Source organism: Thermincola sp. GK-1, assembly GCF_059412445.1.
In genome coordinates, this window is sequence record NZ_JBSQAT010000010.1 from 57,672 (window position 1) to 115,342 (window position 57,671).

A 57,671-nucleotide genomic window follows, 5' to 3' on the forward strand; every position below is an offset into this window, starting at 1 on the left:
CGGCCGACGGTTATACCATTACCATACCGGTACCATGACCCGCCGGGCAAAAGGCCTGAACACCATTTACAGCGAAGAGTTCCTGGAAATTAACCCGGCCGATGCCAGGAAACTGGGTATCCAGGAAGGGGATATGGTTAAGGTAAGCTCCCGGCGGGGAGAAATCCTGCTGAAGGCTGATGTAACCGACAGAGTGCCGCCCGGCATGGTCTTTACCAGTTTTCATTTCTCCGAAGCGGCAGTTAATTTCCTGACCAATACGGCCAAAGACCCTGTTTGTAAGATACCTGAGTTAAAGGTGGCTGCTGTGAAAGTGGAAAAGGTAAGTTAGTAAAAGGGGAGGGCTGCCTTTTAGGCAGCCCTCAGATTGTAGACAAAGTCAAATTAGTACGATTGTAGCCGCTGCACCGGTGAAACAGCCGTTGCTCCGGGGCAGCACCTTCCCAGCTAAGGAGGGGTGGGAGGGGTTCTCCGCTACCAGGGAGCTTGATGCTGCAAAACCGCTGCCAGGCAGGCAGCGTTCCCGAACTCGATGGCTCATATTGCATTTCTAATAAGTTAGGCCGCCTCCCGTCCGGTCACTCAACATGTGTTGAGTGCCGGACTTCCCGGCGGCCTTCGCCATCTTCGAACATGCGGGAACTCCCTGCCTGCCCGGCTGCGGTTTTGCGGGCGCAGTCGCTCCCAAACGGTAGACGGAGAACCCTGCCCACCCCCCCTTTTTTTGCCGCTTGGCGTTCTACGCTGAAATAACTGTCACTTTAAGAAAAACAGAAAATACCGCTATGGAGGTAAAACAGTAAGTTGCGACCAGGTGGAGGGCGGATAGACAGTGTTAACGACAGTGAGGGCTTGAAATCACTGTTTCCGGCACGGATGCCGGAAACCCGGCCATGAGTCACGGACGACGATTTGGCCGGGTTCAGTGATTTCAACCGAACGGAGTGTACACTGTCTCTGCCCGTAACCTTGGAGCATGGACTGTTTTACCTCCATAGCGGCAACCGCAGCTTCGGCCTGGTTTTGCAGCACAAAGCTCCGGGGTAGCCCAGTCACCCCACCCACCCCTCCAAAAAAAACCGGCGGATTAAACCAGAGCTCCGTTCCGGAAAACATTTAACCTCCCCAAATTTATCAGAATGACCTTTGGCAACAGCCTGGGGGCTGCCTTTTAGGCAGTCCTTTGCGGTTTTGGAGGAATTTGACACGAAATGTCGAAACAGTATATTGGTATAAGCGGAATAACTTGCCAGTAGATGAGCGATACCTTGATAGTCCGTGCTTATTTTTGTTTATACAGTGGCCTTGATTTAAAAAGAAAACAGGGGTGGTTTGTATGGTTAAAGATATCCATGTGCCTCTTTTTAACCTGGTGATGTGTGTTTCCGGGGCCATCGACCTGGTAAGTCCCGCGCTTGTTGGCCACCATAAAAGGGTTGCCTATATAGCCAAAAGCATTGCCAGAGAAGCAGGAATAAGCAGTGAAGAACAAAACAATGTAGTGTTGGCCGGGCTTCTTCATGACAGTGGTGCATTAAGCGTAAAAGAACGGCTTGACGCTCTGGAATTCGAAACAAATAATGCTCAAAGCCATGCTCATACCGGATATTTGCTGTTGAGCAAGTTTGCGCCTTTTCAAGAGGCCGCCTTGTTGGTGAAGGACCACCATACTCCCTGGGCCCAGGGGACTCTACAGGAGGAAGTACCATTGGGGAGCCAAATAATCCACCTGGCAGACCGCATAGAAGTCCTTATCAACAGGAAACGGGAGATACTTGGTCAAGTCAAGGATATTTGTGCGCAAATACAAAAACAGTCGGGGCACCTGTTTTCCCCTGATTTAGTAGAAGTTTTTATGGGACTGGCCAAAAAAGAATATTTTTGGTTTGAGGCTTTGTCCCCTGCATTGGAGACAACTTTGCAAAACAGGGTCGGAATGGGGACGCTGGAATTAGATGATGACGGTCTGCTCAGTTTTGCCAAGATGCTCAGTCAAATTGTGGATTTCCGGAGTCCATTTACTGCCAGCCATTCCAGCGGGGTGGCGGCCAGTGCAAAGGCTTTGGCGAGATATGTTGGTTTCTCTGAACGTGAATGCAAAATGATGATGGTTGCCGGATATGTTCATGATTTAGGGAAACTGGCGGTACCTGCGCAGATTTTGGAAAAACCGGGCAGACTGGATGATAGAGAAATTGATATTATGCGCAGTCATGCCTTTTATACCCATTATGTGTTTGAGCCCTTACCAGACCTGGATATGATAAGAACATGGGCCGCTTTTCATCACGAAAGACTGGACGGAACAGGGTATCCTTTTCACCATTGCAGTGCAAACATATCCCTCGGCTCGCGTGTTATGGCAGTAGCTGATGTTTTTACGGCGCTCACGGAAGATCGGCCATACCGGGCAGGTTTGACCAGGGAGGAGGTAATGTCAATATTACGGAAAATGGTCGGAGAGCAAGCGCTGGATAGGCAGGTAGTAGCCACATTGGAAGCCCATTATGACGAAATCTACATGGTCAGGATTGAGGCCCAAAAGGCTGCAGATGCAGAATACCGAGCTTTCAAGGAAAAAGCTTAGGACTTTTTTTAGGCGAGCTCTGCAGAAGTTTATACTTTTTTTGCGCAGGCAGTAAAATTCCCCGACCGGTGATGAAAAATCAAGATAATTTCTTTCCGGCGGCAGCCCGGTTTTTGAGGATTTCGACAAAGGACTTTCGCTATAATAACCCCAGAGATTAAGCCTATAGGAGAAGGGGGTTTATAGTGGAATACAAATTTCATTATGGAGACAAAGAGGGCCAAAAATTAATGCTGGAACTCTTGATAGAAATGATGAAAGGATATCAGGAAGTGACTATACTTTGCATCGGAACGGACCGTGTTTCCGGGGACAGTCTCGGGCCATTGACCGGAACATTGATCAAGGAAGAGTATCCGTGGGCCCGTGTTTTTGGTACATTGGACACGCCTGTGCATGCGCTTAATCTGGAAGAAGTAACCCGTAAAATCAAGACCATGCATCCTTCTGCTTTGGTCATTGCTGTGGACGCCTGCTTGGGTCGGGCCAATAATGTAGATAATATCGTGCTGTGTGCAGAACCATTAAAGCCCGGCATCGGTGTGGATAAGGAATTGGCTCCTGTAGGAGACGTATCGGTAAAAGGGATAGTCAATGTGGGAGGGTTTATGCCTACGATGGTTTTACAAAGTACCCGTTTAAATTCTGTCTACAACATGGCAAAAATTATTGCCGGGACAATAGTCCAGGCTCTAGTGGCCCATAAGAATTTCAGGAACTTATACAAGCTTAAAGAAGCTTAAAGGTTGCAGTTTTATGTTATAAACATAATGATTATTATAACCGGCATGAACAAAGGGGTTTCCCAAAAGTTATGGGAGGCCCTTTTATAATGGTTTTTATAAGAATTTTAAAAAAACAAATTAGTAAAAATGTTAATTTTTTGTTTTTGAAATCGATAAATGAGAAGGAAATGCAAACCTTTTTGTAGAAATATGTCGGATATCAGAAAAAATTACCAGTTAATTAATGCCCAGGAAAGGCGGCCAAGTAGAATGCTAGTTAAGAAATTGCTGGGTAAATTACATCGGGTAAGCTTAAGAGGAAAAATACTTATTGCTTTTGTTGTTATTATGACTTTGTTTTTATATAGGGTAAGTTTTTCCACTAAATATTACATAGTGGAGAAACACGGGCAGGAGCAGGTAGGTACCATTTTACAGGGGGCGCATAACTATTTTTATGATAAGTTAGAAAATATGACGTACCTTTTTAGGACGATAACAACTGAAATGGAACTCCGAGATTACACCCCTGCACAAATGGCCAAGGTGAAAAACAAAGTCCAGGCCTGGCCAAGTGAAATTCGTCCTGATATTTTATTCTTCACCGATAAAGAGGGAAAAGTTATATATAGCAAGAACAATCCTGAACCGGTCAAAGATATTTATCAGCTTGACATTTTAAAACTAGCTACGATGCGTGGCGAAACAAGCGGAATTGAGGTTTTGGATAAGCAGCTTCTGGAAGCAGAAGGGGTGGCCGGGAATGCCTGTATAAATATAGTTCCAACCCCGCAAGCGACAAATTTGAAATACACCAAAGAATGCAAAGCGATGGCCATGATGGTGGTAGAACCCGTGCACAAAAATATGGGCATTGCCGGTTATGTGGTCTTGGGTAAAATTCTTAATAATAACAATACCATAGTGGACAATATCAAAAAAAATTTTGGTGCCCGGTCAACAATATTTCTTGATAAGGTCCGGATAGCGACCAATGTGACTAATGACCATGGTGACCGTGCTACAGGTACTTTGTTATCAGACCCGGTTTATGACAAGGTGATTAAAAAGGGTAGTAAATATACAGGTCGGGCTTTTGTAGTCAACAACTGGTACGTGACGGCTTATGAACCTATTAAGGATGTTAACGGTAAAGTAGTAGGGGCGCTTTATGTTGGGACAGAGGAAAAACCTTTGCTCGAAATGCAGCAGTCAGTGAACAATCAGATAAGGGTTACTTTGGCTGTTGCTATAGTAGTGTTTGCGATAGCAATTTTATGGGTTTACAGATCTGTTGTTAAACCGATCCACAACATTTCTACCGGGGTTTTGCACATTGCCCGCGGGGATTTTGGAACAAGGTTTCCGACATCCCAGCCGAACAGGTGCTGGGAAATAATGGATTGTCAGCAGGAAGAATGCCCGGCCTATAACAATGCCTTGATCAGGTGCTGGCTTTTATCGGATGCCTGGTGCCGGCATCAGGGCAATAATTGTGGAAAACCTGACTGCTGTTTACATTGCGATGTCTATAATATATACAGCGGTAACGAGTTAGACCGCCTTATCGATGCTGTGAATTTTATGGCTATGTTCATTGACGAACGTACAAAAGCAATGGAAGAGTTGAACAAACAACTGGAAGCCAATAACAAGGAATTAGCGGAACACCGGGATGAGTTGGAAAGTCAGAAAGAAAACTTATTGCAGTTGAACCGCCAACTGGAGGAATCGATGAAGGCGCTGGACCACAGTCAAAATATCATTTATGCCTTGGCCGTGGCCGTTGAGGCTAAAGACCCTTACACCCGGGGCCATTCTGAACGAGTTGCCGAGTATAGTATAAGGCTGGCTAAACGCCTTGGCATTAATGGTGATGACCTCGAACTTCTGAAAGGAGCTGCTCTTCTGCATGATATAGGCAAGATAGGTATCAGCGGCTCAATCTTGAGAAAACCAGGGGCCTTAAATGCGCTGGAATTCCAGCAGGTTAGAAAACACCCTTCCATAGGAGAACGCATCTGTCTTTCTCTGAAGTTTGCCCAGGAAATGTTGCCGATAATCAGACACCATCACGAGCATTACAACGGACAAGGCTACCCCGATGGGCTTAAAGGTGAACATATTCCTTTGATGGCGCGAATTATTGCTATCGCCGATGCTTATGACGCCATGACTTCCGACCGGCCATACCGGTCCGGCATGCCCCGGGAAGAAGCGTTGCGGCGTTTAAGAGAAGGCGCCGGCACCCAGTGGGATCCGAAATTGGTCCCCGAATTTATTAATCTGGTACAAAATGAGTTTGTAGAAGAAGTAGCAGTTTCCAAAGAAAATGGGCAGTTCCTGAGGTGATGAGGAGCCTGGCTTAAGCCAGGCTCTTTTTTCGTGGCGGTGAATTTTGTGGTTGGGGCTCGCGTAGTAATAAGTAAGCTGAATATTAATCGAAGGAGAGGGGTTAGGGGTGTTTGTACCGCGCAGGAATATTTACTTATTCTTTTGTCTAGTTAGCTGTTTTGTGTTGCTGGGGGTACGCAGCTTATTTTTGCTTGACGACACGGCCCCAGGTTTTCCTGGGGGCCAACCGGCAAAGGGACCGGAGTCTTTTAAAATATATATAACAGGGAAAGGTACGGTCACGGGGATAAAAACCGGCGGGTTAGGATTGGCCGTTTATGCGGTAGAAAAGATTCCCAGGGATCAAGGGCAGTTGTACAGGATTGGTTTAGTTGTGCTTAATACAACGGAAAAACCTAAAGAGTTAGATTTCAATGTAGCTTTAGTGAACAGTCAGGGTAGGGAAATTTTTTTGGAAAAGGAGTACCAAACGCCGGTGACGGTAGCGCCGCGGGAAGTTTCTCCGGGAACGATAGAAATAGAAGTTCCCGACCGGAAAAACGATTGGCACATGGAGTTGTGGGGAGGTTGTTTGGGGGCAAGAGTTGAGCTTTCTTTACGGGTAAATGTGGTGCGGCATCCCATGGAATAAAATTATTTAATGGCGGTAAAATTTAAACTTAGGAAAATTGAATGTTGAGGAGTGTAAAGGTCGTGAAAAAGGAAAGGAAAGAACTGGTAAAAGTGACGATAGTAGGCACGGGTTTTGTCGGTTCAACCACCGCCTTTGCTTTATTGATAAAGGGCTTAGCTTCGGAAATAGTTTTGATTGACAAGGACCATAGGAAGGCGGAAGGAGAGGCCATGGATCTGCGCCATGGCACTTCCCTGGCATTCCCGGTAAATGTTTATGCTGGCGACTATGAGCAGGCAGCGGGTTCTGATATAGTGATAATAACAGCAGGGGTAAACCAGAAACCGGGGGAGACAAGGATAGACCTGGTTAACAGGAATGCAGAAATCTTTAAAAAGATTATCCCCAAAGTCGCCCAATATTGTGCCGGGGCTGTATTATTGGTGGTTGCCAATCCGGTGGACATTCTTACTTATATTACAGTCAAGCTTTCGGGCTTCCCTCCGTCAAAGGTGATCGGTTCCGGGACATTACTGGACAGTTCCCGTTTCCGGCAGGCCCTGAGCGCCCACTGCGGCGTGGACGCCCGTAATGTACATGCCTACATTATAGGCGAACATGGGGATACGGAAGTGCCATTATGGAGCTTGACCAATATTGGCGGCGTTTCTATAGAAGAATTTTGCCTGTTGAGTGATAAAGGCTGCACCAGGCCTGAAAAAAAGAAGATTTTTGATGAGGTGAAAAACGCCGGTTATGACATAATCTCCAGGAAAGAAGCGACCTATTATGGCATTGGCCTGGCCCTGACCCGTATTATCGAGGCTGTAGTCAGAGATGAAAATTCAATCCTTACCGTATCCAGTTTACTGCAGGGCCAGTACGGTGTTTACGATGTATGTCTCAGCCTTCCTTCCGTGGTAAATAGAAACGGTATCAGCCGCGTGCTGGAACTGCCCCTTGACATTGAGGAGAGACAGGCTTTCAGGGAATCGGCTGCGGCCATGAAAGAGGTTTTGGCCAAGGTTAACCTTGGCGAAGCTGTAGTATCGAGCTATAAATAAGTTTAATGGGTTTAATAAAGGGATTTGGAAAACTCTGTAGAATACAAGACTTGATAGGGAAAACCATTGGCTAAAGGAAGGGATAACATGGTCGATAAAAACCGACTGCTGAGGCAACTGCCGGCTATAAATATAATCTTGCAGACAGCAGAGATCCAGGCGCTAATACGCGAGTACGGTCATCCGCTGGTTTCGGAAGCGGCGGGCGAAGTCGTTCAGCAGTTGCGGGAAAAAATCCTAAAAGCTGCTGAAGAGGATTACCGTGGCTTAGATCAGGAAATCACGTTGAAAAACATAATCGCCATGCTGATGCAAAGGGTATACGAAAAGGTGCAGCCCAGGTTGCGGCGGGTTATTAATGCAACGGGTATAGTTCTCCATACCAACCTTGGACGTGCCATTCTTGGCCAAAAGGTGACGGAAGCCCTTACTGAAGTGGCGTCAGGATACTCTAATCTGGAACTGGATTTGAGTACCGGGGAGCGCGGTTCGCGATATGCACACGTGGAGGGGCTGATATGCCGTCTGACCGGGGCGGAAGCAGCTTTGGTAGTGAATAACAATGCGGCTGCAGTTTTACTCGTTTTAAACACCCTGGCGAAAGATAAAGAAGTTGTGGTTTCCAGAGGCCAACTGGTGGAAATAGGTGGTTCCTTCAGAATCCCGGATGTCATGCGGCAGAGCGGTGCTATCCTTGTGGAAGTGGGTACGACCAATAAAACACACCTTGCCGATTACCTGAGAGCCATCACGGAAAACACTGCTTTGCTGTTAAAAGTACATACCAGCAATTACCGGATTATCGGGTTTACTTCCGAAGTATCTGTTTCGGAGCTGGCCCAAATAGGGCATGCCAAGGGAATACCTGTTTACGAGGACCTGGGCAGCGGGGTGCTGGTGGACTTTCGGAATTATGGCCTGACTTACGAACCTACTGTACAGGACAGCATACGGGCCGGCGTGGATTTGGTAAGTTTCAGCGGGGACAAGCTCTTTGGCGGACCCCAGGCGGGAATAATCGCAGGCCGCAGGGAACTGATCGAACAGTGCAAAAAGAATCCCCTGACCAGAGCCTTACGGGTAGATAAACTTACTTTTGCTGCCCTGGAAGCTACGCTGCGGATATACTTCGATGAAAACCGGGCGTTGATGGAAATACCGACTTTACAGATGCTGACTATTCCTTATGGTGATCTCCTGAAAAGAGTGAAACGAAACGCCCGCAATCTGAGTAAGGCCCTTGGCGGTAATGCCAAGGTAGAAGTAATACAGGGTTTTTCTCAGGTAGGTGGAGGAGCCCTGCCTGAGGAAAACATACCAAGCCCTCTGGTGGCCGTAAAACCTGTTTATGTTTCTGTCAACTGGCTGGAGGAGCACCTGCGCGGAGCCGGCACACCGATACTGGCCAGGATTCAGAAAGATCAACTGCTTTTGGATTACAGGACCATACTCCCCGACGAAGAAAACGAGGTTATAAGTGTAATCAGTGAACTGCTGGCTAATTCCAGCAGGTTGGTGGAACAGGAGGTGTCTTTTTGACCAAAAAGGAAATCAGTTGTACCCTGACATCTTTAACCTGTTCGGCGGGATGAGCGGCAAAAATAGGTCCGGAGGACCTGGCCAAAGTCATCAGTCTGTTGCCGTCAACTGGAAAAGACCCTAATTTACTGGTAGGGCTTGACACCTCCGACGATGCCGGGGTTTATAAGCTTACCGATGATATTGCCTTGATTCAGACTCTGGATTTCTTTACGCCTGTTGTAGACAACCCCTATGACTTCGGGCGAATTGCCGCCGCTAACGCCCTCAGCGATGTATATGCCATGGGGGGAAAGCCGCTCACGGCCATGAACCTGGTTGGGTTTCCGACTGAGACCCTGGGCTTGGAAATACTGGCGGAAATTTTACGGGGTGGCGCTGAAAAGGTATGTGAAGCAGGCGCTGTACTACTGGGTGGGCATTCCGTCGAAGATAAAGAACCCAAATACGGTTTATCCGTAACCGGGATTATCCATCCGGACCGGGTTCTGACCAATGCAGCGGCAAAACCGGGAGACGTGCTTATTTTAACTAAACCGCTGGGCATCGGTATCATTACCACTGCCCTGAAAGCAGGCATGGCTTCTGAAGAGGCGGAGAGGGAAGCTACGGCAGTCATGAGCGCTTTAAATAAGGATGCCGCAGAAATCATGCAGGAAGTGGGCGCCCATGCCTGTACAGATGTAACGGGATTCGGTCTTCTGGGCCATGCTCTGGAATTGGCTAAAGCGAGCTCGGTAAATGTAAGGATTTTTGCTGAAGAGGTGCCGGTCCTGGCCCCGGCCCGGGAATATGTACGCTACGGCTTGATTCCTGCCGGTACAAGAAGAAACCTGAAATATGTTGCTCAGTTTACCCGATTTGACGACAACCTGGAGGAAGAAGAAAGGATTATACTGGCAGATACCATTACTTCCGGAGGCCTACTCATTTCGCTGCCGGAAGAAAAAGCTGCCCGTTATATGGAGCTTAGCCGTGAAAAGGGGCTGAATGCTGCCATAATAGGTGAAGTCATCCCCGGGAAGGGAAATCTTGAAGTATACAAGGAGAGTTAGCGGTGATTATCGAATCTGTGCGTTTGACATATAAACAACCTTTGGTAAACAAATATCTCTACCATTTTCCTGCTGTGGAATGCCTTTTTTCGGCTAACCCCTACAGGCTTGCCGATTTTCAGCACCGCCTGCAGACAGTGGCCAATGAATATAAGGCGGACCGGGAGGAACTGGTCCGTATTTTGCTGTCCTACAACAAAAATTTAGGCTGCAGTCAGAAAACCGTGGCCAATATCGAAATGTTAAGAGACAAAAACAGCGTGGTCGTTATAACCGGACAGCAGGCCGGGGTTTTCACGGGCCCTTTATATACCATCTATAAAACTATTACGGTCATACAGTTGGCGCAAAAGTTATCAAGAGACCTGGGGTGTCCCGTGATACCCTTTTTCTGGGTGGCCAGCGAAGACCACGATTTCCAGGAAATAAATCACCTGGACTTCATTAACAGGCAGGGCCGGTTGGACCGGTTAGTACTGGAAGAAGAACCGGGAGGCAAATTCTCGGTTGGGCATATTCCTGTTTCGGAAGCTGTTTATAAATTAATAGATGCCCTGGCGGAGTCCACTAATCCGGCCGAGTGGAAGGAAGGTTATATAGAGCAGTTGAAAGACTATGCCTGTTCTTCCGAAAACCTTGCCGAGTGGTTTGCCAGGATTATGACGGGGTTTTTCACTGATTACGGGTTGGTCATGGTTCATCCTATGCTGCCGGGTATACGTAAGCTGATGGCGCCATTGTTCGAACAGTTTGTTATCCGGTCCGAAGAGGTAAACAGGGCTCTGGAACAGGGTAAGAACATGGTTATGGATTTGGGCTTTACGCCCCAGGTGGACAAAGATCCCGAACACCTGCACCTTTTTCGTTATGTAGACGGGGAACGCCTGCCTCTATTAAAGGAAAATGATGTTTTCACTGTACGGGGCAGGGATTTGCATTGGCGCGAGGACGAACTGTTGGCCGCCATCAGGGATAATCCTGAGGATTTCAGTCCTAACGTGGTTCTGCGGCCCGTAGCTCAGGATTATGTGTTACCCCTTTTGGCTTACGTGGCGGGACCCGGGGAAATATCCTATTATGCCCTGTACAAAGCAATTTATCCTCTTTTTGGTATGAACATGCCGATAATTTATCCCCGCGCTAATATAACTCTTTTGGAAGGGAATATTTCCAAACTGATGCAAAAATACGGCCTCTCTTTGAATGATGTGGTAGAAGGGATGGAAGAAAAACAACGGCAGCTTTTAAAGGAACTGGAAACTGTAGATATTGAAGGGCTTTTTAACGGTTTCCGGGAAAAGGTCGGGCGCTGTTTCCAAGAAGTAAACGATGAGGTGATTGTCATCGACCCGTCTTTGCGGAGAGTAGGGGAAGAGGCATGGAATAAAGCACTATATCAGATCAACCATTACTATGAAAAAGTTCAGCAGTACCATCGAAAGAAAAATGATACCCTGGTCCGCCAGTTGGGAAAAATATCCCTTTCTTTGTTTCCCAAAAACAACTTCCAGGAAAGGGTATTTAATATATTCCCTTACCTATTTAAACATGGACCAGGTTTAATAAACGGGCTGGTCGGCCTGCCCTTGATTGAAGGTACGGACCATAAAATTGTACATATTAATCCGGAAATTTAATCCCAGATAACGTAAAAAAGTTACAGTTTTAACTTTTGCTTTATTATCCGGGGTAGCAGGTTGAAGGAAACAGTCGATTTTTGTGGAATAGTATTATATTAAAGAAAATATTTTTAAATAGCCCTTCGAAAGGCAGGCGAAGCCGGTTGAAAAAAATATTTATTATTGACACAAACGTCTTGCTGCACGACCCACTGGCCATTACGAAATTCCAGGACAATGATGTGGTAATTCCCCTGGTGGCTATCGAAGAAATGGATAACCAAAAAAGAAGGCAGGATGAAGTCGGGCGCAACGCCAGGCGGGTAGCCAGGTTAATTGACGAACTCAGGGGAAAGGGCAAAATTTATGAAGGGGTACCTACAGAAAAAGGCGGTACTATTAAAGTGGAACTAAATCATCAGCATTTTGACAAGTTATGCGCGGGCCTGGAGCGAAGTAAATCCGATAACCGTATTCTGGCAGTTGCACTGGCTTATAAAGAAGAATTTCCAGATAAACAGGTAATCCTGGTTACTAAGGATACTTACCTGCGGATAAAGGCTGATGTATGTGGTGTTAACTCAGAAGATTACAAGACCGACAAAGTTAACCTGGACGAATTATATACAGGTATCAAGGAAGTACAGGTGAAACCGGAACTTATTGATCAGTTCTACAGTAAAAACATCCTCCCCTGGGAGGAAGAACTGTTTCCCAACCAATTTGTGTACCTTACTGATGAATACGGATCCAGCAAATCTGCTTTGACCAGATATAATCCCGATAAAAAGGCTTTGGTGCCGCTCCTGTTTGCCAACACCGATGCCTGGGGCATTAAAGCCAGGAACAAAGAACAGCGCTTTGCCATGGAACTGTTGATGGATGACCATGTAAGTCTGGTAACCCTGGTGGGGCAAGCTGGTACAGGGAAGACACTCCTGGCTGTTGCCGCTGGGTTGCAAAAAGTGATTGAAGAAGGAGTTTACCGGAAGCTTCTCATTACCAGGCCTGTTATACCTTTGGGAAATGATATCGGATTCCTGCCGGGGGACAAAGATGAAAAAATGCGTCCTTGGATGAGCCCGATTTACGATAATCTTGAGTACATTTTCGGTCAGGGCAGGGACATGAAGAAGGAGAAGGAATTTGATAAACCCAAAGGCAACAATATAGACAGCCTTATACAGTATTTTAAGGACAAAGGCCAGTTAGAGCTGGAAGCTCTTACTTATATCAGGGGTCGGACAATACCGCGGCAGTATCTGATTGTTGACGAAGCCCAAAACCTTACGCCCCATGAAGTTAAAACTATTTTGACCAGGGCCGGGGAAGGGACCAAGGTAGTGCTAACCGGAGACCCGCAGCAAATTGACCACCCCTACCTGGATTCCAGCAGCAACGGTCTTACGTACGTGGTGGAGAAATTTAAGGGTATTGGTTTGGCCGGGCATGTGACCTTTGTGAAAGGGGAGCGTTCCGAACTGGCCCAGACGGCAGCGGAAATAATTTAAGCAATTTAACCAAATAATAACTCCGAGCTGACAGGCCTAAGGGTGTTCAACCTATGGTCTCCAGCCATGACTATGTATAGTTAAGGGTATCCCAGGAAACTGCGATGCCTCCCGGTGGAAAGGAGAAAAACAAAGTTTAGTAGGCGCCTTTCCCGGCGCCTGTTTTTTTTAGGGGAAGCCATAAACAGCTATTGTTCAAATCACAGTTGTGATAGGAGGGATAAATATGCATGAAGTTAGTGAAGAGGTATTGAAAGCCGTAAAAGAGGCGGCGCCGGAGGGGAGAATTACCTGCGCCCGGGCCCATGAGCTTGCTGAACAACTGAAAGTGCCCTTAATCGTAATTGGGCAGGCAGCGGACCGGCTGAACATCAAGATAAAGAACTGCCAGTTAGGTTGTTTTTAATGGAAACTGCCAATACTTTATATTGAGATGACTGTGATTAGGAGGAATCTTTATTGCCGGAACTCTTAAAGTTAGCTACCATCGATGGAGCCTGGGAGCTTTTCAATAAGCAATTTTCCCCGCAGTTGAGGGTGGAAAAACTGCCGCTGATGGATTGCCTGAACCGGGTTATAGCCGAAGACATCATCTCTGGGGTAAATGTGCCCAACTTTGCCAGGTCTACCATGGATGGTCTGGCCGTAATAGCGCGGGATACCTTTGGAGCTACCGAAGGAATGCCGGCGTATTTGGAAATAACAGGAGAAGTTTTCATGGGCCAGGAGGCCAAAGAACCTATCAAGCCGGGGACAGCAATAAAAATATCAACGGGCGGCATGTTGCCGCCCGGCGCTGATGCAGTGGTCATGGTTGAGTATACAGAACAGTTGGATGATTCCACTGTTGCTGTACTGAAACAGGTGGCACCGGGGGAAAACATAGTGCGGGCCGGAGAGGACGTCGGGGCCGGGGACAGGCTGGTGGCCCGGGGAACTTTGCTGCGGCCCCAGGAAATCGGCGCATTGGCCGGTATCGGCTGTACCGAATGCCAGGTATATGCTAAACCAAAGGTAACCATCATTTCGACAGGCGATGAAATCGTAGACCCCCGCCAGGAACCGGGCATTGGCCAGATTCGGGATATAAATTCCTACGCCATTGCGGCTTTGGCGGCCAATGCCGGAGGGCAGCCTTATATTTACGGTATCGTGGAGGACACCTTTGAGGTTTTGGAAAAAGCTATATCAGAAGCTTTGCAGGGTGCAGACATAGTTGTGGTTTCCGGGGGGAGTTCGATGGGGGTACGTGATGTCACGGCCAGGGTAATCAACGCACTAGGGACGCCGGGTGTTTTGGTTCATGGCGTTTCTGTGAAGCCCGGCAAACCAACCATACTTGGTGTGGTGGAAGGTAAACCGGTCTTGGGCCTGCCGGGGCATCCTGTTTCGGCCATGGCGCTGAGTGAGATTTTCCTGGTTCCTTTAATACGGGCTTATAACGGTTTGGGATTAACCCCTGTTCCCCGCCGGACTGTTTCAGCCACGTTGGGACGGAACCTGGCTTCGGCCAGTGGGCGTCTGGACGTGGTACGGGTTACCCTTGAGCATGGGGAAAACGGATTAGTGGCTATGCCTGTTTTGGGTAAATCGGGTTTAATCACTACTATGGTTAAAGCCGACGGGTTTATTGAAATACCTATGGAAAAACAGGGGTTGGCCGCCGGGGAGCCCGTGCAGGTGAAGTTATATTAAAAGAAATGAGAAGGAGCAGGTTATGTCCAGAACTATTTATTTAGATAACATTCCCTTAGAAACCGCGCGGGAAAAATTTTTTTTACGCCTCAATCAGCCGGTGCTTTTAAAGTCGGAACAAATACCAACAGAGCTCAGTCTTGGACGGGTAACGGCTGAACCGGTTTTTGCCTGTCTTTCTTCCCCTCATTACCATGCCTCGGCCATGGACGGATATGCTGTCAAAGCCGCGTCCACTTTTGGAGCGTCAGAAACTTTACCGGTACAGTTAAAGACAGGGGAAGAAGCTGTTCTTGTTGATACGGGTGATCCGCTGCCTCAGGGTTATGATGCGGTGGTGATGATAGAAGATGTCCATTATATTGATGAGAATACTATTGAAATTATTCAACCGGTGGCGCCCTGGGAAAACATACGCACCGTTGGAGAAGATTTAGTGGCCACGGAAATGATTTTGCCGGCCAACCACATCATCAGGCCGGTGGATATTGGCGCCATGCTGGCGGGCGGAGTAAACGAGGTAAGTGTCCGGGTGAAACCGGTAGTAGCCATACTGCCGACGGGAACGGAATTGGTTCAGCCCGGCAGCCCGCTGAAACCGGGGGATATAATTGAGTACAATTCCCGGGTTATCTCCGGATTGGTAACGGAATGGGGAGGGCAACCTAAAGTATGGGGAATTACGCCTGATGATTACGGTTTGCTTCTCGAAAGGATAGGCCAGGCGGTGGCTGAAGCCGATATTGTGGTTGTGAATGCCGGTTCATCGGCGGGAACAGAAGATTTCACGGCCAGGGCAGTGGCCGAACTGGGGGAGCTTTTGGTACACGGGGTGGCCATTAAACCGGGCAAACCCGTAATTTTAGGCCTGGTGAAAGGAAAACCTGTTATAGGCATACCTGGTTACCCCGTATCGGCTGTATTAAATTGTGAGTTGTTTTTACGCCCCCTGCTAGGTAAAATGTTAGGGATTGAGCCGGGATTAAGGGAAACGGCCAAAGCTGTTTTGGCCAGAAGGGTAGTATCTCCGCAGGGAGTGGACGAATTTGTCCGTGTAAAGCTGGGGCAGGTAGGAGATAGGATTGTTGCCACCCCCTTGTCCCGTGGTGCAGGCATCATTATGTCCCTGGTCAGGGCCGACGGTCTTTTGCAGGTACCCAAATTAATGGAAGGTTTGGAAGCAGGTGCAGAAGTAGAGGTTGAACTGTTCCGGACCAAAGAGGAAATAAGGAATACTGTGGTCGCTGTGGGCAGCCACGATATCAGCCTTGACATTTTAGGCAATTTGCTGAAAGAAAGGTTTCCAAGGCTGAGCTTGTCTTCTGCTCATGTAGGAAGCCTGGGCGGTTTGATGGCCATAAAAAGAGGCGAGTGCCACATAGCAGGTATGCATATGCTTGATGAGCAAACGGGGGAATATAACCTGCCATATATCGAAAGACTGCTAAAACATCAACAGGTAACCGTTATTAACCTGATGTACAGGCAGCAGGGATTTATTGTGGCCAGAGGAAACCCCAAACAGATTAAAGGAATAGAAGACCTGGTCAGAAATGATGTGCGGTTTATCAACCGGCAACGTGGCGCCGGCACCAGAATTTTACTTGATTATTACCTGAAACAAAAGGGGATAGATCCAGAACTGATAGCAGGTTACGATAGGGAAGAATACACCCATATGGCTGTGGCTGTGGCCGTGGCCAGTGGGACGGTAGACACCGGCCTTGGCATTCTTGCCGCTGCCCACGCCCTGGATTTGGATTTTATCCCCTTAACGGAAGAAAGATATGACCTGGTAATTCCCGCGGAATTTTGGCATACCGATTTAATCAATGCTCTGATGGAAATTATCAGATCCGATAAGTTTAAAGTAAGGGTAGCCGGCCTGGGCGGTTACGATATGCGGGACACCGGAAAAGTATTAATGCAGAGCTAATGTTGCGAGGAGGAAACAGATATGCTAGATAATTTTGCAAGAGAGATAAATTACCTCCGGGTCTCTGTTACTGACCGCTGCAATTACCGTTGCGTATATTGTATGCCGGCCGAGGGAGTTCCTATGCACAGCCGGGACGAGATTCTCAGTTTGGAGGAAATTTTGAAAGTAATTAAAAGTTCGACCAAGCTGGGGATAAGAAAAATAAGGCTTACCGGTGGTGAGCCTTTGGTGCGGAAAGGTATCATAAACCTGGTGCAGGAAATTGCGCGGATACCCCAGATAGACGACATCGCCTTGACGACTAACGGGGCCCTTTTGCCCGCATATGCTACCGCTTTAAAAGAAGCCGGTCTGAAAAGGGTAAATATAAGCCTGGATACTTTAAAGCCTGACCGTTTTCGGCAGATTACCAGGGTTGGCCGACTGCGGGATGTGTGGGCAGGGATTGAAGCGGCATGGGAAGAGGGGTTTGAGCCTGTTAAGATAAATACGGTGGTTATTCGGGGCTTTAACGATGATGAAATACTGGATTTTGTAAATCTGACCAAGAAGTTGCCGCTGCATATCAGGTTTATTGAGTTAATGCCCATTGGTGTGAGCGATAAATTTCCGGCTGACAAATTTTTCTCAGTCAGGCAGATAAAAGCAAAAATAAGTCGATACGAAAATCTCGAAGTGGCCAAAAAGCTTGCCGGAAACGGCCCGGCCAGATATTATAAAATTCCGGGTGCGATGGGCAGCATCGGATTTATCAGCGCTCTGAGCGACCATTTTTGTGGTCAATGCAACCGGCTCAGGTTAACTTCCGAAGGGAAACTGCGCCCTTGCCTGCATTCGCCGCAGGAAGTGGATTTAAAAGCCTCACTCAGGCTAGGGTTAAGTGAGGAGGAGTTGGCTGAGGTCATGAGACAAGCGGTGCTGAGCAAACCGGAGGGGCATACCATGAATGCCCGGGGCTGGGGCGATAACAACAGAACCATGTCACAAATAGGAGGCTGATAAATGAGTAAGTTGACCCATTTCAATCCGCAGGGGCGGGCCAGGATGGTGGATGTTTCAGCTAAGGATGATACGGAAAGGATGGCTGTGGCAGCAGGGGAAATCCGCATGGCGGTGCAAACCCTGGAGGCTATAAAAACAGGGAGTTTAAAAAAAGGCGATGTTCTGGCAGTCGCCCAGGTGGCCGGTATTATGGCCGCTAAAAATACTGCTGCCCTTATTCCCATGTGCCATCCGCTTTTTCTTACCGGAGTGGATATTGACTTTACCATTGACGAAGTTAATTCCAGGGTAATCATTAAAGCCGCAGTGAAAACAACGGGCAAAACCGGTGTGGAAATGGAAGCCCTTACCGCGGTTTCCGCTGCTGCGCTGACTATTTACGATATGTGCAAGGCTATTGATAAAGGCATGATTATCGGAGATATCAGGCTTTTGGAGAAAAAAGGCGGCAAGAGCGGACATTATATTAGACAGGGGGAACCGAAGTGACGGGGAAAATTGTGGCGGTATGTACCAGCGAAAAGAAGGGAACACGGAAGAAGAATGTTGGAGCAGGACGGTTAATTATCGGGCACGGCCTGGAAGGCGATGCCCATGCCGGGCTATGGCACAGACAGGTGAGTTTACTGGCTCTGGAAAGTATTGAAAAGATGCGGCAGAAAGGCCTGGATGTGAACCCCGGTGATTTTGCCGAAAACCTTACCACCCAAGGCATTAGTTTGACGGACCTGCCACTGGGCACCAAGCTCAAAATTGGCGAGAAGGCTATAGGCGAAGTTACGCAGATCGGAAAAGTCTGCCACGACCGGTGCGCCATTTATTACCAGGCAGGAGACTGTGTTATGCCGCGGGAAGGAATTTTCATCAGAGTGCTAAAAGAAGGTACCGTTAAGGTCGGGGATACTATAGAGGTGATAAAGGATGTATAGGGTGGGGATTATTACGGCCTCTGACAAGGGCAGCCGCGGTGAAAGGGAAGACCTGAGCGGGCCTGTTATCAAGAAGAAAGTTGCGGAAATAAAGGGTCGGGTTGAACATTATGTAATCTTACCGGATGACCGCCAAACCATTGCCGAGCGATTAAAGGACTGGGCAGATAACCAAGGTTTAGATTTGATTTTTACTACGGGAGGGACCGGTTTCGGGCCCAGGGACGTTACTCCTGAAGCTACTCTGGATGTGGTGGAACGTTTAGTCCCGGGGATTCCCGAAGCAATGCGGGCGGAAAGTATGAAAATAACGCCCCGGGCCATGCTTTCCAGGGCTACAGCCGGGATCAGGGGGAAAACCTTGATTATTAATCTGCCCGGCAGTCCCAAAGCAGTAGAGGAAAGTTTAGACTGGATATTGCCTGCTTTACCCCATGGATTGGATATTTTAAAAGGTACTGCCGGAGAATGTGCCAGACGGGGTTAAGTTGTTAACTTTATTAACACTTGTAAAAAAAATATACAAAATATCCAAATTAAAGAAGGGAACTGGAAGTTTTTGTCGAATAACTTAATAACAAAAAAAATAAGACAGGTATAAACCCTGTCTTAATTGTTTTTGATTGAATTTACTGAAAATTATAAAAACGATAATTATTAACAAAAAGACTGTTTAACCGCAAAATTCGACCATTGGCCAGGTTTTAAATGCTAATAACTGTCCAAATAGAGTATAATAACTTTACACAGTCTGACCTGGTTTTTATTGTAAAGGTGCAATGAGAAGAAAAGGAGCAGAGGTGTTTCAGGGATGGCTGTGGTGCAGACCATCAAAGAGAGATGTCAGACTTGTTACTCCTGCATCAGAAACTGCCCGGCAAAAGCCATCAAGGTTGTGGAAGGACAGGCTACGGTAGTGGAGGAACGTTGTGTCAGTTGCGGCAACTGTGTGCGGGTTTGTGCCCAGAAAGCAAAGGTTGTTGACAGCAGGGATATGGACCTGGTCAAGGGGTTCCTAAGTTCCGACCAAACAGTGGTAATTATGCTGGCGCCCTCCTTTCCGGCGGCCTTTGCCGGAGTGGCGGCTGACCATCTGTTCGAAGCTTTGTTAGCCATGGGGTTTGCCCATGTGGAAGAAGTAACGACGGGAGTTCAACTGACAGTCCCCAAATATCAGGAACTTTTGGAAAAAGGGGATCAGGAGTGCGTCATTGCCAGTTATTGCCCTGCGGTAGTGGGGTTGATCGAAAAACATTACCCGCAGTTAATATCTTACCTGGCGCCTATTGATTCAGCGGTTACGGCTACGGGTAAGTATGTGAAAAAGAAGTTTCCTAATGCAAAAGTTGTTTTAGCGGGTCCGTGCATTGCCAAAAAAGAAGAAGCCAGGAGCGACAAACGGCATATAATTGATGCTGTGCTCACCTTTAAAGAGTTGAAAGAACTTTTCAGTCAGGCAGGAATTGAAATTCCGAAGAGCAAGACAGAAAAAAATGTCGGAGAAAACTTCCTGCCAAGGTTATTTCCGCTACCGGGAGGATTGATCAAAAACCTGAAGCTTGTTGACGGATTTATACCTGAGCTGGCCTCCGTTGAAGGAATAGACAACTGTTTGAACATCCTGCAAAACATGAGTCAGGGCAAGGTAAAACCCAGGTTTATTGATATTCTGTTTTGCCAGGGATGTATTGACGGGCCCGAGATTGACAGTGATAAGGACCTGCTCACCAGAAAAGCTTTAGTTTTTGACTATGCGCAGAAAAAACTAAACAATCCTGCAAGAAAACTTCCCTTCTTAGACCTTACCAGGACATACTCGGACCAATCACGCCAACTGCCTTATCCATCAGAAAACGAGATCAGAAAGATTTTGAAGCATACCTACAAAATTAAACCAGAAGATGAACTAAATTGTGGCGCCTGCGGATACAATACCTGCCGTGAAAAGGCCATAGCCGTTTATCAGGGGTTGGCCGAAATAGACATGTGCCTGCCTTACCTGTTGCATAAATCCCGCGGGGAGATCGAATATTACCGGGACCGTCTGAAAAAGGCCGTTACCCCGCCGTCTCATTATCTGGATGCTATTATCGGAGAAAGCGAAGTTATAAAAAACTTAAAACGGACAGTAGAAAAAGCGGCCAAAAGCGATTCCACCATTCTCATCCAGGGTGAAAGCGGCGTCGGCAAGGAAATGATTGCTCTTGCCGTCCACAACCTGAGCAGCCGCCGCAACAAACCCTTCATAGGCATTAACTGTGCAGCTTTGCCGGAACTGCTGTTAGAATCAGAATTATTTGGTTATGAAGAAGGCGCCTTTACCGGCGCCCGAAAAGGCGGGAAATTAGGCAAATTTGAGCTGGCTGAAGGAGGGACCATCCTCCTTGATGAAATCGGTGACCTTCCGCTGAGCATGCAGGCCAAGCTTCTGCGTGTCCTGCAGGAACGGGAATTTGAACGGGTTGGCGGAACGTCCACCATCAAGTTAAATGTACGGGTCATGGCAGCTACGAACAGAGACCTGAGAAAGCTGGCTCAGGAAGGCAAATTCCGTATTGACCTGTTTTATAGGTTAAATGTCCTGCCGATTTCCGTACCGCCGCTCCGGGCGAGAACCGAAGATATTCCGCTACTGATCGGTCATTTTATTGAAAAACTAACCAAGGACAAAAATATTTCACCTAAAATTGTTGCTGATGAAACCCTTGAGCTGCTGCTTAAATATGATTGGCCGGGCAATGTCAGAGAGTTGGAAAACATCATAGAGAGGGCCATATATCTGACTGAGGGTAATGTAATCAGGGAAGACTGCCTGCCCCCCCATGTCCGTGAGCTGAAAGGTTATAGCGGCCAGACCATAAAACCGATCAAAGAAGCTGTGCGGGAAATTGAAAAGCAATTGATTACGGAAGCGTTAAAAGCTACCAAAGGCAATAAGGTTATGGCGGCAAAACTTCTGGGTATTACGAGGGTCACTTTATATCAGAAGCTGAAAGAATTTAACCTGGAATGAGACAAGAATAGTGTAAATTTTCATTAACATGTAAAGAAACTGAACATTTTGAAAAAATTACACTGTGTAGATATTTTCAACAGGTCATGTATATAAAATGTACAATATGTTGCTGTAAATCCCCCGTAGTACCTTGGCACAAATTTTGCGGAGAGTAAAACATGAGTTTGGTATTTGTTGCTCTAAAATAAATTGTCTCCAATAGAAGGGGTGGTGGTAAGGCCGGGGAGGAAGCAGAAGATTTTCGACAAAGCAAGGTGAGGGCTAAAATTTGAGGGGGGTGTACATATCTAATGATTGACCTTGCAAGAGCTTTGCGGAAGGATATTTCCAGACGGTCCTTCATCAAGTACAGTGCAACTTTGGCGGCAATGTTAGGCCTTTCTGATGCCTTTGTCCCCAAAATTGCCGCAGCAGTGGAAGGAATGGCCAACGGAAAGCAGCCTGTTATCTGGCTGCATGGCGCCGAATGTACCGGGTGCACGGTATCCTTTGCCAATTCCCATCACCCGGGAGTGGCCGAATTGGTTTTGGACACTCTGTCCCTGCAGTATCATGAAACTCTAATGGCAGCCAGCGGTCACGTGGCAGAAAAGGCGCTGGAAGAGGCCATGACCAGATTCAAAGGAAAGTATATTCTGGTTGTGGAAGGAGCTATTCCGGTTAAAGATGACGGTATTTACTGCCGGATCGGGGGCAAAACCTTCAAATCCAAGGTGGAGGAAGCAGCAACCAATGCCGCTTATGTGGTGGCAGTGGGTACATGTGCATCATTTGGCGGTATTCCTGCCGCTGATCCGAACCCAACGCAGTGCAAAGGCGTAGCAGATGTCATTGGCGGGACAGTGGTCAATATTCCCGGTTGCCCGGCCCATCCCGACTGGATTGTTGGCACTATAGTGAGCATCCTGCTGTTCAACAAAGTTCCTGAATTAGATAAACACGGCCGGCCAATGCCTTTCTTTGGCAAGCAGATTCATGAAAACTGCCCGCGCAGAGGTGGGTACGAACAGGGCAGGTTTATCAAGAAGTTCGGGGAGGAGCTGCCTGACATTGAGGGCTGTATGGGTGCCAAGGGGTGCCGTGGGCCAATAACCTATGCCGATTGTCCGCACAGGCTCTGGAACGCCGGAACCAACTTCTGTATAGCAGCCAGCGCTCCATGCGCCGGTTGTGTTGAACCGTCCTTCCCCAAACTGCCGCTTTATGAACCCATTGAAGAAGTGGCGAAGTTTATCGAGGAATCGGAAGCTTCACAGGATGAGGGCAGTATCAGCACCTTTGCAGCCAGCCTGGGAGGAGCTGTGGCCGGCGCTGCTGCTGGAGCGGGAGCAGTTTATTTCGCCGGTGAAAAAGCCAGAGAGAAAGAGGGTGTTGAATAGTGGCTCAAAAAATTGTTGTTGATCCGATTACGAGGATAGAAGGGCACCTGGCCATTGAAGTCGAGGTCGAGGGTGGTGTTGTAAAGGACGCCAAATGTAAAGGTACTCTTTTCCGCGGGCTCGAGATAATCTGCCAGGGTAAAGATCCCAGGGACGCCGCTGTTTTAACGTCCAGAAGCTGCGGCGTTTGCCCTGCCGAACATGCCCATGCTTCTGTGCAGCAACTGGATATGGCTTTCGGAGCGGAAGTGCCTGATAACGGAAGGATTATCCGCAATTTGGTAGCCGGTTCTAATTTTATAGCTTCCCACATTCTGCATTTTTATCATCTGACCGCATTGGACTACCTCGATATTATGGCTATAGCCCAATATAACGGCGCAGACCCTGCCTTATTAAAAGTCAGGGACAAAGTGGTTGCCCTGGTAAAGGCGGGAGATACGGCGCCGTTTACCCCGCGTTACAATCCGGATCAGTTTTCTGTAGCCGATCCTACGGTGGTTACCACGGCAGTCCACCATTACATTCAGGCGCTGGAAATGAGGAAAAAGGCCCAGGAAATGCTGGCGATTTTTGGTGGCAAGATGCCCCACCATGTTACCTATGTGGCGGGCGGTGTGACTATCCAGCCAACGCCGGACAGGATAGCCGCGTTCCGGAGCAGACTGCTGGAACTCATTGATTTTATTAATAATGTATACCTGAAGGATGTTCTTTACTTCGGAACAGGGCCTCTCAAGCCGCTGCATGATATGAAGGTGGGCGCAGGTTGCGGCAATTTCCTGTCTTACGGTAACTTTGACCTCGGCAAGTCCGGCGACTTTAACAACAGATTCCTTAAAGCCGGTGCTATCTTTAACGGTGATCTGACCAAAGTTAATCCGCTTGATCCAGACAAGATTCATGAAGAAGTCAAATACTCCTGGTATGAAAACACTACTACAGGCAAACACCCCTATGAAGGCGAGACAAAACCCGATGCAAAGAAAGAAGGGGCTTATTCGTGGCTAAAGGCTCCCCGTTATGACGGAAAACCCATGGAAGTTGGCCCATTAGCCAGACAATTAGTTACCCAGGAGAAAGGCTTCATGGACCTAGTAAATAAACTGGGAGCATGGCCTTCCGCTGTGGCGCGGCACGCTGCCCGGGCCTGGGAATGCAAGCTTATAGCTGAGGCAATGCTCAAATGGGTTGGCGAACTGAAACCCGGTGAGCCCGTATGCAACGAGAAGCCTGTTCCCGAAAAAGGCCGGGGCATGGGTCTGGTAGAAGCCGCGCGTGGGGCTCTCGGCCATTTCGGAGTGATTGAAAATTATAAGATCAAGAATTACCAAATGGTAGTCCCCACTACCTGGAACTGTTCTCCTGCAGATGACGAAGGTGTAAAGGGGCCTGTTGAACAGGCATTGGTCGGAGCTCCTGTTCCTGATCCCGAAAATCCTATCAACCTGGTGCGGATTGTACGGTCCTTTGACCCGTGCGTTGCATGTGCGGTACATCTGATTCACCCGGATACCAACGAAATTAAAAAGTTCAGGGTAGTTTAGGGAAGGCCGGGTGATAGCATGGCCACCGCTGACAAGAAGATTCTGGTCCTGGGTGTGGGGAACATTCTTTTAAAAGACGAGGGGGTAGGCGTCCACAGTCTGAAAGAACTGGAAAGTTATAACCTGCCTTCCAATGTACGGCTTCATGACGGCTGGGTGGCGGGCATTGATCTACTTGAAGTCATCCAGGAAGCCGATAAATTGATTGTCATTGATGCCGTAGATGCTCAGGCGGAGCCGGGTGCAATCTTTAGATTTGCGCCTCATCAGGTTGAAACAATGGTGAAAAAGCACAACACCTCCCTGCACCAGATAGATCTCTTCGAAACTTTGAAAATAGCTAAGTTTCTGGACAAATGCCCGGAGACAGTGGTCATCGGAATTCAACCCAAACTCATTGACTGGGGCCTGGAATTGACCCCTGAGATTCGGGCCGTTTTGCCCAGAGTGGCGGAGATTGTCTGTCAGGAAATAGAGATGTCATGAAAAGATACTGAGCAGAAGAAGGGAGTGAGGGATCACAATGGGAGTCAGTCGCCGTACTTTTCTGAAACTATCCGGCCTAACTGCTGCCGGTTCCCTGGTGAGCGGCCTGGCCACAGGTATTGCCTCGGCCACAACGGTCGAATACACAGCAATTCCCGGCGTAGACAGTAAAGCCTTGTTTATCGATGTGACCCGGTGTATTGGATGTGCCAGTTGTGTAACGGCCTGTAAAAAGCAAAATAACCTGCCCGCCCCCTACAAGAATTCCAAGTTCACCAACGGGGACAACTGGACGGCTGTTAAATTTTATAAGAAAGAAGACAAGGACAATGGCGGCCTGTACAAGGTCAAGATGCAATGTATGCACTGCAATGAGCCCTCCTGTGTGGCAGTATGCCCCACCGGCGCTGCCTTTAAGCGAGAGGACGGGGTCGTATTAATAGACGGAGATGTGTGCATTGCCTGTAGAAACTGTGTAGTGGCCTGCCCTTATGCTATACCGGGAGAAAATAAAGAATCCGGGGTAGTGGAAAAGTGTACCTTTTGCAAGGAACGTATGGCGGAAGGCAAACCTACAGCCTGTGCAGAGGCATGCCCTACGGGGGCAGTGCAGTTCGGCGAAAGAGAAGAACTGCTCATAAAGGCGAACGAAAGACTGGGCCAACTGAAAAAACAGGGTTACACAAATGCCAATATCTATGGGAATAAAGAGCTTGGCGGCCTGAAAGTGATTTACATTCTGCCCGATCATCCCCTGAAAATGGGTTTTATGGAAAACCCCAAAGTTGCAACAGGCGATGTGCTACTGAAATGGGCAATGGGTTTGGTTACGGCGGGAGCAGTGATTGCCGGGCCGCTGCGTAAAGTTTTCCGGGATGATGATAATTCTGTCGGGATAACTCAGGATAAGGGGGTGCAAGCGGGTGAGTAGAGAATTAGTTTGGGGGTTACCCGTAGCGCTGTACCTGTTTGTCGGCGGCATGTCAGCAGCGGCATTCTATGTTGGCGTCTTTGCTGACCTGTTTAGCAAGGGAAAACTGAGGGACGTAGCCCGCCTCAGCTCTTATGTGGTACTCATTCCCATTGTTATAGGGCTTTTGATGCTGGTCATTGACCTGGGCCAACCCTTGAGGTTCTGGCATCTGATGTTCCAGTTCAATCCCACGACCCGCATTGTTTTTGAACCGGGTTCGGTTATGTCCTGGGGCGTCTGGATTCTGGTGATTTTCTCCTGCCTGTGCGGGGTGGCTTATCCGCTGTTTTGGCTGGCTGAAGAAAAATTTGCCCGGAACCTGCCTGTTTTGCCTGCATTGGCCGGCAGAGAAAAACTGAGAAAAACCTTGGGCGTTCTGGGTCTGCCCTTTGCTATGGGGGTAGCCGCATATACCGGGGTGCTGCTGTCAGCCACCTCTGTACCGGTCTGGGCGACTACGCCGATTTTGCCGGTGTTGTTTACGGTTTCAGCTACCTCTACCGGTTTGGCCGCCATTCTGGTAATGATGGTGTTAACAAAACATGATGACCACGATGCCATGGGGAAGATTGAAAAAGGAGATAATGCGTTAATCCTTATTGAAATAGCAGTGGTGATGGTGCTGGTTATTGCCTTGTTCCTGGCTGCGCCATGGACCGATGCGCTGCAAAACCTGTTGGTTGGCAAGTATGCTGTGTTCTTCTGGATTGGGTTTATTTTCACAGGGTTGATTCTGCCCCTCTTTATCCAACGGTACAGCTTGAAGAAACCTCATGCCGGGACAGGGCTTGTACTGGCCGGGGCACTTCTGGTCCTGCTCGGCGGCTTCTTCCTGCGTTATATCATGTTGCTGGCAGTTTAGCAGAACTATTGGCCGCCTTCTGGCAGCCGGGATAATGAAAGAAACAGTGATAAAACAGGGGGTTACCCCGGCTGCCTTTTTTTTAGTTTCACCTAACAAAGTTTTAAAATTCAGAAGGGAGGAACGGCAAATGGAAATATCCAGAAGAGGTTTTCTGAAACTGACAGGAGCATCAACGTTGACCGTAATTCTGGGGGACCTGGGATTTGACCTCTCTTCGGTCCAGGCGCAGGTGAAAAATTTAAAGATCAAATCCGCCCAGGCGACACCCACTATCTGTCCTTACTGCAGTGTGGGGTGCGGGATACTGACATATGCTGAAAACGGCAGGCTGATTAATACGGAAGGGGATCCTGACCACCCCATCAACCAGGGCGCCTTGTGCAGCAAGGGCGCTGCCGTGTACCAGGTGCATGACAATGAAAAAAGGGTGAAAAAACCCCTGTACAGGGCCCCCGGCAGTGATAAATGGGAAGAAAAGGACTGGGATTGGGTCCTGGATAAAATCGCTGTTCCGCCACATCTACAGGTATGGCGGCCTTGATGCTGGTATATGTCTGGAAGGAAGGAGACAGCGATGTCATCAAAAAGCTGGCTAAGGCAGATCTGATAGTAATTATATTCGAGGTAATTGTGTTAATCATGCTTCTGGCGTCGCTGAAATCTAATGCACCACAGGCAGCCTCCGTTATTCTGACCGGTTCCTATGCCATGTTTTTCTGGCTGGGTATGGTGGTGCTGGGTTTGCTGGTACCTTTTGCCGTGGAGATTTATGAACTGTTTACGGCCAGGGGGCATGCGGCTTTAAAGATGACGATGCCCACTCTGGCCGGTTTATCAGTCCTGGTTGGCGGCTTCCTGATGAGATATGTGATGCTGTATGCCGGCCAGGTATAATCTGAAATCCTGCTTAGTTCTCTTATTATACATTTCCGTTATACATTTCCGGGGCAGGGACAACCCTGCCCCAACCTTCCCCTTGCACAAAATAAAGGAGTTGAAATCATTGACTGTAGTTAACCTGCCCAGGGAACTGCTTGCATTTTACGAAGAAATGGATAACCTGTTAAACGGTTATACTGCCAAAATACGGCTGCCTGAAATGGAGATAACAGACAGCATTTTAAACCGGCATTATGCTGAGGGGATACCCCTGTTTACCCTTGTTAAACCGGCAATAGATAGAGACCTTTGCAGAGAAATATTCTGGAACTTATGTAAATTGCTTGAAGGGAAGAGACCGCAGGTCGGGAGTCAGGTGAAAACCCTCATAGATGTGGCCGGACATGCCATTGATCGGCTTGTCAACGATTATGTTTCCGGGAATGATAAGGACATTGAGCGGCTGGTTAAGGAAAACCGGCTTAACAGGATGACGGTGAATTTCATGCTTGAATGCACTGCCAGGCCTTTTATGAAGGCTTATGCCCGTTTGGCCGGTCCCTGTACAAAAAATGAAAAATGGCAAAAGAATTACTGTCCTATATGCGGACATAAAGCCAGATATGCCTGGATTAAAGAGGATAATAAAAGGTTTTTACAGTGCAGCCTATGTGACCGTCAATGGTTGTTCAAAAGGCTGGCCTGTCCCAATTGCCTGAACGAAGAACATACGACACTGAAAACCATATTTATTGAAGAAACACCTGATTATCAGATTCACGCCTGTGAAGAGTGCAAAACCTATCTTAAGGTCTTCAGTACCGGTGAGGAAGCCGGTAATACAGGTTTAAAAGATGCTGCAACGGTTTTTCTAGATATCATTGCCCAACAGAATGGGTACGTGAGCAATTATTTTACAAGTTGACCTGCCAAGGTCTTTTTTTCTGTAATACGTATAAAAATGGGGGCGGTAGGAAATTTATATTATTCGGGAGCAAATTCGGTTCCATAAAATAGTTGTTATACCAAGTTAAGTTATCGCAAGAAAATATGTGTTATAACGAGAAATAAAGTGGAAAATAAACATGAAATGGGATTAGAGGAAAATATCTCGAAAAAACAGTTAAAAAACCGGTTTGATTTTGAAATACCTATTTTATATTATTATTAATGTATTAGCACTCACAACGAATGAGTGCTAACAAAATTGGTAATAATATAATAAAAACAATAAATCGCAAGGAGGGGTTAGAGAAATGATTAAACCATTGGGTGACAGAGTGGTAGTCAAACCTTTGGCTGCCGAAGAGAAAACTGCCAGCGGCATTGTTCTACCCGATACTGCCAAGGAAAAACCTCAGCAGGGAGAAGTTATTGCCGTTGGTACCGGTAGGACTCTGGAAAACGGCCAGAAACTTGCCCTGGAAGTTAAAGTTGGGGACAAGGTTATTTACTCCAAGTATGCCGGAACAGAAATCAAGCTAAACAATGAGGAACACCTGATCCTCAACGAGCGCGACATTCTGGCAATTATGGAATAAAAATGATAAAAGGAGGTAAGACAAGTGGCTAAAGAAATTTTATTTCGCGAAGAAGCACGCCGCGCTCTGGAAAGGGGCGTTAATGCTTTAGCTGAAGCTGTTAGAGTAACTCTCGGCCCTAAAGGTAGAAACGTAGTACTGGACAAGAAATTCGGTTCTCCGTTAATTACCAACGACGGTGTAACCATTGCCAGGGAAATTGAATTACCTGATCCCTTCGAAAACATGGGGGCTCAACTGGTTAAGGAAGTAGCCACCAAAACTAACGATGTTGCCGGTGACGGTACCACAACAGCTACCATTCTTGCTCAGGCTATTATCCGTGAAGGATTAAAGAACGTAGCTGCCGGCGCTAACCCGATGATTCTGAAAAAAGGTATCGAGAAGGCCGTTAATGTAACGGTAGAGGAAATCAAGAAAATTGCTAAACCTGTTGAAGATAAACAGGCTATTGCGCAAGTTGCTTCTATTTCCGCAGCTGATGAAGAAATCGGTCAGTTAATCGCTGAAGCAATGGAAAAAGTAGGTAAAGACGGTGTCATCACTGTTGAGGAGTCCAAAGGCCTGAAAACTACTCTTGATGTAGTTGAAGGTATGAACTTTGACAGGGGATACATATCTCCTTATATGATTACTGATACCGATAAAATGGAAGCTGTGCTGAATGACCCGTATATCCTCATTACCGACAAGAAAATCAGCGCTATTGCTGACATTCTGCCGGTTCTGGAGAAGGTTGTTCAGGCAGGCAAGCCACTGTTAATTATTGCTGAAGATGTAGAAGGCGAAGCACTGGCTACCCTGGTTGTTAACAAACTGAGGGGAACTTTCACTTGTGTTGCCGTTAAAGCTCCTGGCTTCGGCGACCGCCGCAAGGCTATGCTGGAGGATATTGCTATTCTGACAGGCGGCCAGGTTGCATCCGAAGAAGTGGGCGTTAAGCTGGACAGCGTAACTATAGACATGCTTGGCCGGGCCCGCCAGGTTAAGGTTAAGAAGGAAGAAACCGTTATCGTTGGCGGTCAGGGCAAGCAGGAAAACATTGAAAAGCGCATTGCCCAGATTAAAACTCTTATCGAAGAAACCACTTCCGATTTTGACCGTGAAAAACTGCAGGAGCGCCTGGCTAAGCTGTCCGGTGGCGTAGCTGTTATCGAAGTAGGCGCTGCTACCGAAACGGAAATGAAAGAGAAGAAGCTGCGCATTGAAGACGCTCTTAACGCTACCAGGGCTGCTGTTGAAGAAGGTATTGTACCCGGTGGTGGAACAGCCTTCATTAGCGTTATTCCTGCATTAGATAAGATTGAAGCTGAAGGCGATGTTAAGACCGGTATTGATATAGTCAAGAAGGCCCTTGAGGAACCGGTTCGTCAGATTGCCAACAATGCCGGTCTGGAAGGTTCCGTCATTGTGGAAAAAGTGAAAGAGCAGCCTGCAGGTGTTGGCTTTAATGCAGCAACTGAGGAGTATGTTGATATGATTGCCGCAGGTATTGTTGACCCGGCTAAAGTAACACGCTCCGCACTGCAAAACGCTGCAAGTATTGCCGCAATGCTGCTGACCACTGAGACCATAGTTGCGGATAAGCCTGAGAAAGAAAACAATGCTGCAGGTATGCCTGGCGGCGGCATGCCTCCGATGATGTAAAAGGGAAGTCCGTTAACAGCAAAGTGAAAGAGGATAAATTGTTCCCTCGGGGGAAAATTTATCCTCTTTTTTTGCCTTGTTGTTTTTAAACATTCAAACCTGGCCGGTTAAAAAACTTCAGAATGAGTTAAAATTATCTTGACTGGGCGCCAAAGCAAATGGTAAACTAATAACACAAAAGCATAGCGGAATAGTAGGAAATCAAATTGCTCATTTGGAGGGGAATATCATGAAGGTGGCTAATAGCGTTACTGAGTTAATCGGACGTACGCCGCTGGTCAGGCTGAATAAAGTGGCTAAGGGATTGCCCGGGCAGGTGCTGGCCAAGGTGGAATACTTTAATCCCGGCGGCAGTGTAAAAGACCGTATAGGTTATTACATGATTAAGGTTGCTGAGGAACAGGGCTTAATTAATAAAGACACAGTTATTATAGAACCCACCAGTGGCAACACAGGTATTGCTTTGGCCATGGTTGCTGCAGCCAGGGGATATAAACTTATCTTGACCATGCCGGAAACTATGAGTATTGAGCGGAGAAATATTTTAAAAGCTTATGGGGCCGAACTGGTCCTCACCCCGGGGGAAAAAGGCATGCGGGGAGCTGTGGAAAAGGCGGAAGAACTGGCCAGGGAAATTAAAAATTCATTTATACCGCAGCAGTTTGCCAATGCCGCGAACCCTGAAATTCACCGTAAAACAACGGCTCTGGAGGTTTGGGAAGATACTGACGGTAAGGTAGACGTTTTTGTCGGCGGGGTAGGTACCGGGGGTACGGTGACAGGTGTAGGCGAAGTATTAAAAAACAAGAAAAAAGAAGTCAAGGTTATTGCTGTTGAACCTGCTGATTCGCCTGTCTTATCAGGAGGGAAACCTGGCCCCCATAAAATACAGGGTATAGGAGCGGGCTTTATTCCCGAAGTGTTGAATCTGAAAATAATTGACGAAATTATGCAGATAACTTCTGAACAGGCTTTTTCTATGGCCCGGCGATTAGCCAAGGAAGAGGGCTTATTTGTCGGCATTTCTTCCGGCGCTGCTGCCCATGCCGCGGTGGAAGTGGCCAAACGCAAGGAAATGGAAGGAAAACTGTTAGTAGTGTTGTTACCGGATACAGGGGAAAGATACCTTTCGGCATGGTAAAAAATTTTTAAAAGCAATGGGCAGATTTGCCGCAGCAATGAGGCCGAAATTCCAAGGAATTCGGTCTTTCTTTTTATTACTGCTATTATTTGGTTGATGGACCCCTTGGGTGAACCAAAAGAAGAAAATACCGGAATTTGGATATATTACGGAAATTTAGAAGGAATTAGGGTGATTTTGGGCGAAATAAAGAAAAAATGAGTAAATTTGAAAACGAGGGGCCCAGAAAGTGAAGGATAGTTTAACTTCTGCGGTATCGATGAAAACTAAAGATGTTACTTTCAATATCCTGAAAAAATTGTTTAATCAAATTACCCTGACCGATGAATTGGAAGTGGGGTCTACCCGTAAGGCTGTACGGGAAGTGCTTAAACAGGTGCTGCGACACCGGAATCTAATGGCCAATTTGACCAGAGTCAGGTCATATGATTCCTATACATTTGACCATTCCGTCAATGTATGCATGCTGTCCCTGTTGATGGGTTTCTACCTTAACCTGAGTAAGAATGAGCTGCATAATCTGGGCATCGGGGCTTTGCTGCATGATATTGGCATGGAGCGGGTTGATAAAAACCTCATATATAAAACAGGCCCTTTATCTCCTGAAGAAATTAGGCAGGTGAGAAAACATCCCTGCTGGGGTTACGAAATGCTCAGCGTTATCGCCGGCTTGCCGGAAGAAGCGGCTGTCGTTGCCCTGCAGCATCACGAGCGGTTAGATGGATCAGGTTATCCTAATTCTATAGGGGGAAAACAAATTCATTATTTTGCCAGGATTGTGGCGGTAGCTGATGTTTTTGACGCGTTGCTGGCCGACCGACCCTTCCGGAATGCTTTTTATCCGCATCAGGCAGTGGACATTATTGTCAAGTACAAGGGACAGTTCGACCCGGAGGTTTTGCATATTTTTCTTGATAAAATTGCTATTTATCCTCTTGGCACGAAGGTGCGGCTTAATTCCGGCGAAATTGGCACAGTGGTGGACATGAACAGGGGCAGCCATACCAGGCCAATAATCCGTCTGGAGCAGACAGGGAACAGCCCGGCGGCTGTCTACAGGGAAATAGACCTGTCAAAGCATGAAGATCTGTATATTGTAAAGGTTATCCGATAACAAATATTTTCTCGAGAACCAGGACAACCCAAGTTGAATTTGTGTGCAGATTGTTGTATAATATACTTCGTGACAATTAATTTGCCGAAGTAGCTCAGCGGTAGAGCAACGCACTCGTAATGCGTAGGTCGTGGGTTCAAATCCCATCTTCGGCTCCACGAGGAAGCATACAACCGCAAGGAATTGCGGGTTTTTGTTTTTTACATGAGAAGATTTTCATAGATAAAAATTACTAATGCATCACAAAGTCTTAAGTATTCTTATTTTTTACCACTAAGAATATCATCAAGCAGCAAGACCGCTTGTGATTCTGCATGTTTCACCAGCTATGGTCAGCAAAATCGCGGACAAGATTTTACCCATAATTACCGAATAAGGAATAGAAAGTATTAATGGCTGATTTGAAGAAGGTCTACCAGGCTTTGACCCTTGAAGAAGCTGAGATGGCTTTTGAAATTTATTTCACTCTTCTGATTTGGGCTGTTTCCATTTGTAGGACGTCTACTTTGGCTTCAATGCGGTCAAGTGTGGTGATAATGCGGTTGTTGATGTCGGCCTGGACTTCGCGGAAATCGTAAAGAGCCCGAATTTTATCTGTAATCTCAGTCTCGATTTTGGATTCCAGTTTATCCATACGGCCTTCCAGTCTTTGCTGGCCTTCTTCGAGTTTATCCATACGGCCTTCCAGCCTTTGCTGGCCTTCTTCCAGTTTATCCATACGGCCTTCCAGTCTTTGCTGGCCTTCTTCGAGTTTATCCATACGGCCTTCCAGTCTTTGCTGACCTTCTTTTATGTCGGTTACTTCTCTATATACTTTTTCCTGATTAACTTTTAAGTCTTTAATTTCACTCAAAATTAGTTGAAGAATTTTTTCTTCCATTTTGTTACTCCTTTTATCGAAAATTACCTGTCTATTTCATCATATCAACCTATCCAAAAGTTTTCAACTATTTCAAGGTTTTTATAAGCGAAATTTGTGGGATTGTTCAGACAGTTATGCTTTGACAGTTATGTGCCGGAATCGCAATTATTTAAAAAGTATAAACGAGCGAAAAGAGGAAGGATTTTTGTTCAGTGGGAGATAAATATATACCGGTAACTAGTTGACTAATATGATTAGAGGTGTCAAACAAAACATGAGCAGAGGTATCAGAGTTCTTTTTGTCATTGTATTCTTTTTATCTGCAATGGTATCGATAACGGTTGAAGCATATGCCGGGCCTTCTCCTTATGATGACCCTGTTTTGGCTACATATACAGGACCAAACGGGATTAAAATCATCAGCCACCATCCCAAATGGGTTGATAAGGCCAAACTGAAAAGTGTTTGGGACGAGCTGATGCGGAATACTCATTTCGAGGAAATAAAATACTTCAAACAAGTTGATATTTATCAGGGCGATTACGTGAGCATGTATTACGGAGGGGTTGCCACCCGGACATGGTCTGACGGTAGGCAGGAAAAGTATTTTGCCGATGACGGGCGCATTGCCTATTTTCCCGATCCGCACGACGGCAGTGAAACAGGTATGGCCCATACGCTGGCTCACGAATACGGCCACCATTTTACCCTGTATTACCTTTGGAAAAAAGAAAAGGTAAGCCTGGACGACAGCAGTTGGAAAAAATCCAATTATGCCAGGATCAGAGGGTTAACCTCCTATCCGCAAGTCGGGGTTAATGCAGAACACGAATGGCAGCCTGCGGAAATAGCGGCAGCCGATTATATACAGTTATTCGGCTCGCCAAATGCCCGTAAGATAATTCAATTTAAAGGCCGTTGGACAGGAATGTACAGTACCTATATGTATAACTTCTGTCCGCAGGAAAATATGAATTTGCCATTGGCGGCACAAGTCCCTGGTTTGTACGAATACTGGCTTAAACTGGCGGGTCAGCCTACAGCCAATATCAATGTTCCGCCTACAGCGCCGGTATTAGCCTTAACGAATGTGAAAGAAAGCGGGTTTTTTAGCCGGACCTTGATTTTTCAGTGGAATAGAGGCCTGGACAATAAAAATAACCCAATTTCATACACATTACTTGAGTATGATTCGCCTGATGAAAACCTGGGCTATCCGGTGGCTTTTTCTGTAAATGAAACTAAGGCAGAACGATTGGTTTACGACAGTGAGAATGGCATAAAATATTACAGGGTTTTGGCGGCAGACCCGGAAGGAATGATTGTTTCCTCCAATTTGCTGAAGGTGGATTTGCATAATCCGCAAGTGCAAAAGGCTCCGCAAGACCTGTTATTCCGGGATGTTCCGCCGGGGTTCTGGGCGGAGGAGGCTATAGTGGAACTGGTTGGTAAAGGTATTTTAAGGGGATACGCAGACAATACCTTCAAACCTAGCAAAAAAATAACCAGGGCGGAATTTGCCGTCACCCTGTGCAACCTGCTGGGGCTGCAACCGGAGTCTGCAGGCTGGCTGTTTGCCGATACGGTTAATCATTGGGCCAGGGGATACATTGCGGCAGTAAGAGAAGCAGGTTTGATCCAGGGATATGCCGGCAACCTTTTCCGGCCGGATAAACAGATAAGCCGGGCTGAGGCGGCGGTAATTATCAGCAAAGCCTTGAATCTGACAGACAGTTCTCCCGAGGTGCCGGCTGATGTGGAGCGCCACTGGGCCAGGGAGGCTGTGGCCCGGGTTTTGCAAGCCCACATAATGACGGGCTATCCTGACGGTGCTTTTGGTCCGGATATGAGCCTCAGCAGGGCCGAAACGGCGGCTCTTTTGGTTAAGACAGCGATATAACGGGCGTAGGTATTTACATTGGGTATATCTGTGGGTTTGATTTTGGGATAAATACTGGCTATAATGTTGAAAAAAGCATATGGTGTTTGCTGTGAGGAGGAACCTTTTTGATTACCCTTGAAAATATAAAAAACCACCCGGAAATAGATACTTATTTTCAAAAGACTAACATGTACCTCGGTAAGATGGGCGCTATAGAACACAATTATCAGCATGCTGAAACGGTAGCCCGTAACAGCGCCAAAATACTTAAGGCGTTAGGTTACCCGAAAAGACAGCAGGAGCTGGCCGGTATTGCGGGTTACCTGCATGATGTAGGGAACGTAATCAACCGGTATGATCATGGTAGAACCGGAGGGGTTTTGGCTTTTACTTTTTTATTTAAAATGGGTATGCCGCCGGAAGAAATTGCCGTGGTCGTTTCGGCGATTGGCAATCATGAGGAGAGAAACGGCAGTCCCGTAAGTCCTGTAGGCGCTGCTGTAATGATTGCCGATAAAGCTGATGTACACCGGTCACGGGTGAGGAAAACCGATTTTGCAACTTTTACTACCAGAGACCGGGTAAACTATGCCGTAGATTTATCGGAGCTGAAAGTGGACGGTGTTAACCGGAAAATTATCATGGATTTGAGCATAGATCTGGAGATTTGTTCAGTGATGGAGTATTTTGAAATTTTTCTCACCCGGATGCTTTTATGCCGTAGGGCAGCCAGCCTGTTAAACTGTGAGTTTGAACTTTTTATTAACAAGGCCAGGTTATTATGAGAAACTGTACAGTTAATTGCCAATACGTGATTTTCAACACTCCTCTGGGGTATATGGGCGCTGTCGCCACGGTACAAGGGCTGGCAACCGTGGTTTTGCCACAGGTTAATTCAGAAGGAGTGTGGGCGGCTTTAGCTCGCGAATTTCCTTTTCTTGAAAGGCAAGGAAGTGGTTGGCCGGACACAGGGAACGGTCTGCTGGACAAGTTTGTTGTTTGGGCCGGAGAATATTTTGCCGGCCGGCGTGTTGATTTCAGTTCACTGCCACTGGACCTTTCGTGGGCTACTGATTTTCAGTTGCGAGTATATAGCGCCGCCCGGGAAATACCTTACGGCCAAACGAGAAGTTACAGGGATATAGCCTGCGCCATAGGCAAGCCTAAAGGTTATAGGGCAGTGGGCGGGGCATTAAAAAGAAACAGGCTTCCTTTGGTCATTCCATGCCATCGGGTTATAGCCTGCAACGGTGGGCTGGGAGGTTTTACCGGGGCAAGCCTGGACATTAAAACAGCTTTGTTAACTCTGGAAAGCTCCCGCTGAGATAAGGGGCTGTCGAGAGTAAGTACGGCAAGGGACTTTGGTCCCTTGTTTTCATATTCGGTTTCCATATTGACCGAATTTTTTATTCGGTGATTGGCGCATAAAACCTGGTACCGGAGAATAAAATGCTGGAAGGGGGGAGGTTTTATGAGGAATTTTTTTGCGACTGTCAATTTAAACAGGAGACGGTTTATTGTTGCTGTCCTTGTTTTTTTCTGCCTGCTTTATCTAAGTTACCGGATTATACCTCACAAACCTGCTCTACCGCCCAGGACTGTAATAGCCAAGGCCTTGAATGACACGGCCCGTGCCGGAAGTTTTATTTACCGCCTGCAGATGAAAACCATCATTAGCGGCAAAGAAGGGGTTTATACCGATATTGAAGGCCGCCGGAAAGGGAAAGACAGGATTTATATCAAAGGCCGGATAACGGAATCTGATATTGAGTTTTACCAGATCGGTAGTACAACTTATACAAAGGACCAGGTTTCCGGCGACTGGATTAAGATCAAGGATAACCAGTTAAACCAGCAGGAGATTTTTGCTGCTGAATTAAATCCATTGGCTAATTTTAGTTACCGGGAAATAGTTGAGGTTACGTATGACGGCATAGTAAAGGACAGGGAGGAAAAGGTTTGGAAATATACCGTCAAGCCTATTGTCGGAGATTCTTATCTGGAAATATTGTGGAAAGACTTTGTTTATGAGTTCTGGATTGACCGGGGCAGTGGTTTGCTTACCAGGGGAGTAGTTACGGCAGTAAGCAAAACCAATCCCCAGGATAAACTTAAAATCGAAGTAAGTTTTGATTACGATACAGCCTTTGAAGTGGAACCGCCTGTGTAGGCGGTTTTTTTGTGCGCTGAAGTTTGGAGGAAATAGACACGAAATGTCGAAACAGTACATTGGTATGGGAGGAATAACTTGCCAGTAAAGGAGTAATATTATGAACAAACTGCAAAGACTTGCTGCTAAACTGATGAAAAACATTGAGCAGGTTATCGTGGGTAAAGAAGATGTTATTCGTTTAATATTAATTACTTTACTTTGTAAAGGGCATATGCTCCTGGAAGATGTCCCCGGCATGGGGAAAACTATGCTGGTTAGAACACTGGCGAAATCTCTTGGCTGTTCCTTTAAGCGGATTCAATTTACGCCAGACCTGCTACCTTCAGATATTTTAGGGGTATCCGTTTATAACCAAAAGACAATGGATTTTGAATTCAGGCCAGGGCCAATTATGGCCCAGATGGTTTTGGCTGATGAAATAAACCGTACGTCGCCCAGAACCCAGGCCAGCTTGTTGGAATGTATGGAGGAAGAACAGATAACAGTTGACGGAATAACCTATGAACTTCCAAAACCCTTCATGATTTTGGCTACCCAGAACCCAATAGAATACGAAGGCACCTACCCGCTACCGGAAGCTCAGTTAGACCGTTTCCTGGTCAGAGCCAGGCTGGGCTATCCAACTTACGAAGAGGAAATGGAAATTCTGGAACGGCTGGAAAAGAAACACCCAATAGCAGCTATTGAACAGGTTTTTGAGTTGGAGGAAATTGCGGAATTGCAGAAAAAGGTGGGCGAAATATATATTGAGGATTCTCTGAAGGATTATATAGTTAAAATAGTGCAAGCCACCCGGGAGCATCCTGACGTTTCTCTGGGAGCAAGCCCAAGAGGTTCGCTGGCCCTGTTGAAATGCTCGAAGGCAATGGCCGGGACTGAAGGGCGCAATTATGTGATTCCGGATGACATAAAAACTCTGGCCGTTCCTACTTTAGCCCATCGGTTGGTTTTAAAACCGGAAGCTCATTTTAAAGGATACACCCAGGAAGATATTATCAGGGATATATTGAATAAAATTCCCGTTTCTCTTTAAAAAGGGGTCGAATTATTATGAAACTGTCCGGTGTAGCCAAAGGCTTGTTATGGTTAATAATGGCATATATATACGCCGGTTTGGTAGGCGGACGTCTACCTTACTTTATTCTTTATGCCAGTATTGGAGTCTTGGCTGTATCCTTGGTCTGGGTAAAAGTTTTGGCCGGGGTAAAGATTAAAGCAACTCTGGATACTAACCGTTCCGAAGTAGGTAAAGTTATATTTATAAAGCTTAAAGTAGAGAATACATTCTTTTTGCCATTGCCCTGGGTTCACTGCAGCATGGAATTGCCCGATGCTTTCGGACCGGAAAACAGGGAGGCATCCTTTGGTTTCCACCTGAAGTCTTATGAAAAAAAGGAATTTCAAATCCCCCTGGAATGCAGTTTGCGCGGTTTTTTCCAATGGGGCAGGATGACAGTGCAGGCAGGAGATATTTTTGGCCTTTTTTATAGTTCCAAGGTTATTGAAAACCGGTTGAATTTATTGATAAGACCGCGGGCTGATTTTTTGGGGAAGAGTTGTTTGCGCTGCATTGATGCCAGGGAAGGCGACCGGGTCTGGTCTGTAAGACCTGGCAGGCATGTTTCTGAATTCAGGGGTGTAAGGGCCTACAATCCCGGGGACTCTTTAAACCGGATTCACTGGAAGGCGTCCTTAAAGGCCCAGCGTTTTCTGGTTAAGGAATATGAGCAGAGTATGATGAATGAGATGCTAATCTTTGTGGATCTGGCCTCGCCAAAGCACACTTTTAAAGGCTATGACAATTCCTTTGAACGGGGGCTGCATGTTGCTGCATCTTTGGCTGCTACAGCTATACGGGAGGGCTTAAATGTAGGTATGGTTCTGTGTTCCGACAGCCTGTTGGCTATTCCCCCGAACCGTTCAAAAGGCCATTTAAGCCTGATACTGGATTTTCTAGCCAGAGCCTCCAGGGGAACAGTGCCTAATGCCTTCACCGAAGCTCTAATAAAAGAAGGCTTGTATCATCCTCCCGGGGATATGTTGATTCTCATTACACCTGACCTAGAGGCGGGATTGGTGCAGACATTATCCATGTTTACCGGTAAAGGTTACAAGGTGTTTGTGGCCTTGTTAAAGTTGGAGACTTTTGAGGACGGAGATATCGATATCCAGGCCCGTGACCTGGCTGTGTCCCGAATTCGGCATATGGGTATTCAGGTGTTGTTAATTGACAAAGACACCAGCTTGCAAATACTGTTTGGAGGGGTGCAACATGCAGCTGGTTAAACATTGGCGAGAATGGCTCCTGATTCCCTTCCTGATTTTCGGTTACATGGAAACCCTCCGGCGAATTACTTTCCTTGCTTTTGGGACTGTTTCTCAGGGTTACGCTTTTTCTATTGTTACAGTCCTGGTTGTGTTTGCCGTCGTATTGGATTTTTACTGCCGTCGCTGGTGGCTGAATGCGTTATACAAGATTATGTCTGTGTCATACATTATTGGAGTGGTATTTTTCAATTTTTTTAGCCATAACGGGCCGCCGACGGTAGAGTTATTGAGCTTGCCTCTTATAGATAACGGAGCAGGTAACACTGGCCGACCTGAAACGATTTTCTTTTTTATTTTTATTTTTTATGCCATTCTCGTGTATCTTCTCGCTTATTACCTTCTGGAAAGAAAAAGCCTGACGGAGCTGACTGCTGCCAGTGCACTGTTATTGGGTGCGGAAATTGCTTCTGCTAAAGTGGACATTTCTTTTTGGGTGGTAGCCCATATAGTGTCTGTATTGTTGTTAAGGAGCCAGACTTTTTACTTATACCTGATTTCACGCCCTGAGTTTAAAGAAACAGGTAACCAAAGGGCGTTTGCCAGGCGGTGGGTTGCTACCAACTTGGTGATAACCTCGGTAGTTATTGTTTTGGCTTTGCTGGCGCCGTATCATGGGACGGGTCTGGCTGTAAGTTCCAGACCGGTAAAATGGGCTAAAGGAAAAATTATGCAAAAGGCGGTGCAAATTGCCAGACCGGCGATGACTCGACAGAAGACCGTTGAAGGAGACGGTTTTCATAAGTTCTGGGACAGGCTCGAAACCTTTGAATTAAAAGGGACCGTCCGAAGTTCCGATGAGCTGGTGATGTCCGTCAGGTCCCCCAGGCCTTTTTACTGGCGTGGCGAAAGCGCCGATTATTATAACGGCAAGGGCTGGGTAAATTCTTTTAAAATGAAGGAAATTTTCCGGGAATCTGAAAATATGCCAAATCCATACGGCCCCAATGTTCCCACCCAAAGGATAGAGCAGGTGTTTACTCTGGCACCTAAGCTATCATCAACAGTTATTTTCACGGCCAGTCCACCTGAAAAAGTAATGGTCCCGGACAGGTTTTTCTGGATTGACGGGGGTGGTAATTTATACACCAGAGAAATGAAATCCGGCGCTCACTATAAAGTGGTTTCTTATATTCCGGAATTCAGCGAAAAGCAACTGCGTAGGGTAAGGGTTGATTATGACCGGGAGCCGTTAAAAAACTACTTACAGCTCCCCGAAAACCTGCCGGAAAGGGTCAGGGAAAAAACGGTGGAGATCACCAAGGGATTGTTTTCCCCTTATGACAAGGCCAAGGCCATAGAGAGGTATTTATCTCATAATTTTCCTTATACCCTGGAAGTACAGCCTCCCAAAGAGGGCCGGGATGTGGTGGATTATTTCCTGTTTGACCTGAAAAAAGGGTACTGCACTTATCACTCAACCGCCATGGTTGTGATGCTTAGAACACTGGGTATTCCTGCCCGATGGGTTAAGGGGTTTGCCACCGGAACCTATGATGCACAGACAGGAACTTATATGGTCAAGGAAGGGGATGCCCATGCCTGGGTAGAAGTGTATTTTGGTGAATATGGCTGGGTACCCTTTGAACCCACTCCGTCTTTCAATATGCCGACAGTTCAGAATGAATCGGTTGCCGTAGAGGCGGCCGCCTCGGCGGAAGATGACGGTACACAGGTAGAGAATATGGTGGTTACATTTGAAGAAGGGGTACAGGAGGGTCCCTGGGAACGGATTCTTTTCTTTGCGGGTGGCTTTATAATTGCTCTTATTTTGATCAGGGTAATTTTTTTCTGGAGAGAGTTAAGGCAAAAGATGCAGTTAATGGATGAAGGGCGTGTCAGGGATTATTACCTGGATATGGTATATCTTTTGGAAAGTAAGGGCATTACCCGTTCATATGATCAAACGCCTTATGAATTTGCCGGAAAAGTATGCGAAAGTTTTCCCGATATCCAAAAGGAGGTTATCTTGCTGACTGAGGGGTATTTAAAAGAGCAGTATGGGAATTATAAGACTACTGCGGGACAACACGAGACTTTTAAAAAGGCATGGGATACCATTGTGGCGGTTTTGACAAAGCGATGACAGGCAATGAAATATGGCACAGTACATTGACAGATCCAGAAACATTCTGATATAATTACGCGGATATGGTAGATACGAAGGGGGATCGGTATGCAACAGGACTTGAAAAATTGTCTGGTAGGAGCAAATGAAATCAAAGCTAAAGTGAAGAAACTGGGAGAGCAAATTTCTAGAGACTATGCAGGCAAAGACTTGTTGGTAATTGGCATTCTTAAAGGCGCCGTAATTTTTATGGCTGACCTGATTCGGGAAATTACGATTCCTATTAATATAGACTTCATGGCTGTATCAAGTTATGGCGCGACAACAGAGTCTTCCGGGGTCGTCAGGATTCTTAAGGATTTGGACCAGAGCGTGGAAAACAAACACGTTTTAATCGTGGAAGATATTATCGATTCCGGGCTTACTTTAAAGTATCTGGTGGAGATACTGAAATCCAGGGGCCCCGCATCGGTAAAAGTATGCACTTTATTGGATAAACCTGACCGCAGAAAGACTGAGGTGCACGTGGATTATAACGGATTTGTCATTCCCGATGAGTTTGTAGTTGGTTACGGCCTGGATTATGATGAAAAATACAGGCATTTGCAGGAAATATATGTTTTGAAGGAAGAAATTTACCACAGTTAGGAGGACATCATCAGATCATGTTGGAACAGAAGGAAATGGTCATTGTTCTGGATTTTGGCGGGCAGTATACCCAGTTAATTGCCCGGAGAATTAGGGAGTGTCACGTTTACTGCGAAATCCTGCCCTATTACACTCCTGTTGCCAGGTTAAAAGCCATTAATCCGAAAGGTATTGTTTTTTCCGGCGGGCCTTCCAGTGTTTATGCGGAAAATGCGCCCGTCTGCGACAAAGAAATTTTTGCAGCAGGTATTCCTATCTTGGGTATTTGTTATGGTATGCAGTTGATGGCCCAGATGCTCGGTGGCAACGTAAGCCGGGCCGATAATCGTGAATACGGGAAAACATTGTTACAGGTCTTAGATGCTGACAGCCCGCTGTTTAAAGGGTTGCCTGAAACACTTCAGGTCTGGATGAGCCATGGCGATTTTGTTGCTGCTCCGCCACCAGGTTTCAAGTCTATCGCCTGGACGGAAAACACTCCTGTGGCAGCCCTTGGCAATGATGAGAAGAAACTTTATGGCGTCCAGTTTCACCCGGAAGTGGTACATACCCCCCAGGGGCAGAGAATGCTGGAGTTTTTCCTGTTGGACGTTTGCCAGTGCCACGCTGATTGGACCATGGAATCCTTTGTCGAACAGGCTGTGCGGGAAGTAAAGGAAAAAGTAGGCGATAAGAAGGTTCTCTGCGCATTAAGTGGCGGGGTTGATTCATCTGTGGCTGCCGCCCTTGTGCATAAAGCCGTTGGGGACCAGTTAACATGTGTGTTTGTCGATCACGGCCTCTTGCGAAAAGATGAGGCCCGGCAGGTTATACAAACCTTTCGGGACCAGTTCCATATAAACCTGGTCGCCGTTGATGCTTCGGCAAGGTTCCTCAACAAACTTAAAGGAGTTACCGACCCGGAGCAAAAAAGGAAGATTATCGGGAACGAATTCATCCGTGTTTTTGAAGAAGAAGCCCGTAAACTGGGGGAAATAGATTTTCTTGTGCAAGGCACTTTATATCCTGATGTTGTAGAAAGTGGTACCGATACGGCGGCAGTGATCAAATCCCACCACAACGTGGGCGGCCTGCCGCAGGACATGAAATTTGACCTGGTTGAACCTTTACGGTGGCTTTTCAAAGATGAGGTGCGACAGGTCGGCGAACAGTTGGGATTACCGGAGCGCATCGTCTGGCGCCAGCCTTTCCCCGGCCCCGGCCTGGCCATACGCATCTTGGGTGAGATCACTGAAGAAAAGCTCAACATATTGCGGGAGGCAGATGCTATTTTACACGAAGAAATAATTAAAGCTGGGTTATACCGGGAGATCTGGCAGTTTTTTGCTGTTCTTCCTTCTATGCGCAGCGTCGGTGTCATGGGCGACGAGCGAACCTACAGTTACACCTGTGTTATCCGTGCCGTAACCAGCCACGACGGTATGACTGCCGACTGGGCCAGGATTCCCTACGATGTGCTGGAAAGCATTTCTTCAAGGATAGTCAACGAAGTCAAGGACATTAACCGTGTCGTTTATGACATCACCTCCAAGCCCCCGGCCACTATTGAGTGGGAGTAGGGGTTGGAGGTTTGTCAGACTTTGACAGATAAGGATATTTAGTTGTTTGGAAATTTTTACTGGTGGTAAGAGTTTTCGCTGATTTGAGCGATTTCTTAGCACCGGTTTTTTGTTGCCAACGTATGCTGTTTTCACTAACCGGGATCCTCTCTCCGCCGTTAAGGATATTGACAAACTTCTTGGGTAAGTTAAAAGACATTCATGATGACCTTACGATTGTGGTTGACGGTAACCCAATTTACCTTCTTGTTCAGCATTTCTTTGCCCACCACGGCATCCACTTTGATGTGGATTACTAACGATGAGATCATGTTTCCAGGGAATTCAGGCCACTCAAACAAATAATTGAGCATCTCAACAGGACTTTTAAGGGCAACTATGGGTCTACACAAGGTTTTAACTCCGTGTTGCCTTTGTTACTCTGTTTGTAACTTATTTTAACTTTTTACGGCCATTCTGCTCTGGAACAGTCTGTCCCTGTTGTTATCCCTGAGTTGGCCAAACTGCCCAATATACCGTCCGGTGGAACAAGTTAATCGAACCCGTAAAGGTCAACTCGTTCATTGTTTTCAAAAAGTTTGTAGAGTACCGACCTTAATGCCCCTGTTACCTGTTGCCCTTTTTCCCGGAACTCCGCATCCATCGCTTCAGTGTTGAAACACATAACTGCCGTCTCCGCCTTTTCAACAGCAACGTCATCTTCCATGTCTCGCAGCGCCAGTTCGCTGTCGCACGCTGAATAGGGCTTGTATGGCCTTATGAAAAGCTCGAAACATTAGCCCTATAGTCCTTAATATTTCTGCCCAAATATGCTATAATCATTATGCATGTATGTTGGGGGCTTTGTGTGTTAAATGCTGCGACATTTAACGAAAAACTCAAAGCTCCTTTTAATTTTCCCCCAAAAAATACTCTGGGAAAATATTAACACATTTGCAAACGGTCAGGCTACTTGAGCAATTCCTTGTCATGTATGCCGGGCAGAAACAGTATTGCCTTGAGAAACAATGCAATTTATAGTATAATTTATAATATGCAGAAAAAAACCATGTAAAGGAGGCAAAAATGTCTGCTGAAAGCAAAAACGTCCTAAAATTGGTTGAAAAGTATTTGTTTTTATTGTTGGGTGCGATATTGGCTTCCGTAGGTCTGGAAATATTTCTGGTACCTAATAATATAATTGATGGCGGTATAGTAGGCATTTCCATAATATTAAGCCATTTAACAAAACTTCCGTTAGGCGCATTTATTTTCTTGTTAAACTTACCTTTTCTCGTCCTTGGCTATAAACAAATCGGTAAGACTTTTGTATTGTCAACGCTGTTTTCGGTGATTGCTCTGGCGCTAGGTGTCACATTGCTTCACCCGATACCGGGAATAACCAAAGATGTCCTGTTGGCCTCTGTTTTTGGCGGTATTATTTTAGGTATAGGTGTCGGTTTGATTATCCGTTATGGAGGTTCCCTTGACGGAACAGAAATTGTGGCCATAATTCTAGATAAGAGGACAGGGTTTTCAATAGGGGAAATAGTGTTGTTTTTTAACATCTTTATTTTGTCCAGTGCCGGAGTTGTTTTCGGTTGGGACAAAGCAATGTATTCTCTTATAACGTATTTTATTGCTTTTAAGGTAATCGATATAACTGTTGAAGGTTTAAATGAATCAAAGGCCGTAATCATTGTATCAGAACAGCCCGAAGAAATTGCCGAAGTATTAATGGCGAGGTTAGGTCGTGGGGTTACAATGCTGCAGGGTAAAGGTGCGTATACTGGCATGTTTAAGGGTGTTTTATATTCTGTAGTAACTAGACTGGAGATAGCAAAGTTAAAATCAATTGTGGCAGAAATTGATCCCCAGGCTTTTGTAACATTTAGCGATGTTCATGAAGTAATGGGAGGGAGATTCAAAAAAAGGGCAATTCACTAGGAGGTGGTGGGAATTTTATATCATTGTCTATTCTATCAAATTTTGAGAAGTAGAACACAGAATAGAAATAAGGTGAAAAGATATAAAGTTTTTATAAATAAACAAAATCATAAAATTAAAGTAACGCAGGGTGATAACACTAAGAATAAGGGCGGAAATAGGTTTTAAGTAAACTCTCAATCTCCTGTTTAAGATAACCGGCTAACGGTTATATACACTTTGTCGGGTTGCCAGGGAGTAAAAATTGAATGACAGCAACAATATATTAATAAAGGAGTTTTTGATAAAATCAGCGAATAACAACCGGAGATAATTTAGGGAGACTGGGATTGGTTAAATTGAATTCTGATATGGCATTGGTTTTTTATTACCCAAAACCAAACAGATACAGTATCAATACATTAGCGGGCGCCCTCGAAGAAACCCCGGAATTCGGCGAATTATCCATGTACTTTGTAGAATCGGAAAGGGATTTGTTCACCGGTTTAAAAACGATTACCGGGAAGCATCGCAAAGTTGTGGTCGGGTTGTCCTTTTTTACTCCCCAGCTTTGGGAAACAGCGGCTCTTATTAGCAGACTAAAAAAAGAATATGGAAACGCTATTTTTTTAATTGCCGGTGGTCCTCATCCGACAGGCGACCCGGAAGGAACTTTGGGTTTGGGCGTAGATGTTGTTGTCAGGGGCGAAGGGGAAGAAACCCTGGTAGAACTTCTGGGTAAGTTTGGCCGAGAGGAGGATTATACCAGTGTTAAAGGCATTGTTTACATGGAGAAGCGGGGGGGAATCAGGTTTACCGGGCTGAGAAGACCTGTGAATCTGAATAAGTATCCCCCTTTTGCCATAAAACACAGGTTGTTTTCCCCTATTGAAATTACCAGGGGCTGCCCATATCTATGTTCTTTTTGCCAAACAGGACATATTTTCGGCCCTCAGCCCAGGCACAGAAGCATAGAAAATATTTTGGGTTACGTTCGTCTTTTGACAGAACGGGGGCTTACCGACATAAAGTTCATTACGCCCAATGCTTTTTCCTACGGGTCACCCGACGGCAAAACTATTAATGTTAATAAACTGGAAGCTTTGCTTAGGGGAGTCAGAGCCATAATAGGGAACAGGGGCCGTATTTTTATGGGCTCCTTTCCTTCGGAAGTAAGGCCCGAACATGTCACGGAAGAAACGGTCAACCTTGTTCGGAAGTATGCCAATAACGATAACCTGATCATCGGAGCGCAGTCAGGAAGCCAGCGGATATTGGACCTGTGCCACAGAGGTCATAAAGTCGAGGATATTTTCCGGGCGGTTGATATTACTGTCCGGGCCGGGTTGGTGGCCAACGTTGATTTTATTTTCGGCCTACCGGGCGAAGAACCGGCGGATGTAAAACAGACTATACAGGTGATAAAAGAGTTGGTGGAACGAGGAGCCAGGGTGCATGCCCATACCTTTATGCCCCTGCCCCAGACTGCCTTTACTAAGAAGCCTGCGGGGCGTATAAGTAAAGAGTTGGAAAATCTAATCAACATCCTCAACGCAAGCCATAAGGTTTACGGGCATTGGCGGGAACAGGAGAAGCTGGCTGAGAAAATAGCCCGGTATTTAACCGGGGGTTGCCTCTAAACGCTGGAATGGCAAACTGCTGTACCGGTGAAGCAACCGTTGCCCTATTTAGGGATGCCGCTGCACCGGTGAAACAACCGTTGCTCCGAGGCTACGGGCGGAGACAGTGTATACTCCGTTCGGTTGAAATTGCCGGACCCGGCCAAATCGTCATCCGTGACTCATGGCCGGGTTTCCGGCGTCCGTGCCGGAAACGGCAATTTCAAGTCCTCACTGTCGTTAACACTGTCTATCCGCCCTCCGCCAGGTCGCAACTTATTGTTCCACCGGCCAGCGGCCTCTTTCTCACCCTCACCCAGGGCAGGGCAGGCAGGGTTCTCCGCCTACCGTTTGGGAGCGACTGCGCCCGCAAAACCGCTGCCGGGCAGGCAGAGGAGTTCCCGCATGTCCGAAGATGGCGAAGGCCGCCGGGAAGTCCGGCGCTCAACGTATATTGAGTGTCCGGACGGGAGGCGGCCCGACCTGTAAGAAATTCAGTATGAGCCATCGAGTTCGGGAACGCTGCCTGCCCGGCAAGGGTTTGCAGCACCAAGCTCCCCGGTAGCGGAGACACCCTCCTGCCCTGCCGCCATTCCCCAGCACAAAGCTCCGTGGTAGCCGGGACACCCCACCCACCCTTCCGTGGTTGAAGGAAGGCGTGGCCTCGGAGCAACAGTTGTTTTACCTTCATAGCGGGTATTTGCCTGACAAGGTTATGCAGGTTAAATTTTGATAAAATAGAGGAATTTTTTCTTTCCTGTCGTATTAGAATTACAGTGAATAGCTGGAGGCGCCAACCATGAATTTTCACTTTAAAGTTTGGCTGGAAAAAGACGGACAACCGGTAATCGGTGATGGATTGTACTACCTTTTAAAGAAAATAGAGCAGTATGGATCCATCAAAAAAGCTGCCGAAAGCTTAACGATGTCTTACCGGCAGGCTTGGGGAAACATTAAAAAAGCTGAAAGCCGGCTGGGGACAACACTTTTGATAAAACAGGTTGGAGGTGAATCGGGAGGAGGGGCTAGACTGACGCTGGAAGCAAAGGAATTAATGAAGCAGTATGGGAATTTCCGGCGTGAAGTTGAGGCCTGTGTACAAAAAACATTTGAGAAGCATTTCAAATAATTTTTTGGGGTCGTTATGCTTAAATAAACATAATGCCGCTTTAAAGCAAATTTGTTAGATTAATTTTTTGGTTATGAAGCTTTAATTTTCAAGGAGGTAGGAAAATGTTCAAAAACACCAGACTTTGGGCTATAATGTTGATTGTAGCAATGTTGGGGATGATATTTGCCGGATGTGCAAAAACTACGGGGAAGCCCCCGCTTGAACCCAAACAAGAACAACAGTCACAACAACCTACAGAAAAAGAGCCGGCAAACAAAGAAGTTATTCTGGCCACTACAACAAGTACTGTTGACAGCGGTTTACTTGATGTTTTAAAACCTGAGTTCGAAAAGGAAACAGGATATAATTTGACTGTTGTATCCGTAGGCAGCGGGGCGGCCATAAAAATGGCTGAAAAGGGAGAAGCCGACGCTTTGCTGGTGCATTCCCCCAAAGACGAAGAGCGGATAGTGGATGCAGGAATAGTTATTGGTCGTCAACTGGTTATGCACAACGATTTTGTCATCATCGGGCCGCCCAATGACCCGGCCGGGATTAAGGGTAAGCCATCGGTAGAGGCATTTAAATTAATAGCGCGGAAAAAATGTTTATTCCTATCCAGGGGAGATGAATCAGGCACCCATAAGAAAGAACTCAGCATTTGGAAACAGGCGGGGATTACGCCTGCTGGCGCCTGGTACCAGCAAACAGGCACAGGCATGGGCCAAACTATTGGTGTGGCTGCTGAAAAGAACGGTTATACCTTGTCTGACCGGGCAACTTACTTGGCACAAAAGAAAAATAACGGTTTGCAAATCCTCTCCGAGGGTGACAAGGCTCTTTTAAATATCTATCATGTAATGCAGGTAAATCCGAAAAAATTTAGTAAAGTCAATGCTGAAGGCGGGAAAGCATTCGTAGATTTCATGTTGTCGGAAAAAACTCAGGCCCTGATCAAAAACTTTGGGGTAGATAAATTTGGCCAGCCTTTATTTGTACCGGATGCCGGTAAAAAAGAAGAGCAGTTAGGGAGGTAATCGATGGAACTTATATGGCAGGGGGTTGTTCAGGCTGTTAAACTTTTGCTGGCCGGGGACCCGGAAGTAATGAGAATAACCTTATTAACGTTGAAAGTTTCGGGATCGGCTACACTTATCAGCCTGTGCCTGGGGATACCTTGCGGCGCTCTTTTGGCCCTAACCAGGTTTCCGGGACGGAAGTTTGTTATCAGTTTGGTCAATACCGGCATGGGCCTACCCCCGGTAGTGGTAGGCCTTTGGGTAAGTATCCTGTTGTGGCGGTATGGGCCGCTGGGGTTCTTTCACCTGATGTATACCCCTGCCGCCATGGTGATAGCCCAGTCTGTTATTGCTACTCCTATCATAACCGGCATCTCCGTGGCAGCCTTTCAACAGGTGGATGGGAAGCTGAAAATGCAGATTATGGCTTTGGGGGCTTCTCGGTGGCAGACAGTTTTGCTCCTGGTCCGTGAAGTGAGGCTCCCCTTGTTAGCGGCTGTAATGGCCGGTTTTGGCGGTGTGATTTCGGAAATAGGAGCTTCCATGATGGTGGGTGGTAATGTTTTGGGGCGCACCAGGGTTCTTACTACAGCTACGGTTATGGAAGTATCCAAGGGGAATTTTGACGTGGCTATAGCGTTAAGTATTATTCTGATGGTCCTGGCATACGGGGTCACACTTGTTTTCACTTTACTGCAGCAGCGGGGGGCTCGGTTATGAAACAGGACGTTATATTAGCAGTGGACAATCTGTCTGTAGTGAAAGGGGGAAGGGAAATCCTCAGCATTTCCCGGCTGACCTGGCACAAAGGAGAGTTTACGGCTATTACCGGCCCGAACGGAGCGGGTAAAAGCACTTTGTTAAAAGCTCTGGCTTTCCTCGAACCGTCCAGGGGTCGGGTTTTTTTTAACGGAGAACATATTGCGGGGAGTGATAAAATACTCCGGGCCAGGCGTCGGATGGCTATGGTGTTTCAGGATCCTCTCCTGCTGCGGGGGACGGCTATGGAAAATGTGGCAATAGGTTTGAAAATAAGGGGAGTCCGCGGCAGGCAAAGGAGGCAACAAGCCCGGTACTGGCTGGACAAACTCAACATAGCTCATTTAGCGGACCGGGATGTACGTACTCTCTCCGGGGGAGAGGCGCAACGGGTCAGTATAGCCAGGGCCATGGCTCTGGAACCGGATGTGCTGTTTCTTGACGAGCCTTTTACGTACCTGGATATGCCCACTAAAGCAGCGCTTATCAGTGAATTGAAGGATCTATTGACGGAGACAGGAACTACAACTCTTATGGTAAGCCATGACCTTACTGATATGCCTTTTTTGGCTGACAGGATAATTGTTATGATGGATGGCAGCGTCAAGCAGGTCGGCCCTGTTGAAGAGGTACTGGTCCGCCCCAAAAGTAGGCAGGTCGCCGAATTCCTGGGGGTAGAAAACATTTGGCCGGGCTTTTTGCGGCAAGGCGCAGATGGAAATTGGTTGTTCAGCATTGAAAAAACAAACTGTGTATTAACAGCAGAACGGGGCAAGGGGCGGAATCTGACGGGACCGGAGGTTTTAACAGCGGCCTGTATAAGGCCGGAGTATGTTTTAACATGTCCTGAAGCAAGCATTGAGCTTAATGCACCGAATGTGTTTCGGGGAGTAATCAGGGCGGTATTTCCTCTTGGCTATTATTACCGGTTTAAAATTGATGTTGGGTTTAACCTGTCTGCTTTGGCTTCGGTAACACAGTTTCCCAAATTGCCGCGGCAGGGGGATATAGTTTCAGTTTTCCTGCCGCCGGAAAAAATCCATATTTTTGACCCTGTAGTTGCAAACTAATAGTCAGTGATTTGGGCTATTCTGCTTTTACCGGTGGTCAGCGGGTTAGAAAAAGGAAAGGAAAAAAGAGGAAAGTAATACCCGGATGTCGAAAGTAATAGTCGGAAAATTAAGAAAAAACGACGGGAATAGGTGCAGTGATGTTGAAAATTGGTGATTTATTAGAAGGGAAGTACCAAATTATAAGGTTACTGGGGCGGGGCGCTTGGGGCTCTGTTTATCTCGCGGAGCATTTAAAATTGGGCAATTATTGGGCTGTGAAGGAAATCGATTTACGCAAGGATACACGGGTTAACCTGCTGGCGGAACCGGAAATTCTTAAAAAGCTCAACCACCGGAGTTTGCCCAGAATTATTGATATAATAAGCTTTAATAATTGTATTTATATAATTGAAGACTATTTTGAAGGCACGAGCCTGAAAGAACTTATTGGGGACCGGAAATTTTGTACGGAAGAAAACGTTATAGCCTGGGCCAAACAGCTTTGCGAGATACTGATTTATCTGCACGGTTTTAATCCGCCGATAATTTATAGGGATATGAAACCGGGCAATATTATAATAGATAGCGAAGGCAATGCCAGGTTGATTGACTTTGGCATCGCCCGGGAATATAAACAGGGGCAGGCCAGTGACAGTACTTTTATAGGTACAAGGGGATATGCCGCGCCAGAACAGTTTTCTTTAGGATGCCAGTCTGATGAAAGAACCGACATTTACGGATTGGGAGCTACCTTATATCATGTACTAACGGGTTCCAGCCCCAACGAACCTCCTTATGAAATGTTACCTGTTCGCCGTTTAAACCGGTTACTGTCGAAGGATATAGAACGAATAATTCAGAAGTGTGTGCAGAATGATCCCGCCATGCGTTATCAAAGCGCCGTTGAATTGTTGGAGGATCTGAATAAAATCAGTAGCCGGCAGAGCAATCCCTTGAATAGTCTGTTCAGGGGTTTTGCGGGGCAATTTAATGCCCGGGCCAGGCGGGAAATAATAGTGGAAAAACCCTTCGGCACAGTTGTTATTGCCGTTGGTGGAACTAACCGGGGAGTGGGATGTACCCATACGGCCATTTCCATTTCTGCTTTTCTGGCCCAAATGAAGTACACAGTGGCTGCAGTTGAACTTAACGATAACCCGGTGTTTTTTACTTTGCAGGAAAAGGATACTGAGGGAGGCCTACTACCGGGTGCCTTCAGAATTGCCGGGGTAGATTTTTATAAAAGAAATATAGATTTGATTGAAGTTTTGCGGGCGGGTTATAATTATGTAGTGCTGGACCTCGGACAGCTAATAAGATATGGGAAACAGGGAGTCATGGTAAAACATTCCCGCTATGACGAGGTGGACAGGGCCGACCTGGCTGTTCTTGTGGCCGGTTCGGCTATCTGGCAGTTAAAAGACCTGGCCCCTTATCTTAAGGACTGCAGCTTGGTAACCTGGCGGTTATTATTTAAATTACCTGATGATACGCTTTTTGAAGAGTTAAAAAAGGAGCTGCCATGTAAGATTTACGCCAACCCTTGTGCGCCTGACCCCTTTAACTTCTGTGAGCAACGCAGGGAATTACTATCAAATATGCTTTCCGAAGTGCTACCCAAAGAAAAAAGGAAAAATCCCTTAGTTTTCTGGAGATAAAAGTTCAGGCCAAACCGATAGGCAGCGTATCCAATCTTTGCTAGTTGTTCAGGGCAGGAATCCTAACTATTTTGTTGAAAATTTAAAAAAGTATTACTTTTGGTAGAGGTCAGAGAAATGGCGAAACGTTTTGTTATTTACTTGTTGGCTGTACTAATTCTTGTAACGGCGGTGATGTCTTTTCAACAGAGTCGTCGAGTAAAATCTCTGCTGCCTCACCTGCCGGCGCCGATTGCGCGGGAAAAGGCTTTGGTAACTCCTGCGGGCCAGGGGCCGGAAGGATTAATAGCCGGAAAGCTTTGTGATGTGCTGAATATAAGTAACGATTTTATGTATTGGGCTGAACCGGGCGACCTGGAAGGCCACAATACCTTAATACTGGCCTTAGGATTCAGTAAACAGGGTCTATATTCCATGCATAAAACGGAAGAAGAGGAAATGGAACGGGTAAAAACTCTGGTGATGGCGGCCAATAAGAAGGATATACCGGTTATTTTGCTTCACCTGGGCGGTCAGGACCGCCGGGGAGCTGCAAATGATTCCTTGGCACGTATGATCGCCCCGTATCTGGATTATATTATTGTGACCCAGGACGGCGAAGGTGATAAATTTTTTACCGGTTTGGCGACAAAGTACCAAAAGCCTATTACTGTTGTTAGCGGTGTAAAAACAGCTAACGTGCCTTTGAATTCTGCCTTTAGGTAGGAGGACAAATGGGTAAGAGCTTAAACAAAAAGACAGTATATTCCGTGTTAGCGCTGGTACTGGCAGGCATTAGCGCCTATCATGGAGTTTACCGGATGGAATCGCTGCAATTTATCGGGGCGCTTGTTGAGGATGCTATAGTCAAAAAAGATAACGGTTTGTTGGTATTGGCATCCTTTGAACTCGTAATAGTGGACACATTGTGGCTCATGCCGGGTATTTTAAGCGGTTTTTTGCTGGTTGATCTATGGCGCAAATACCTTTTGCGCCAGTGGTGGGTTAATTACTTACTGGTTGTTCCCTGGGTGCTGGCGATTCATTATATATTGGCGGTTCAGAAAGCCAGCTACAGTTTGGTTGGTATGCTGGTAATTGTTTTGCTGTCTATTTTGGCCGTAATTGAAATGGGTGAACTGAGGGAAAATTTCGGTCCCGTGGTACTGGTGGCTTTTGGACTCACTATGGCTGTGAACTGGCTAAATGTTGTACCGCTGGTGTCTTCTGTCCCCATAAGCCGTGGCGACCTTGACGTGGGCATTAAACTGGGGGCCTCTTTTTTGGACGGCGAAGGAGTCCTTAACCTGGTTGGCCTGTTTTTCTCCTTATTCTTTTTCTTTACCAGCATCATTTCAACTTTGCTGGTTTCTGTATATTTGAGGCGTATCTCTCTTATGGAAGAAAACCGGGTCAAGGAAATACAGTTACAGGAGTTGGAGATGCAGGCGCGTCAGGCCAGGGTACTGCAGGAAATGCATACTTTGGTGCACGATCTGAAGACTCCTCTGATGACCATCCGTGGTCTGAACTCCCTGGTAGAAATGAGCGCTAACTCCGAAAAAACCAAAGAATACTGTCAGCGTATTGACGGCGCTGTGGATAAAGTAAATGCCATGATTTCGGAGATTCTTTACGACGAGGTACGCAAAGATATCACGCCTGCGGACCTGATCCAATATGTCCGGGCCCATGTGCTGGTAAAGAAAATGGGCCAGGAAGTTGTATTTGACATCGCGGCGGACCTGCCCAAGTTGAAAATAAACGTCATCAGGATGAGCCGGGTGTTGATAAATCTGATCGAAAATGCCTTCGCGGCTACCACCGGGGTTAAGAATGCCAAGATAATTATTAAGGTTTATAAAGAAGGGGACTGGGTGATTTTCGAAATTATAGATAACGGCCGGGGAATAGCGAAAGAGGACCTGGAAAAGGTCTGGAGTTGGGGATACAGTACAAAAGGCAACTCGAGCGGTTTGGGGCTGGCCTTTGTCAAACAGATCGTGGAAAACCACCAGGGGAAAGTGGCTTTGGAACGTATACCGGAAGGTGGGACCAAGGTTACTGTTAAGCTAAAGGGGGTTAGTCCTGATGAGGATTCTGGTAATTGATGATAATGAGGATATCCGGTTTACTATTAGCGAAATTTGTGAATTTGCCGGGTGGACGCCGGTTTTGGCCGCCAATGGTTTCGAGGGTGTTGAATTGTTTAAAACGGAAAAACCTAACTTGGTACTGGTGGATTACCACATGCCCATGCTGGACGGCATGGAAACCGTAGAACAGATCAGGAAACTTGACAGCAATTATGTCCCCATTATCGTATTAACGGTGGATGAAAGGCAGGAAGTTGCTGACGAATTTTTGGCCCTGGGAGCAACGGATTTCGCTTTAAAGCCGATTAAAGCTCCGGATTTAATTGCCCGGATAAAGGTTAACCTGAGAATTGCTCAATTAATGAAATTGGAATCAGAATATGCCGAAGATACTGCGAAAGGAATCAGTGGAGCTACCCAGCGTCTGATTACAGATTTTATGAAGGAAAAGGGCGAGCCCCTGACGATAGAGGAAATTACGGCGGGGGTGGGACTGGCGTACCAGACTGTACACCGTTACTTAATGAACATGGTTAAGGCCGGTAAGGTAATCAGTATTTGCGATTACGGAAAAGTAGGCCGGCCAAAAAACAGGTATAAACTTGTGTAGCTGCCGGTGGCCGCTAACATAACAGTGGTGATAATTTAATTTCGGTAAATATGATGGCGAACTGTTACAAAGCGTCTATTGGTCCGTGAACTTTGAATTGGGAGCGGGACCGACGGGCGTTTTTTGTTTTTAACCAAAGGACCTACGGCCTTTTTGGTCCTTCCTTTTGACCTGTAAGCACTGTAAAGTGCGGTCTTTTTGGACATGCCCGATCTACCCTTTTTTAAAGTTTTTAAGAGAAATATGAGAGAAAATAGGAAATCATTTTGAGATTAGGTAAAATTAATTTATCGGTGCCTGCAGATAGTAAGGTTTATGTAATTTGTACTTAATATTACAATGATTCGGGTGGAGGATATACAGTGGCGGAAACTTTATTAGCTGTTGAAGATTTAAAGACATATTTCTATACAGAAGCCGGTGTAGTGAAGGCCGTGGATGGGGTGAGTTTTACTCTGAAAAAGGGTGAAACCCTCGGGGTAGTGGGTGAATCGGGCTCCGGTAAATCCATTACGGCTATGTCTATTCTACAGCTTATCGCTTCACCGCCCGGGAGAATTGTGGGGGGCAAAATTTTTTTCAACGGCGAGAATCTACTGGACAAAAGCCCTGAAGAGATAAGAAAAATCCGCGGCAACGAAATAGCCATGATTTTTCAGGATCCCATGACTTCATTGAACCCGGTACTTACTATCGGGGAACAGTTAATCGAAGTTATTATCCTGCATCAAAAACTGGACAGAAAGTCTGCTGCCAAGAAAGCTGTGGAAATGTTGAGCCTGGTAGGTATACCGGAAGCAGAGAAAAGGCTGAAGGCTTATCCGCATCAATTCAGTGGTGGTATGCGGCAGCGGGCCATGATTGCCATGGCTTTGTCCTGCAATCCGAAATTGTTGATTGCTGATGAACCAACCACCGCTTTGGATGTAACCATTCAGGCGCAGATACTGAAACTTATGAACGACCTAAAGGAAAGATTTCATACATCCATCATGATGATTACTCATGACCTGGGGGTTGTTGCGGAAATCTGTGATGATGTAGTGGTCATGTATGCCGGGCGGCCGGTGGAATATGCCGATGTCAATACCCTGTTTGAATCACCGCTGCATCCCTATACATGGG

Annotated in this window: 55 protein-coding genes, 1 tRNA gene and 1 riboswitch (2 of these 57 cut by a window edge); of the genes, 51 read left to right on the forward strand and 5 right to left on the reverse strand. The window is 46.6% G+C overall.

All coding sequences use genetic code 11. The features are described from left to right. A protein-coding gene (gene fdhF, locus ACSNJE_RS10620; RefSeq protein ID WP_495252633.1) for a formate dehydrogenase subunit alpha crosses the window boundary here: on the forward strand, positions 1-331 show its final stretch. It extends 2,354 nt beyond the left edge of the window; the window shows 331 of its 2,685 coding nt (coding positions 2,355-2,685); its start codon lies off the left edge, out of view; the stop codon is at positions 329-331. 247 nt (positions 332-578) lie between these two features. On the opposite strand, the gene ACSNJE_RS10625 is transcribed toward fdhF, so the two are convergent. After that, the gene (locus ACSNJE_RS10625; RefSeq protein WP_495252634.1) at positions 579-713 is read right to left on the reverse strand and encodes a hypothetical protein; all 135 of its coding nucleotides are present in this window, start codon (positions 711-713) and stop codon (positions 579-581) included. Positions 714-858: 145 nt separating this feature from the next. Beyond that, positions 859-1,056, reverse strand: a complete 198-nt coding sequence (locus ACSNJE_RS10630; protein ID WP_495252635.1) for a hypothetical protein — start codon at positions 1,054-1,056, stop codon at positions 859-861. 280 nt (positions 1,057-1,336) lie between these two features. Between ACSNJE_RS10630 and ACSNJE_RS10635 the strand changes: the two genes are divergently transcribed. The 30 genes from ACSNJE_RS10635 (at position 1,337) to ACSNJE_RS10780 (ending at position 33,379) form a co-directional block, all read left to right on the forward strand. Continuing rightward, a complete protein-coding gene (locus tag ACSNJE_RS10635; RefSeq protein ID WP_495252636.1) occupies positions 1,337-2,587 on the forward strand; it encodes an HD-GYP domain-containing protein in 1,251 nt (416 codons plus the stop codon). 185 nt (positions 2,588-2,772) lie between these two features. Then, complete coding sequence (gene yyaC, locus ACSNJE_RS10640; protein ID WP_013119635.1) at positions 2,773-3,330, forward strand: spore protease YyaC; 558 nt, start codon at positions 2,773-2,775, stop codon at positions 3,328-3,330. A gap of 252 nt (positions 3,331-3,582) precedes the next feature. Beyond that, entirely contained in the window at positions 3,583-5,664 is a 2,082-nt protein-coding gene (locus tag ACSNJE_RS10645; RefSeq protein ID WP_474773620.1) for a cache domain-containing protein, read from the forward strand. 190 nt (positions 5,665-5,854) lie between these two features. After that, positions 5,855-6,298 (forward strand): hypothetical protein, encoded by a 444-nt coding sequence (locus ACSNJE_RS10650; protein WP_495252637.1) that lies wholly within the window; start codon positions 5,855-5,857, stop codon positions 6,296-6,298. A gap of 41 nt (positions 6,299-6,339) precedes the next feature. Beyond that, the gene (locus ACSNJE_RS10655; protein WP_495252638.1) at positions 6,340-7,344 is read left to right on the forward strand and encodes an L-lactate dehydrogenase; all 1,005 of its coding nucleotides are present in this window, start codon (positions 6,340-6,342) and stop codon (positions 7,342-7,344) included. A gap of 87 nt (positions 7,345-7,431) precedes the next feature. Beyond that, positions 7,432-8,883, forward strand: coding sequence for an L-seryl-tRNA(Sec) selenium transferase (gene selA / locus ACSNJE_RS10660; protein WP_013119640.1), 1,452 nt, complete (start codon positions 7,432-7,434; stop codon positions 8,881-8,883). After that, complete coding sequence (selD, locus tag ACSNJE_RS10665) at positions 8,880-9,938, forward strand: selenide, water dikinase SelD (protein ID WP_474773617.1); 1,059 nt, start codon at positions 8,880-8,882, stop codon at positions 9,936-9,938. Before selA ends, selD begins: the two co-directional genes overlap by 4 nt. Before the next feature lie 2 nt (positions 9,939-9,940). After that, positions 9,941-11,575 carry a bacillithiol biosynthesis cysteine-adding enzyme BshC gene (bshC, locus tag ACSNJE_RS10670; RefSeq protein WP_495252639.1) on the forward strand — a complete coding sequence of 545 codons (1,635 nt, stop codon included), beginning with the start codon at positions 9,941-9,943 and terminating at the stop codon, positions 11,573-11,575. Between the two features lie 146 nt (positions 11,576-11,721). After that, the gene (locus ACSNJE_RS10675; protein WP_052218521.1) at positions 11,722-13,068 is read left to right on the forward strand and encodes a PhoH family protein; all 1,347 of its coding nucleotides are present in this window, start codon (positions 11,722-11,724) and stop codon (positions 13,066-13,068) included. 8 nt (positions 13,069-13,076) lie between these two features. Beyond that, a riboswitch (molybdenum cofactor riboswitch) is annotated at positions 13,077-13,209 on the forward strand. 85 nt (positions 13,210-13,294) lie between these two features. Beyond that, the gene (locus ACSNJE_RS10680; protein ID WP_052218486.1) at positions 13,295-13,474 is read left to right on the forward strand and encodes a hypothetical protein; all 180 of its coding nucleotides are present in this window, start codon (positions 13,295-13,297) and stop codon (positions 13,472-13,474) included. 53 nt (positions 13,475-13,527) lie between these two features. Continuing rightward, positions 13,528-14,763, forward strand: coding sequence for a molybdopterin-binding protein (locus tag ACSNJE_RS10685; RefSeq protein ID WP_495252640.1), 1,236 nt, complete (start codon positions 13,528-13,530; stop codon positions 14,761-14,763). Positions 14,764-14,785: 22 nt separating this feature from the next. Next, positions 14,786-16,699 (forward strand): molybdopterin biosynthesis protein, encoded by a 1,914-nt coding sequence (locus ACSNJE_RS10690; RefSeq protein ID WP_495252641.1) that lies wholly within the window; start codon positions 14,786-14,788, stop codon positions 16,697-16,699. 21 nt (positions 16,700-16,720) lie between these two features. Continuing rightward, positions 16,721-17,701 (forward strand): GTP 3',8-cyclase MoaA, encoded by a 981-nt coding sequence (moaA, locus tag ACSNJE_RS10695; RefSeq protein WP_052218489.1) that lies wholly within the window; start codon positions 16,721-16,723, stop codon positions 17,699-17,701. 3 nt (positions 17,702-17,704) lie between these two features. Further along, complete coding sequence (gene moaC, locus ACSNJE_RS10700; protein WP_013119648.1) at positions 17,705-18,193, forward strand: cyclic pyranopterin monophosphate synthase MoaC; 489 nt, start codon at positions 17,705-17,707, stop codon at positions 18,191-18,193. Beyond that, the gene (locus ACSNJE_RS10705; RefSeq protein WP_495252642.1) at positions 18,190-18,633 is read left to right on the forward strand and encodes an MOSC domain-containing protein; all 444 of its coding nucleotides are present in this window, start codon (positions 18,190-18,192) and stop codon (positions 18,631-18,633) included. Before moaC ends, ACSNJE_RS10705 begins: the two co-directional genes overlap by 4 nt. Continuing rightward, positions 18,626-19,120 carry a MogA/MoaB family molybdenum cofactor biosynthesis protein gene (locus ACSNJE_RS10710; RefSeq protein WP_052218492.1) on the forward strand — a complete coding sequence of 165 codons (495 nt, stop codon included), beginning with the start codon at positions 18,626-18,628 and terminating at the stop codon, positions 19,118-19,120. The genes ACSNJE_RS10705 and ACSNJE_RS10710 overlap by 8 nt, the downstream gene beginning before the upstream one ends. A 324-nt stretch (positions 19,121-19,444) precedes the next feature. Continuing rightward, a complete protein-coding gene (locus tag ACSNJE_RS10715; RefSeq protein WP_474773612.1) occupies positions 19,445-21,646 on the forward strand; it encodes a sigma 54-interacting transcriptional regulator in 2,202 nt (733 codons plus the stop codon). A 293-nt stretch (positions 21,647-21,939) separates the two neighbouring features. Continuing rightward, positions 21,940-23,028, forward strand: coding sequence for a hydrogenase small subunit (locus tag ACSNJE_RS10720; protein ID WP_474773611.1), 1,089 nt, complete (start codon positions 21,940-21,942; stop codon positions 23,026-23,028). Then, on the forward strand, positions 23,028-24,575 hold the full coding sequence (locus tag ACSNJE_RS10725; protein ID WP_495252643.1) for a nickel-dependent hydrogenase large subunit: 1,548 nt from the start codon (positions 23,028-23,030) through the stop codon (positions 24,573-24,575). Before ACSNJE_RS10720 ends, ACSNJE_RS10725 begins: the two co-directional genes overlap by 1 nt. 18 nt (positions 24,576-24,593) lie before the next feature. Then, a complete protein-coding gene (locus ACSNJE_RS10730) occupies positions 24,594-25,061 on the forward strand; it encodes a HyaD/HybD family hydrogenase maturation endopeptidase (protein WP_052218495.1) in 468 nt (155 codons plus the stop codon). Between the two features lie 37 nt (positions 25,062-25,098). Further along, positions 25,099-25,992 (forward strand): 4Fe-4S dicluster domain-containing protein, encoded by an 894-nt coding sequence (locus ACSNJE_RS10735; RefSeq protein WP_495252644.1) that lies wholly within the window; start codon positions 25,099-25,101, stop codon positions 25,990-25,992. Then, positions 25,985-26,896 (forward strand): NrfD/PsrC family molybdoenzyme membrane anchor subunit, encoded by a 912-nt coding sequence (gene nrfD, locus ACSNJE_RS10740; protein WP_495252645.1) that lies wholly within the window; start codon positions 25,985-25,987, stop codon positions 26,894-26,896. Before ACSNJE_RS10735 ends, nrfD (ACSNJE_RS10740) begins: the two co-directional genes overlap by 8 nt. 130 nt (positions 26,897-27,026) lie before the next feature. Further along, positions 27,027-27,440 (forward strand): twin-arginine translocation signal domain-containing protein, encoded by a 414-nt coding sequence (locus tag ACSNJE_RS10745; RefSeq protein WP_160315559.1) that lies wholly within the window; start codon positions 27,027-27,029, stop codon positions 27,438-27,440. Further along, a complete protein-coding gene (gene nrfD, locus ACSNJE_RS10750; RefSeq protein WP_495252646.1) occupies positions 27,440-27,793 on the forward strand; it encodes an NrfD/PsrC family molybdoenzyme membrane anchor subunit in 354 nt (117 codons plus the stop codon). The genes ACSNJE_RS10745 and nrfD (ACSNJE_RS10750) overlap by 1 nt, the downstream gene beginning before the upstream one ends. A 109-nt stretch (positions 27,794-27,902) precedes the next feature. Beyond that, the gene (locus tag ACSNJE_RS10755; protein ID WP_474773605.1) at positions 27,903-28,703 is read left to right on the forward strand and encodes a formate dehydrogenase accessory protein FdhE; all 801 of its coding nucleotides are present in this window, start codon (positions 27,903-27,905) and stop codon (positions 28,701-28,703) included. 331 nt (positions 28,704-29,034) lie between these two features. Then, positions 29,035-29,319 carry a co-chaperone GroES gene (groES, locus tag ACSNJE_RS10760; RefSeq protein ID WP_013119662.1) on the forward strand — a complete coding sequence of 95 codons (285 nt, stop codon included), beginning with the start codon at positions 29,035-29,037 and terminating at the stop codon, positions 29,317-29,319. A 24-nt stretch (positions 29,320-29,343) separates the two neighbouring features. Then, positions 29,344-30,966, forward strand: coding sequence for a chaperonin GroEL (gene groL, locus ACSNJE_RS10765; RefSeq protein WP_013119663.1), 1,623 nt, complete (start codon positions 29,344-29,346; stop codon positions 30,964-30,966). Between the two features lie 229 nt (positions 30,967-31,195). After that, positions 31,196-32,107, forward strand: coding sequence for a cysteine synthase A (gene cysK, locus ACSNJE_RS10770; RefSeq protein ID WP_474773604.1), 912 nt, complete (start codon positions 31,196-31,198; stop codon positions 32,105-32,107). 229 nt (positions 32,108-32,336) lie between these two features. After that, positions 32,337-33,221 carry an HD-GYP domain-containing protein gene (locus ACSNJE_RS10775; RefSeq protein ID WP_495252647.1) on the forward strand — a complete coding sequence of 295 codons (885 nt, stop codon included), beginning with the start codon at positions 32,337-32,339 and terminating at the stop codon, positions 33,219-33,221. An 83-nt stretch (positions 33,222-33,304) separates the two neighbouring features. Beyond that, a tRNA-Thr gene (locus ACSNJE_RS10780) sits at positions 33,305-33,379 on the forward strand. A 299-nt stretch (positions 33,380-33,678) separates the two neighbouring features. On the opposite strand, the gene ACSNJE_RS10785 is transcribed toward ACSNJE_RS10780, so the two are convergent. Further along, positions 33,679-34,101, reverse strand: a complete 423-nt coding sequence (locus ACSNJE_RS10785; protein ID WP_495252648.1) for a hypothetical protein — start codon at positions 34,099-34,101, stop codon at positions 33,679-33,681. A 256-nt stretch (positions 34,102-34,357) separates the two neighbouring features. On the opposite strand from ACSNJE_RS10785, the gene ACSNJE_RS10790 reads away from it, so the two are divergent. The 9 genes from ACSNJE_RS10790 to guaA all read left to right on the forward strand — a co-directional run bounded on the left by ACSNJE_RS10790 (position 34,358) and on the right by guaA (position 44,738). Continuing rightward, complete coding sequence (locus ACSNJE_RS10790; RefSeq protein WP_495252649.1) at positions 34,358-35,983, forward strand: S-layer homology domain-containing protein; 1,626 nt, start codon at positions 34,358-34,360, stop codon at positions 35,981-35,983. A 107-nt stretch (positions 35,984-36,090) separates the two neighbouring features. Then, positions 36,091-36,750 (forward strand): HD domain-containing protein, encoded by a 660-nt coding sequence (locus ACSNJE_RS10795; RefSeq protein ID WP_013119668.1) that lies wholly within the window; start codon positions 36,091-36,093, stop codon positions 36,748-36,750. Continuing rightward, the gene (locus tag ACSNJE_RS10800) at positions 36,747-37,289 is read left to right on the forward strand and encodes a methylated-DNA--[protein]-cysteine S-methyltransferase (protein ID WP_052218504.1); all 543 of its coding nucleotides are present in this window, start codon (positions 36,747-36,749) and stop codon (positions 37,287-37,289) included. Before ACSNJE_RS10795 ends, ACSNJE_RS10800 begins: the two co-directional genes overlap by 4 nt. Before the next feature lie 147 nt (positions 37,290-37,436). Beyond that, entirely contained in the window at positions 37,437-38,135 is a 699-nt protein-coding gene (locus tag ACSNJE_RS10805) for a hypothetical protein (RefSeq protein WP_052218505.1), read from the forward strand. 100 nt (positions 38,136-38,235) lie between these two features. After that, positions 38,236-39,171, forward strand: a complete 936-nt coding sequence (locus ACSNJE_RS10810; RefSeq protein WP_474659462.1) for an AAA family ATPase — start codon at positions 38,236-38,238, stop codon at positions 39,169-39,171. Between the two features lie 17 nt (positions 39,172-39,188). Then, positions 39,189-40,424: a DUF58 domain-containing protein gene (locus ACSNJE_RS10815; RefSeq protein WP_495252650.1), complete on the forward strand. Its 1,236-nt coding sequence runs from the start codon at positions 39,189-39,191 to the stop codon at positions 40,422-40,424. Then, the gene (locus ACSNJE_RS10820; protein ID WP_495252651.1) at positions 40,411-42,549 is read left to right on the forward strand and encodes a transglutaminase TgpA family protein; all 2,139 of its coding nucleotides are present in this window, start codon (positions 40,411-40,413) and stop codon (positions 42,547-42,549) included. Before ACSNJE_RS10815 ends, ACSNJE_RS10820 begins: the two co-directional genes overlap by 14 nt. 90 nt (positions 42,550-42,639) lie before the next feature. Further along, positions 42,640-43,179 carry a hypoxanthine phosphoribosyltransferase gene (gene hpt / locus ACSNJE_RS10825; RefSeq protein ID WP_052218509.1) on the forward strand — a complete coding sequence of 180 codons (540 nt, stop codon included), beginning with the start codon at positions 42,640-42,642 and terminating at the stop codon, positions 43,177-43,179. 17 nt (positions 43,180-43,196) lie between these two features. Continuing rightward, positions 43,197-44,738, forward strand: a complete 1,542-nt coding sequence (gene guaA, locus ACSNJE_RS10830; RefSeq protein WP_495252652.1) for a glutamine-hydrolyzing GMP synthase — start codon at positions 43,197-43,199, stop codon at positions 44,736-44,738. A gap of 188 nt (positions 44,739-44,926) precedes the next feature. Here guaA and ACSNJE_RS10835 read toward each other — a convergent pair whose 3' ends face one another. Together ACSNJE_RS10835 and ACSNJE_RS10840 are read right to left on the reverse strand one after the other, a co-directional pair. Further along, complete coding sequence (locus ACSNJE_RS10835; protein WP_495252653.1) at positions 44,927-45,130, reverse strand: hypothetical protein; 204 nt, start codon at positions 45,128-45,130, stop codon at positions 44,927-44,929. A gap of 140 nt (positions 45,131-45,270) precedes the next feature. Further along, positions 45,271-45,444 (reverse strand): hypothetical protein, encoded by a 174-nt coding sequence (locus tag ACSNJE_RS10840; protein WP_495252654.1) that lies wholly within the window; start codon positions 45,442-45,444, stop codon positions 45,271-45,273. A 359-nt stretch (positions 45,445-45,803) separates the two neighbouring features. Here ACSNJE_RS10840 and ACSNJE_RS10845 point away from each other — a divergent pair, with 359 nt between their 5' ends. From ACSNJE_RS10845 to ACSNJE_RS10895, 11 genes are all read left to right on the forward strand, one after another. Next, the gene (locus ACSNJE_RS10845) at positions 45,804-46,664 is read left to right on the forward strand and encodes a YitT family protein (protein WP_495252655.1); all 861 of its coding nucleotides are present in this window, start codon (positions 45,804-45,806) and stop codon (positions 46,662-46,664) included. Between the two features lie 329 nt (positions 46,665-46,993). Continuing rightward, positions 46,994-48,283: a TIGR04013 family B12-binding domain/radical SAM domain-containing protein gene (locus ACSNJE_RS10850; protein WP_495252656.1), complete on the forward strand. Its 1,290-nt coding sequence runs from the start codon at positions 46,994-46,996 to the stop codon at positions 48,281-48,283. 778 nt (positions 48,284-49,061) lie between these two features. Then, complete coding sequence (locus tag ACSNJE_RS10855; protein WP_474774595.1) at positions 49,062-49,391, forward strand: winged helix-turn-helix domain-containing protein; 330 nt, start codon at positions 49,062-49,064, stop codon at positions 49,389-49,391. Between the two features lie 104 nt (positions 49,392-49,495). Next, complete coding sequence (locus tag ACSNJE_RS10860) at positions 49,496-50,410, forward strand: ABC transporter substrate-binding protein (RefSeq protein ID WP_474774594.1); 915 nt, start codon at positions 49,496-49,498, stop codon at positions 50,408-50,410. 3 nt (positions 50,411-50,413) lie between these two features. Then, entirely contained in the window at positions 50,414-51,112 is a 699-nt protein-coding gene (locus tag ACSNJE_RS10865; protein ID WP_013119681.1) for an ABC transporter permease, read from the forward strand. Beyond that, complete coding sequence (locus tag ACSNJE_RS10870) at positions 51,109-52,221, forward strand: ABC transporter ATP-binding protein (RefSeq protein ID WP_495252657.1); 1,113 nt, start codon at positions 51,109-51,111, stop codon at positions 52,219-52,221. The genes ACSNJE_RS10865 and ACSNJE_RS10870 overlap by 4 nt, the downstream gene beginning before the upstream one ends. Positions 52,222-52,364: 143 nt before the next feature. Continuing rightward, on the forward strand, positions 52,365-53,861 hold the full coding sequence (locus ACSNJE_RS10875; protein ID WP_495252658.1) for a protein kinase domain-containing protein: 1,497 nt from the start codon (positions 52,365-52,367) through the stop codon (positions 53,859-53,861). A gap of 117 nt (positions 53,862-53,978) precedes the next feature. Beyond that, positions 53,979-54,566: a DUF6305 family protein gene (locus tag ACSNJE_RS10880; protein ID WP_052218516.1), complete on the forward strand. Its 588-nt coding sequence runs from the start codon at positions 53,979-53,981 to the stop codon at positions 54,564-54,566. An 8-nt stretch (positions 54,567-54,574) separates the two neighbouring features. Beyond that, on the forward strand, positions 54,575-55,951 hold the full coding sequence (locus ACSNJE_RS10885; protein WP_052218517.1) for a HAMP domain-containing sensor histidine kinase: 1,377 nt from the start codon (positions 54,575-54,577) through the stop codon (positions 55,949-55,951). Further along, positions 55,932-56,546, forward strand: coding sequence for a response regulator (locus ACSNJE_RS10890; protein ID WP_013119686.1), 615 nt, complete (start codon positions 55,932-55,934; stop codon positions 56,544-56,546). The genes ACSNJE_RS10885 and ACSNJE_RS10890 overlap by 20 nt, the downstream gene beginning before the upstream one ends. Positions 56,547-56,908: 362 nt before the next feature. Then, on the forward strand, positions 56,909-57,671 hold the 5' portion of the coding sequence (locus tag ACSNJE_RS10895) for an ABC transporter ATP-binding protein (RefSeq protein WP_495252659.1). The gene runs 224 nt beyond the window's last position; the window shows 763 of its 987 coding nt (coding positions 1-763); it begins with the start codon at positions 56,909-56,911; its stop codon lies off the right edge, out of view.

Excerpts from the sequence above, each read along its gene's own strand:
- ACSNJE_RS10645 (WP_474773620.1), top strand. The coding sequence starts at position 3,583 with ATGCTAGTTAAGAAATTGCTGGGTAAATTACATCGGGTAAGCTTAAGA.
- ACSNJE_RS10790 (WP_495252649.1), top strand. The coding sequence starts at position 34,358 with ATGAGCAGAGGTATCAGAGTTCTTTTTGTCATTGTATTCTTTTTATCT.
- ACSNJE_RS10720 (WP_474773611.1), top strand. The coding sequence starts at position 21,940 with ATGATTGACCTTGCAAGAGCTTTGCGGAAGGATATTTCCAGACGGTCC.
- ACSNJE_RS10810 (WP_474659462.1), top strand. The coding sequence starts at position 38,236 with ATGAACAAACTGCAAAGACTTGCTGCTAAACTGATGAAAAACATTGAG.
- ACSNJE_RS10815 (WP_495252650.1), top strand. The coding sequence starts at position 39,189 with ATGAAACTGTCCGGTGTAGCCAAAGGCTTGTTATGGTTAATAATGGCA.
- hpt (WP_052218509.1), top strand. The coding sequence starts at position 42,640 with ATGCAACAGGACTTGAAAAATTGTCTGGTAGGAGCAAATGAAATCAAA.
- ACSNJE_RS10635 (WP_495252636.1), top strand. The coding sequence starts at position 1,337 with ATGGTTAAAGATATCCATGTGCCTCTTTTTAACCTGGTGATGTGTGTT.
- ACSNJE_RS10855 (WP_474774595.1), top strand. The coding sequence starts at position 49,062 with ATGAATTTTCACTTTAAAGTTTGGCTGGAAAAAGACGGACAACCGGTA.
- ACSNJE_RS10690 (WP_495252641.1), top strand. The coding sequence starts at position 14,786 with ATGTCCAGAACTATTTATTTAGATAACATTCCCTTAGAAACCGCGCGG.
- ACSNJE_RS10860 (WP_474774594.1), top strand. The coding sequence starts at position 49,496 with ATGTTCAAAAACACCAGACTTTGGGCTATAATGTTGATTGTAGCAATG.
- ACSNJE_RS10805 (WP_052218505.1), top strand. The coding sequence starts at position 37,437 with ATGAGGAATTTTTTTGCGACTGTCAATTTAAACAGGAGACGGTTTATT.
- ACSNJE_RS10890 (WP_013119686.1), top strand. The coding sequence starts at position 55,932 with ATGAGGATTCTGGTAATTGATGATAATGAGGATATCCGGTTTACTATT.
- ACSNJE_RS10785 (WP_495252648.1), bottom strand. The coding sequence starts at position 34,101 with ATGGAAGAAAAAATTCTTCAACTAATTTTGAGTGAAATTAAAGACTTA.
- moaA (WP_052218489.1), top strand. The coding sequence starts at position 16,721 with ATGCTAGATAATTTTGCAAGAGAGATAAATTACCTCCGGGTCTCTGTT.
- ACSNJE_RS10745 (WP_160315559.1), top strand. The coding sequence starts at position 27,027 with ATGGAAATATCCAGAAGAGGTTTTCTGAAACTGACAGGAGCATCAACG.
- ACSNJE_RS10655 (WP_495252638.1), top strand. The coding sequence starts at position 6,340 with ATGTTGAGGAGTGTAAAGGTCGTGAAAAAGGAAAGGAAAGAACTGGTA.
- ACSNJE_RS10870 (WP_495252657.1), top strand. The coding sequence starts at position 51,109 with ATGAAACAGGACGTTATATTAGCAGTGGACAATCTGTCTGTAGTGAAA.
- ACSNJE_RS10730 (WP_052218495.1), top strand. The coding sequence starts at position 24,594 with ATGGCCACCGCTGACAAGAAGATTCTGGTCCTGGGTGTGGGGAACATT.
- selA (WP_013119640.1), top strand. The coding sequence starts at position 7,432 with ATGGTCGATAAAAACCGACTGCTGAGGCAACTGCCGGCTATAAATATA.
- nrfD (WP_495252646.1), top strand. The coding sequence starts at position 27,440 with ATGCTGGTATATGTCTGGAAGGAAGGAGACAGCGATGTCATCAAAAAG.
- ACSNJE_RS10865 (WP_013119681.1), top strand. The coding sequence starts at position 50,414 with ATGGAACTTATATGGCAGGGGGTTGTTCAGGCTGTTAAACTTTTGCTG.
- ACSNJE_RS10880 (WP_052218516.1), top strand. The coding sequence starts at position 53,979 with ATGGCGAAACGTTTTGTTATTTACTTGTTGGCTGTACTAATTCTTGTA.
- guaA (WP_495252652.1), top strand. The coding sequence starts at position 43,197 with ATGTTGGAACAGAAGGAAATGGTCATTGTTCTGGATTTTGGCGGGCAG.
- cysK (WP_474773604.1), top strand. The coding sequence starts at position 31,196 with ATGAAGGTGGCTAATAGCGTTACTGAGTTAATCGGACGTACGCCGCTG.
- ACSNJE_RS10735 (WP_495252644.1), top strand. The coding sequence starts at position 25,099 with ATGGGAGTCAGTCGCCGTACTTTTCTGAAACTATCCGGCCTAACTGCT.
- ACSNJE_RS10680 (WP_052218486.1), top strand. The coding sequence starts at position 13,295 with ATGCATGAAGTTAGTGAAGAGGTATTGAAAGCCGTAAAAGAGGCGGCG.
- ACSNJE_RS10715 (WP_474773612.1), top strand. The coding sequence starts at position 19,445 with ATGGCTGTGGTGCAGACCATCAAAGAGAGATGTCAGACTTGTTACTCC.
- moaC (WP_013119648.1), top strand. The coding sequence starts at position 17,705 with ATGAGTAAGTTGACCCATTTCAATCCGCAGGGGCGGGCCAGGATGGTG.
- ACSNJE_RS10840 (WP_495252654.1), bottom strand. The coding sequence starts at position 45,444 with ATGGAAGATGACGTTGCTGTTGAAAAGGCGGAGACGGCAGTTATGTGT.
- ACSNJE_RS10845 (WP_495252655.1), top strand. The coding sequence starts at position 45,804 with ATGTCTGCTGAAAGCAAAAACGTCCTAAAATTGGTTGAAAAGTATTTG.
- ACSNJE_RS10885 (WP_052218517.1), top strand. The coding sequence starts at position 54,575 with ATGGGTAAGAGCTTAAACAAAAAGACAGTATATTCCGTGTTAGCGCTG.
- ACSNJE_RS10710 (WP_052218492.1), top strand. The coding sequence starts at position 18,626 with ATGTATAGGGTGGGGATTATTACGGCCTCTGACAAGGGCAGCCGCGGT.
- ACSNJE_RS10820 (WP_495252651.1), top strand. The coding sequence starts at position 40,411 with ATGCAGCTGGTTAAACATTGGCGAGAATGGCTCCTGATTCCCTTCCTG.
- groES (WP_013119662.1), top strand. The coding sequence starts at position 29,035 with ATGATTAAACCATTGGGTGACAGAGTGGTAGTCAAACCTTTGGCTGCC.
- ACSNJE_RS10800 (WP_052218504.1), top strand. The coding sequence starts at position 36,747 with ATGAGAAACTGTACAGTTAATTGCCAATACGTGATTTTCAACACTCCT.